The sequence below is a fragment of the Pseudomonas sp. NPDC089408 genome (assembly GCF_044749445.1).
Classification (GTDB): Bacteria; Pseudomonadota; Gammaproteobacteria; order Pseudomonadales; family Pseudomonadaceae; genus Aquipseudomonas.
Window position 1 is genome coordinate 57672 of sequence record NZ_JBIVHY010000016.1, and the last position, 55124, is coordinate 112795.

General features: G+C 61.6%; 55 protein-coding genes, 1 tRNA gene and 5 pseudogenes (1 of these 61 only partly in view). 23 read left to right on the forward strand and 38 right to left on the reverse strand.

Annotation, left to right across the window (positions count from 1 at the left end; translation table 11 throughout):
- The 9 genes from ACIP02_RS21800 to ACIP02_RS21840 form a co-directional block, all read right to left on the reverse strand.
- A protein-coding gene (locus ACIP02_RS21800) for an NAD(P)/FAD-dependent oxidoreductase (RefSeq protein ID WP_400620422.1) crosses the window boundary here: on the reverse strand, positions 1-634 show its 5' end (the start). It extends 656 nt beyond the left edge of the window; the window shows 634 of its 1290 coding nt (coding positions 1-634); the start codon lies at positions 632-634; its stop codon lies beyond the left edge, outside the window.
- Positions 635-854: 220 nt separating this feature from the next.
- Positions 855-2810, reverse strand: coding sequence for a DNA topoisomerase III (locus tag ACIP02_RS21805; protein WP_400620425.1), 1956 nt, complete (start codon positions 2808-2810; stop codon positions 855-857).
- Between the two features lie 225 nt (positions 2811-3035).
- Positions 3036-3464 carry a GNAT family N-acetyltransferase gene (locus tag ACIP02_RS21810; protein WP_400620428.1) on the reverse strand — a complete coding sequence of 143 codons (429 nt, stop codon included), beginning with the start codon at positions 3462-3464 and terminating at the stop codon, positions 3036-3038.
- A complete protein-coding gene (locus ACIP02_RS21815; RefSeq protein WP_400620431.1) occupies positions 3457-4623 on the reverse strand; it encodes a JmjC domain-containing protein in 1167 nt (388 codons plus the stop codon). The genes ACIP02_RS21810 and ACIP02_RS21815 overlap by 8 nt, the downstream gene beginning before the upstream one ends.
- 81 nt (positions 4624-4704) lie before the next feature.
- The gene (purB, locus tag ACIP02_RS21820) at positions 4705-6075 is read right to left on the reverse strand and encodes an adenylosuccinate lyase (RefSeq protein WP_400620434.1); all 1371 of its coding nucleotides are present in this window, start codon (positions 6073-6075) and stop codon (positions 4705-4707) included.
- Positions 6076-6345: 270 nt separating this feature from the next.
- Positions 6346-6972 carry a high frequency lysogenization protein HflD gene (gene hflD / locus ACIP02_RS21825; RefSeq protein ID WP_201204149.1) on the reverse strand — a complete coding sequence of 209 codons (627 nt, stop codon included), beginning with the start codon at positions 6970-6972 and terminating at the stop codon, positions 6346-6348.
- Positions 6969-8093: a tRNA 2-thiouridine(34) synthase MnmA gene (gene mnmA, locus ACIP02_RS21830; protein WP_400620437.1), complete on the reverse strand. Its 1125-nt coding sequence runs from the start codon at positions 8091-8093 to the stop codon at positions 6969-6971. Before mnmA ends, hflD begins: the two co-directional genes overlap by 4 nt.
- A 58-nt stretch (positions 8094-8151) precedes the next feature.
- Positions 8152-8592, reverse strand: coding sequence for an NUDIX hydrolase (locus tag ACIP02_RS21835; protein WP_400620440.1), 441 nt, complete (start codon positions 8590-8592; stop codon positions 8152-8154).
- Positions 8593-8769: 177 nt separating this feature from the next.
- Positions 8770-10995, reverse strand: coding sequence for an NADP-dependent isocitrate dehydrogenase (locus tag ACIP02_RS21840; protein ID WP_400620443.1), 2226 nt, complete (start codon positions 10993-10995; stop codon positions 8770-8772).
- A 414-nt stretch (positions 10996-11409) separates the two neighbouring features.
- Between ACIP02_RS21840 and icd the strand changes: the two genes are divergently transcribed.
- Positions 11410-12666, forward strand: coding sequence for an NADP-dependent isocitrate dehydrogenase (icd, locus tag ACIP02_RS21845; protein ID WP_400620446.1), 1257 nt, complete (start codon positions 11410-11412; stop codon positions 12664-12666).
- Between the two features lie 70 nt (positions 12667-12736).
- Here icd and cspD read toward each other — a convergent pair whose 3' ends face one another.
- The gene (cspD, locus tag ACIP02_RS21850) at positions 12737-12991 is read right to left on the reverse strand and encodes a cold shock domain-containing protein CspD (protein ID WP_133979070.1); all 255 of its coding nucleotides are present in this window, start codon (positions 12989-12991) and stop codon (positions 12737-12739) included.
- A gap of 230 nt (positions 12992-13221) precedes the next feature.
- Here cspD and clpS point away from each other — a divergent pair, with 230 nt between their 5' ends.
- Both clpS and clpA read left to right on the forward strand, forming a co-directional pair.
- Positions 13222-13584 (forward strand): ATP-dependent Clp protease adapter ClpS, encoded by a 363-nt coding sequence (clpS, locus tag ACIP02_RS21855; RefSeq protein WP_400620450.1) that lies wholly within the window; start codon positions 13222-13224, stop codon positions 13582-13584.
- Between the two features lie 30 nt (positions 13585-13614).
- Positions 13615-15885, forward strand: a complete 2271-nt coding sequence (gene clpA, locus ACIP02_RS21860) for an ATP-dependent Clp protease ATP-binding subunit ClpA (RefSeq protein WP_400620453.1) — start codon at positions 13615-13617, stop codon at positions 15883-15885.
- 249 nt (positions 15886-16134) lie between these two features.
- On the opposite strand, the gene infA is transcribed toward clpA, so the two are convergent.
- The 3 genes from infA to aat form a co-directional block, all read right to left on the reverse strand.
- Entirely contained in the window at positions 16135-16353 is a 219-nt protein-coding gene (gene infA, locus ACIP02_RS21865) for a translation initiation factor IF-1 (RefSeq protein ID WP_002553999.1), read from the reverse strand.
- A 102-nt stretch (positions 16354-16455) separates the two neighbouring features.
- Complete coding sequence (locus tag ACIP02_RS21870) at positions 16456-17163, reverse strand: arginyltransferase (protein WP_400620456.1); 708 nt, start codon at positions 17161-17163, stop codon at positions 16456-16458.
- A gap of 57 nt (positions 17164-17220) precedes the next feature.
- Entirely contained in the window at positions 17221-17904 is a 684-nt protein-coding gene (gene aat, locus ACIP02_RS21875) for a leucyl/phenylalanyl-tRNA--protein transferase (RefSeq protein ID WP_400620459.1), read from the reverse strand.
- A 314-nt stretch (positions 17905-18218) separates the two neighbouring features.
- On the opposite strand from aat, the gene ACIP02_RS21880 reads away from it, so the two are divergent.
- The 6 genes from ACIP02_RS21880 (at position 18219) to cysG (ending at position 25884) form a co-directional block, all read left to right on the forward strand.
- Positions 18219-20786, forward strand: coding sequence for a DNA translocase FtsK 4TM domain-containing protein (locus ACIP02_RS21880; protein ID WP_400620462.1), 2568 nt, complete (start codon positions 18219-18221; stop codon positions 20784-20786).
- Positions 20787-20848: 62 nt separating this feature from the next.
- Entirely contained in the window at positions 20849-21472 is a 624-nt protein-coding gene (gene lolA, locus ACIP02_RS21885; protein ID WP_176682280.1) for an outer membrane lipoprotein chaperone LolA, read from the forward strand.
- Positions 21473-21484: 12 nt separating this feature from the next.
- On the forward strand, positions 21485-22810 hold the full coding sequence (locus ACIP02_RS21890; protein WP_400620464.1) for a replication-associated recombination protein A: 1326 nt from the start codon (positions 21485-21487) through the stop codon (positions 22808-22810).
- A complete protein-coding gene (crcB, locus tag ACIP02_RS21895; RefSeq protein WP_400620468.1) occupies positions 22807-23181 on the forward strand; it encodes a fluoride efflux transporter CrcB in 375 nt (124 codons plus the stop codon). Before ACIP02_RS21890 ends, crcB begins: the two co-directional genes overlap by 4 nt.
- A 30-nt stretch (positions 23182-23211) precedes the next feature.
- Entirely contained in the window at positions 23212-24492 is a 1281-nt protein-coding gene (gene serS / locus ACIP02_RS21900; RefSeq protein ID WP_400620471.1) for a serine--tRNA ligase, read from the forward strand.
- Complete coding sequence (gene cysG, locus ACIP02_RS21905) at positions 24493-25884, forward strand: siroheme synthase CysG (RefSeq protein ID WP_400620474.1); 1392 nt, start codon at positions 24493-24495, stop codon at positions 25882-25884.
- 152 nt (positions 25885-26036) lie between these two features.
- Here the strand turns inward: cysG and ACIP02_RS21910 are convergent, their stop codons facing one another.
- The 7 genes from ACIP02_RS21910 to ACIP02_RS21940 form a co-directional block, all read right to left on the reverse strand.
- Complete coding sequence (locus ACIP02_RS21910) at positions 26037-26996, reverse strand: glutathione S-transferase family protein (RefSeq protein ID WP_400620477.1); 960 nt, start codon at positions 26994-26996, stop codon at positions 26037-26039.
- Between the two features lie 94 nt (positions 26997-27090).
- Positions 27091-28092, reverse strand: coding sequence for a glycosyl transferase family protein (locus ACIP02_RS21915; RefSeq protein ID WP_400620565.1), 1002 nt, complete (start codon positions 28090-28092; stop codon positions 27091-27093).
- An 11-nt stretch (positions 28093-28103) separates the two neighbouring features.
- Positions 28104-28439 carry a TusE/DsrC/DsvC family sulfur relay protein gene (locus ACIP02_RS21920; protein WP_400620480.1) on the reverse strand — a complete coding sequence of 112 codons (336 nt, stop codon included), beginning with the start codon at positions 28437-28439 and terminating at the stop codon, positions 28104-28106.
- Entirely contained in the window at positions 28436-28732 is a 297-nt protein-coding gene (tusB, locus tag ACIP02_RS21925; protein WP_400620483.1) for a sulfurtransferase complex subunit TusB, read from the reverse strand. The genes ACIP02_RS21920 and tusB overlap by 4 nt, the downstream gene beginning before the upstream one ends.
- A complete protein-coding gene (gene tusC, locus ACIP02_RS21930; RefSeq protein ID WP_400620486.1) occupies positions 28732-29091 on the reverse strand; it encodes a sulfurtransferase complex subunit TusC in 360 nt (119 codons plus the stop codon). Before tusC ends, tusB begins: the two co-directional genes overlap by 1 nt.
- Before the next feature lies 1 nt (position 29092).
- Positions 29093-29485: a sulfurtransferase complex subunit TusD gene (tusD, locus tag ACIP02_RS21935; protein ID WP_110676046.1), complete on the reverse strand. Its 393-nt coding sequence runs from the start codon at positions 29483-29485 to the stop codon at positions 29093-29095.
- 325 nt (positions 29486-29810) lie between these two features.
- Entirely contained in the window at positions 29811-31190 is a 1380-nt protein-coding gene (locus ACIP02_RS21940) for a nucleobase:cation symporter-2 family protein (RefSeq protein WP_400620490.1), read from the reverse strand.
- Positions 31191-31408: 218 nt separating this feature from the next.
- On the opposite strand from ACIP02_RS21940, the gene ACIP02_RS21945 reads away from it, so the two are divergent.
- Entirely contained in the window at positions 31409-31627 is a 219-nt protein-coding gene (locus tag ACIP02_RS21945; protein WP_400620493.1) for a hypothetical protein, read from the forward strand.
- Between the two features lie 219 nt (positions 31628-31846).
- On the opposite strand, the gene ACIP02_RS21950 is transcribed toward ACIP02_RS21945, so the two are convergent.
- Positions 31847-32518, reverse strand: a complete 672-nt coding sequence (locus tag ACIP02_RS21950; protein ID WP_003251184.1) for a Bax inhibitor-1/YccA family protein — start codon at positions 32516-32518, stop codon at positions 31847-31849.
- A 134-nt stretch (positions 32519-32652) separates the two neighbouring features.
- On the opposite strand from ACIP02_RS21950, the gene ACIP02_RS21955 reads away from it, so the two are divergent.
- Positions 32653-32740 (forward strand) — tRNA-Ser (locus tag ACIP02_RS21955).
- 98 nt (positions 32741-32838) lie between these two features.
- Here ACIP02_RS21955 and ACIP02_RS21960 read toward each other — a convergent pair.
- Together ACIP02_RS21960 and ACIP02_RS21965 are read right to left on the reverse strand one after the other, a co-directional pair.
- Positions 32839-33915: pseudogene (locus ACIP02_RS21960) on the reverse strand (integrase).
- Between the two features lie 4 nt (positions 33916-33919).
- Positions 33920-34159, reverse strand: a pseudogene (locus ACIP02_RS21965) (DUF4224 domain-containing protein); the annotation flags it as partial.
- A 183-nt stretch (positions 34160-34342) separates the two neighbouring features.
- Between ACIP02_RS21965 and ACIP02_RS21970 the strand changes: the two are divergent.
- A complete protein-coding gene (locus ACIP02_RS21970; RefSeq protein ID WP_400620498.1) occupies positions 34343-34669 on the forward strand; it encodes a hypothetical protein in 327 nt (108 codons plus the stop codon).
- A 91-nt stretch (positions 34670-34760) separates the two neighbouring features.
- On the opposite strand, the gene ACIP02_RS21975 is transcribed toward ACIP02_RS21970, so the two are convergent.
- Genes ACIP02_RS21975 through ACIP02_RS21995 form a run of 5 tightly spaced genes read right to left on the reverse strand, consistent with a single transcriptional unit; the run spans position 34761 to position 36418 of the window.
- The gene (locus ACIP02_RS21975; RefSeq protein ID WP_400620501.1) at positions 34761-35123 is read right to left on the reverse strand and encodes a hypothetical protein; all 363 of its coding nucleotides are present in this window, start codon (positions 35121-35123) and stop codon (positions 34761-34763) included.
- Positions 35120-35452, reverse strand: coding sequence for a phage protein NinX family protein (locus tag ACIP02_RS21980; protein WP_400620503.1), 333 nt, complete (start codon positions 35450-35452; stop codon positions 35120-35122). The genes ACIP02_RS21975 and ACIP02_RS21980 overlap by 4 nt, the downstream gene beginning before the upstream one ends.
- A gap of 56 nt (positions 35453-35508) precedes the next feature.
- Complete coding sequence (locus tag ACIP02_RS21985) at positions 35509-35844, reverse strand: hypothetical protein (RefSeq protein ID WP_400620506.1); 336 nt, start codon at positions 35842-35844, stop codon at positions 35509-35511.
- Positions 35841-36092: a hypothetical protein gene (locus ACIP02_RS21990; protein WP_400620509.1), complete on the reverse strand. Its 252-nt coding sequence runs from the start codon at positions 36090-36092 to the stop codon at positions 35841-35843. Before ACIP02_RS21990 ends, ACIP02_RS21985 begins: the two co-directional genes overlap by 4 nt.
- Entirely contained in the window at positions 36089-36418 is a 330-nt protein-coding gene (locus tag ACIP02_RS21995) for a hypothetical protein (protein ID WP_400620511.1), read from the reverse strand. Before ACIP02_RS21995 ends, ACIP02_RS21990 begins: the two co-directional genes overlap by 4 nt.
- Before the next feature lie 101 nt (positions 36419-36519).
- Between ACIP02_RS21995 and ACIP02_RS22000 the strand changes: the two genes are divergently transcribed.
- The 4 genes from ACIP02_RS22000 to ACIP02_RS22015 all read left to right on the forward strand — a co-directional run bounded on the left by ACIP02_RS22000 (position 36520) and on the right by ACIP02_RS22015 (position 38959).
- On the forward strand, positions 36520-37239 hold the full coding sequence (locus ACIP02_RS22000; protein ID WP_400620514.1) for a DUF5677 domain-containing protein: 720 nt from the start codon (positions 36520-36522) through the stop codon (positions 37237-37239).
- A 165-nt stretch (positions 37240-37404) separates the two neighbouring features.
- A complete protein-coding gene (locus tag ACIP02_RS22005) occupies positions 37405-37848 on the forward strand; it encodes a hypothetical protein (RefSeq protein WP_400620517.1) in 444 nt (147 codons plus the stop codon).
- Positions 37849-38072: 224 nt separating this feature from the next.
- Complete coding sequence (locus ACIP02_RS22010; RefSeq protein WP_400620520.1) at positions 38073-38726, forward strand: hypothetical protein; 654 nt, start codon at positions 38073-38075, stop codon at positions 38724-38726.
- Between the two features lie 44 nt (positions 38727-38770).
- On the forward strand, positions 38771-38959 hold the full coding sequence (locus ACIP02_RS22015; protein ID WP_400620523.1) for a DUF2514 family protein: 189 nt from the start codon (positions 38771-38773) through the stop codon (positions 38957-38959).
- 5 nt (positions 38960-38964) lie between these two features.
- On the opposite strand, the gene ACIP02_RS22020 is transcribed toward ACIP02_RS22015, so the two are convergent.
- Positions 38965-39744 (reverse strand): trypsin-like peptidase domain-containing protein, encoded by a 780-nt coding sequence (locus tag ACIP02_RS22020; RefSeq protein ID WP_400620526.1) that lies wholly within the window; start codon positions 39742-39744, stop codon positions 38965-38967.
- A 134-nt stretch (positions 39745-39878) separates the two neighbouring features.
- On the opposite strand from ACIP02_RS22020, the gene ACIP02_RS22025 reads away from it, so the two are divergent.
- The 3 genes and pseudogenes from ACIP02_RS22025 (at position 39879) to ACIP02_RS22035 (ending at position 40770) form a co-directional block, all read left to right on the forward strand.
- Entirely contained in the window at positions 39879-40100 is a 222-nt protein-coding gene (locus tag ACIP02_RS22025; protein WP_400620529.1) for a hypothetical protein, read from the forward strand.
- 73 nt (positions 40101-40173) lie between these two features.
- Positions 40174-40458, forward strand: a pseudogene (locus ACIP02_RS22030) (hypothetical protein); the annotation flags it as partial.
- A 6-nt stretch (positions 40459-40464) separates the two neighbouring features.
- Complete coding sequence (locus tag ACIP02_RS22035; protein WP_400620568.1) at positions 40465-40770, forward strand: hypothetical protein; 306 nt, start codon at positions 40465-40467, stop codon at positions 40768-40770.
- Positions 40771-40924: 154 nt separating this feature from the next.
- Here ACIP02_RS22035 and ACIP02_RS22040 read toward each other — a convergent pair whose 3' ends face one another.
- The 4 genes from ACIP02_RS22040 to ACIP02_RS22055 form a co-directional block, all read right to left on the reverse strand.
- The gene (locus tag ACIP02_RS22040) at positions 40925-41371 is read right to left on the reverse strand and encodes a hypothetical protein (RefSeq protein ID WP_400620532.1); all 447 of its coding nucleotides are present in this window, start codon (positions 41369-41371) and stop codon (positions 40925-40927) included.
- A gap of 368 nt (positions 41372-41739) precedes the next feature.
- Entirely contained in the window at positions 41740-42009 is a 270-nt protein-coding gene (locus ACIP02_RS22045) for a DUF3077 domain-containing protein (RefSeq protein WP_400620535.1), read from the reverse strand.
- Between the two features lie 865 nt (positions 42010-42874).
- The gene (locus ACIP02_RS22050) at positions 42875-43516 is read right to left on the reverse strand and encodes a 3-oxoacid CoA-transferase subunit B (RefSeq protein ID WP_400620538.1); all 642 of its coding nucleotides are present in this window, start codon (positions 43514-43516) and stop codon (positions 42875-42877) included.
- Positions 43517-43524: 8 nt separating this feature from the next.
- Positions 43525-44220 (reverse strand): 3-oxoacid CoA-transferase subunit A, encoded by a 696-nt coding sequence (locus tag ACIP02_RS22055; protein ID WP_400620541.1) that lies wholly within the window; start codon positions 44218-44220, stop codon positions 43525-43527.
- A gap of 297 nt (positions 44221-44517) precedes the next feature.
- Between ACIP02_RS22055 and ACIP02_RS22060 the strand changes: the two genes are divergently transcribed.
- On the forward strand, positions 44518-45396 hold the full coding sequence (locus ACIP02_RS22060; RefSeq protein ID WP_400620544.1) for a LysR substrate-binding domain-containing protein: 879 nt from the start codon (positions 44518-44520) through the stop codon (positions 45394-45396).
- Positions 45397-45567: 171 nt separating this feature from the next.
- Here ACIP02_RS22060 and ACIP02_RS22065 read toward each other — a convergent pair whose 3' ends face one another.
- Complete coding sequence (locus ACIP02_RS22065; RefSeq protein ID WP_400620547.1) at positions 45568-46785, reverse strand: amidohydrolase family protein; 1218 nt, start codon at positions 46783-46785, stop codon at positions 45568-45570.
- Between the two features lie 283 nt (positions 46786-47068).
- Here ACIP02_RS22065 and ACIP02_RS22070 point away from each other — a divergent pair, with 283 nt between their 5' ends.
- Positions 47069-48235 carry an MFS transporter gene (locus ACIP02_RS22070; RefSeq protein WP_400620550.1) on the forward strand — a complete coding sequence of 389 codons (1167 nt, stop codon included), beginning with the start codon at positions 47069-47071 and terminating at the stop codon, positions 48233-48235.
- Between the two features lie 193 nt (positions 48236-48428).
- On the opposite strand, the pseudogene ACIP02_RS22075 reads toward ACIP02_RS22070, so the two are convergent.
- Positions 48429-48632, reverse strand: a pseudogene (locus tag ACIP02_RS22075) (LysR family transcriptional regulator); the annotation flags it as partial.
- Between the two features lies 1 nt (position 48633).
- Here ACIP02_RS22075 and ACIP02_RS22080 point away from each other — a divergent pair.
- Positions 48634-48972, forward strand: a pseudogene (locus tag ACIP02_RS22080) (salicylate 1-monooxygenase); the annotation flags it as partial.
- Between the two features lie 123 nt (positions 48973-49095).
- Here ACIP02_RS22080 and ACIP02_RS22085 read toward each other — a convergent pair.
- Positions 49096-50058 carry an XdhC family protein gene (locus ACIP02_RS22085; protein ID WP_400620553.1) on the reverse strand — a complete coding sequence of 321 codons (963 nt, stop codon included), beginning with the start codon at positions 50056-50058 and terminating at the stop codon, positions 49096-49098.
- Positions 50059-50163: 105 nt separating this feature from the next.
- On the opposite strand from ACIP02_RS22085, the gene ACIP02_RS22090 reads away from it, so the two are divergent.
- Positions 50164-50802, forward strand: a complete 639-nt coding sequence (locus ACIP02_RS22090; protein ID WP_400620556.1) for a TetR/AcrR family transcriptional regulator — start codon at positions 50164-50166, stop codon at positions 50800-50802.
- A gap of 2 nt (positions 50803-50804) precedes the next feature.
- Here the strand turns inward: ACIP02_RS22090 and ACIP02_RS22095 are convergent, their stop codons facing one another.
- A complete protein-coding gene (locus ACIP02_RS22095; RefSeq protein WP_400620559.1) occupies positions 50805-54368 on the reverse strand; it encodes a molybdopterin cofactor-binding domain-containing protein in 3564 nt (1187 codons plus the stop codon).
- Positions 54365-54838 (reverse strand): (2Fe-2S)-binding protein, encoded by a 474-nt coding sequence (locus ACIP02_RS22100; protein ID WP_400620562.1) that lies wholly within the window; start codon positions 54836-54838, stop codon positions 54365-54367. The genes ACIP02_RS22095 and ACIP02_RS22100 overlap by 4 nt, the downstream gene beginning before the upstream one ends.
- Positions 54839-55124 lie beyond the last annotated feature (286 nt).

Here is a 55124-nt window from a genome sequence, read left to right on the forward strand (position 1 = left end):
GGCTCTGTTCGTGGATATGCCCGCCGGCTGCTTCGATGGTGTTGGCCAGCCCTTGGGCCAGTTTCAGCGGGTTGAGGTGAGCGCCTTTGGCGTCGTATAGCGCCGCCTGGTAGCGTGGGCTGTCAATCCATTGTGGCAGCTCGTCACGGCCGATCAGGCGCAGGGCGTCGTAGCCCCATTTGTGTTCTGCTTCGTGCAGCGCCTGTTCAAGCATTTTCACCCGGCGTGGCATGACCGCCGTCCATAGGCTACCCAGCCGGTAATCGATGTCGAAGCCGTGGCGCTGGGGCAGTTCGCGCATCTCGTCGGCGGCCCAGCACATGCTGGCCCACAGGCGCTGGGTACGTTCGACGCCCAGGGCCTTTTCCAGTGGCGGCATGTCGCACGACCAGCCCAGCAGCGCCTGGCCGCCATTGCGCCCGGACGCAGCCCAGGCTACCCGGCTGGCCTCCAGCAGGGTGACGCGCTTGCCGGCCTGGGTCAGGCGCAGGGCAGTGTGCAGGCCGCTGAAACCGGCGCCGATGACCAGTACATCGGTGTCGTGGGTGCCTAGCAGGGAAGGGCGTAGGGGGATGTTGGCGGGGTAGGTCTGGGCGTAGTAACTGGCGATGTGCTGGGCGGACTGCTTGAACATGCATGGCCTCATGAAAATTATTGTGATTATTTTCATGAAAACTTAGCAGGTAAATTTCATGGTGCCAATGTGTCGGCCAGATTTCTGGTTTACCTGTGGTTGATGGGCTGTTTGTGCTGGCCTCTTCGCGGGTGAACCCGCTCCTACAAAAGAGCGCGCAATGCTGTGACGTAGGAGCGGGTTTACCCGCGAATAGGCCGGGCCTGAAATTGCAAAAACCTCAGGTTGCCGCCTTTCTCCTGGGCTGCCGTGGCTTACTGGTAGCCGTGGCCCCTGCCGTCTTACCCTTCCCGCCACTGCGCCGCTTTTTCTTCCACGGCGGCGCCGCCCCGGCCGCCGGCCCGCTGATGGTCATGCGCATACCGCTGCAACGCTCGACCAGCTTGCCCATCCACGCCGACTGTCGGGCGACGAATTCTTCCAGGGCCATTTCACCGCTCTGCACCATGTCGAGCGCCTGTTCCCAGATTGCCGTGGTGCCCGGATCGGCAATGGCGCGCGGCACGGCGTCGATCAGGCTGAACGCCGCAGGGGTGGCCGACAGTGCCTTGCCGTTCTTCACCAGGTAGCCCCGGTCAAGCAGCCCCTGGATGATGCTGGCACGGGTGGCCTCGGTGCCGATGCCGGTGGTTTCCTTGAGCTTCTGCTTCAGCCGTGGGTCATCCACCAGTTTGGCGACGTTCTTCATCGCCTTGATCAGGTCGCCTTCAGTAAACGGCTTGGGCGGCTGGGTCCACAGGTCTTTCAGTTGCAGGCCCTGCACGCTGCAGTCCTGCCCTTCTCGCAACGTAGGCAGTACCTGGGCGGGTGGTGCTTCGCGGCCCTTGGTTGGGGTCAGCGCCTCGGGCAGGGCGCGGCGCCAGCCCGGTTCGACGATCTGCTTGCCCACCGCGCGCAGGGCATGCCCGGCACAGTCGAAGTCGGCCTGGGTGCGGTCGTACTCGTGGTTGGGCAGGAACTGCGCCAGGTAGCGGGCGCGGATAAGGGTATACACGGCCTTGTGCTTGGCCGGCAGGCGCGACGGGTCGTTGGCCGCGGCGGTGGGGATGATGCCGTGGTGCGCACTGACCTTGGCGTCGTTCCAGGCCCGCGAGCGGCGCTGCGGTTCCAGGTAGGGCTGCAGGGGCGCCAGGCTGGCATCGGCACGTTGCAGGGCGGCGAGGATGCCCGGTGCCTCGGCGTGCTGGCTTTGCGGCAGGTAGCCGCAATCGCTGCGCGGGTAGGTGATCAGCTTGTGGGTTTCGTACAGCGCCTGGGCGATATCGAGGGTTTCCTGGGCGCCCAGGCCGAACTTTTTCGAGCACAGCTCCTGTAGGGTGCCAAGGTCGAAGGGCAGCGGCGCCGCTTCGCGTACGCGTTCGGTGGCGACCTTGACGGCCCGGGCCGTGCCGGCCTGGTGCATGTCGGCGGCAGCCTGTTGTGCCAATTCCTGCTTCAGGCAGCGGCCTTGATCGTCACAAGCGTCTTCGGGGGCGCGCCATGGGGCGTTGAAGCGCTGGCCGGCGTGTTCTAGTTGCACATCGATAGCCCAGAACGGCACCGGCACGAAGTCGGCGATGCTGCGATCACGGTCGACCACCAGGCGCAAGGTGGGCGTTTGCACCCGGCCCACCGGAAGCACGCCCTGGTAGCCGGACTGGCGGCCCAGCAGGGTGAACAGCCGACTCATGTTCATGCCGATCAGCCAGTCGGCGCGCGAGCGGCCCAGCGCCGAGTGGTACAGGTTGAAGGTTTCGTGGCCGGGCAGCAGGCGCGCCAGGGCCTTACGGATGGAGGCGTCATCCAGTGCCGACAGCCACAGGCGCTGCACCGGGCCGCGGTAGCGGCAGTGTTCGACCAGCTCGCGGGCGATCATTTCGCCTTCGCGGTCGGCGTCGGTGGCGATGACCAGCTCCCGTGCTTCGCCGAGCAGGCGCTTGACCGCCTTGAACTGGCTGGCGGTTTTTGGCTTGACCAGCATCTTCCATTTGTCCGGGATGATCGGCAGGTCGGCCAGGTTCCAGCGTTTGTAGCGCTCGTCGTAGCTGTCGGGCGGGGCGGTTTCCAGCAGGTGGCCGATGCACCAGGTGACGCAGACGTCGGTGCCTTGCCAGCAGCCGTCGCCCTTGCGGGTGGCGCCGAGCACTTTGGCAATGTCTTTTGCCTGGGAGGGTTTTTCGCAGAGGAACAGGCGCATGGCCGGGGACGCTTTATCGGGGGTGATGGGCACTAGGATGCGCAAGCGGGGGCGCGGAGGCAAGTTTTATCTGGATGGATGTACAGGTTTTTGTCAGCAAGCATGTCTTCAGCCTGTGCTTGCTTCTTCGCGGGTGAACCCGCTCCTACATGTATCGTGTTCCCATGTAGGAGCGGGTTCATCGAGGCGTCGAACCGCCGCGAAGAGGCCGGTGCAGGTTATGGATCAGGCGCGCGAGTCGCGCACCATGTCCACGTGCGGGATGCCGGCTTCGAGGAACTCTTCGCTGACTACACGAAAGCCCAGCCGCTCGTAGAACGGCGTGGCATGCACCTGGGCGCTGAGCATCTGCTGCTTCAGGTCGCGGTTCTGCGCTTCGGCGATCACGGCGTTCATCAGTGCATCACCCACCTTCAAGCCGCGCCAGTCCTTCAACACCGAAATGCGGCCAATGGTACCGTCAGCCAACAGGCGCGCGGTGCCGATCGGATAGTCGCCTTCCAGGGCCAGGAAGTGCTGGGCTTCGTGGTCTTCCGAGTCGAACTCCAGTTCTGGCGGAATGTGCTGCTCGGCAACGAACACCGCTTCACGAATACGGCGGATGTCGGCGTTGTCCTTGTGCCAATCGGCGAGGCGAACGCTGATCTTATTCATTGGCAAATCCCAGGCTTCCTTGTTTGACCAGCTGCTGTACCAGCATAAGGCCATCTTCGTCTTGCAGCCAGTCTGCCAGGTTTTCGATGTGCAGGGCGTCGGCCGCGCACACCAGCTTCAGCAGTTCGCGCAGTTTGCCCGGCAGCGGGCAGCTGCGGCCGCTGGCGAACAGCAGCAGGTCGTCTTCGAATTCCGACCAGGCCAGGCGGGCAGCCGGGTTGCGGATCAGGATGGCGCCTTGTTCAAGGGCGTCGATCAGTTCTTCTTCGCTCAGTTCCTCGCCAGCGATCTGCTCCGGGTAGCGCGGCTCGGTCATGAACTGGCCGAACCAGGTCAGCAGCAGGTCCTTGTCGCCCATGTGCTTGTCGAGCAGCGCCTTGAGGCGGTCGAGGGCGTCGTGCTGGATCTGGTGCGGGTCGCTGACCGGCTGGGCGTCGGCGTCGCTGTAGCGCTCTTCGTCGGGCAGGAACTGGCCGAGGAAGTCGGTGAAGTGGGTCAGCACTTCGGCGGCGCTCGGGGCACGGAAGCCGATCGAGTAGGTCAGGCAGTTATCCACGGCCACGCCGTAGTGGGCCAGGCGCGGTGGCAGGTAGAGCATGTCACCCGGTTCCAGGGTCCATTCTTCGCTCTGCTCGAACTCGGCCAGGATGCGCAGGTCGGCGTGCTCCAGCAGCGGGCTGTCGCTGCTGCACATCTGGCCGACTTTCCAGTTGCGCTGGCCGTCGCCTTGCAGCAGGAACACGTCGTAGTTGTCGAAGTGCGGGCCAACGCTGCCACCCGGGGCGGCAAAGCTGATCATCACATCATCGATGCGCCAGCTTGGCAGGAAGCGGAAGTTTTCCAGCAGCTCGGCCACTTCCGGGACGAACTGGTCGACGGCCTGCACCAGCAGGGTCCAGTCCTTTTCAGGCAATTCGGCGAAGGTGTCTTCGTTGAACGGGCCACGGCGCAGTTCCCACGGGTGGGCGCCGTGCTCCAGCACGATACGCGACTCGACTTCTTCTTCCAGGGCCAGGCCGGCCAGTTCGTCGGGGTCGATCGGGCTGATGAAGTCCGGGAAGGCCTGGCGCACCAGCAGCGGCTTCTTCTGCCAGTAGTCACGCATGAATTCGCGGGCCGAGATGCCGCCGAGCAGCTGCAGTGGAGTATCAGGATTCATGGTCAACCTATTGAAAAAACGTAATTTTCGTCCGGGAATAAAAACGCCCGGCCAGGCCGGGCGTTGTGCGCGACGGTCAGCTTAGATGCGTTTGGCCTGGGCTGCCGCGTTACCGATGTAGGTAGCGGGGGTCAGCAGCTTGAGTTCGGCCTTGGCGTCGGCAGGCATGTCCAGCCCGTCGATGAAGGTCAGCAGCGCTTCAGGGGTGATGCCCTTGCCACGGGTCAGCTCTTTAAGCTTCTCGTAGGGGTTTTCGATGTTGAAGCGGCGCATCACGGTCTGGATCGGCTCGGCCAGCACTTCCCAGCAGGCGTCCAGGTCGGCGGCAATGCGGGCCTGGTTGACTTCCAGCTTGCCGATGCCTTTCAGGCTGGCTTCATAGGCGATGACGCTGTGGGCAAAGCCCACGCCCAGGTTGCGCAGCACGGTGGAGTCGGTCAGGTCGCGCTGCCAGCGCGAGATCGGCAGCTTGCTGGCCAGGTGCTGGAACAGTGCGTTGGCGATACCCAGGTTGCCTTCGGAGTTTTCGAAGTCGATCGGGTTGACCTTGTGCGGCATGGTCGACGAGCCGATTTCGCCGGCAACGGTCTTCTGCTTGAAGTAGCCCAGCGAGATGTAGCCCCACACATCACGGTCGAAGTCGATCAGGATGGTGTTGAAGCGGGCGATGGCATCGAACAGCTCGGCGATGTAGTCGTGCGGCTCGATCTGGGTGGTGTACGGGTTGAACTGCAGGCCCAGTTCGTCCTCGATGAAGGCGCGGGCGTTTTCTTCCCAGTCGATCTGCGAGTAGGCCGACAGGTGGGCGTTGTAGTTGCCCACGGCGCCGTTGATCTTGCCCAGCAGCGGCACGGCGGCAACCTGGGCGATCTGGCGCTCCAGGCGGTACACGACGTTGGCCAGTTCTTTGCCCAGGGTGGTCGGCGAAGCCGGCTGGCCGTGGGTGCGCGACAGCATTGGCACGTCGGCGTGGGCGTGGGCCAGGGCGCGGATGGCGTCGGCGATCTGGCGCATCAGCGGCAGCAGCACGTCGTCACGGCCAGCGCGCAGCATCAGGGCGTGGGACAGATTGTTGATGTCCTCGCTGGTGCAGGCGAAGTGGATGAATTCGCTGACCTTGGCCAGCTCAGGCAGCTGGGCGGCCTGCTCCTTGAGGAGGTATTCGATCGCCTTGACGTCGTGGTTGGTGGTGCGCTCGATTTCCTTGACGCGCTCGGCGTGCTCCACCTTGAAATCGGTGGCCAGGTTGTCCAGCAGGGCGGTGGCTTCGGCGGAGAACGCCGGCACTTCGCCGATCTGCGGGTGGGCGGCCAGGCGCTGCAGCCAGCGTACTTCGACCAGGGCGCGGAAACGGATCAGGCCGAATTCGCTGAAGATGGGGCGCAAGGCCTGGGTTTTGCCGGCATAACGGCCGTCTACAGGGGAAACCGCAGTGAGCGAAGAAAGCTGCATGGGGTGTTCTCGGACAGTCAGGCTTTTGGAAGGGCGCATATCATACATGAAATTTGCGCCCGGGTCGGGTGGCTGACCAAAGGTCGGCTCTAAAAAGCGTGTCGCGGTGCCTGTGTAGGAGCGCCTGTGGGAGCGGCCTTGTGCCGCGAAAGGGGCGCGCAGCGGCCCCAAATTCTTCGCCCCGGCACAAATTGCCGGGGCTGCTGCGCAGCCCTTTCGCGGCACAAGGCCGCTCCCACAGGCCGCTCCTACAGGGTTTGGTGTCGCCAGTCAGGAAGGCGAACGCATCATGTCGTACAGTTCGTTAAGCAACTTGCGGCGGCTGAATACCAGCTGCCAGCGGTGCCCGCCGAGTTGGCGCCACAGGCGCGCAGCACGGATGCCGGCCAGTAGCAGGGCGCGGATCTTCGAGGCGTTGCTGGCCTGCTGCAGGAAACGCATGTCGCCGTGCACCTGGATGCGCTGGCGCAAGGTGCTGAGGGTGTCCTGGTACAAGGCTCCACTGGAAGCGATGACGTTTTCATGAACCAGGCCGAAATGCTCGGCCTGCGACTGGATCTGCGGCAAACGGTTGCCGATGGTGTCGAGCAGGTCGCCGCGCTTGTTCAGCTGGCGTTCCAGGCCCAGCATCGACAGGGCATAGCGCAGCGGCTCGCGCTGCAGGCTGCTGGGGTCGCGCTCCAGCGCGCCCGCCAGCGCGCGGTAGCCGTCACGCAGGTTCAGGTCGTCACCGCCGAACACCTCCAGGGTGTCCTTGGGGTCGCGCACCAGCAGGCTGCCGAGCATGCAGCCGATGTCGGCCTCGCCGGCCTGGCCGGTGCGGGCGATGCGGTCGACCAGTACGGCGGCCTGAAATACGCCGCCCAGGGCAATCAATTGCTCCTGCAGGTTGCTCATGCGCGCGGGCTCCACGGCTCGGCGGCTTCGATCACACCGCCGCCCAGGCACACCTCGCCGTCATAGAACACCACCGACTGACCCGGGGTAACGGCGCGCTGCGGCTCGTCGAACACGGCGCGGTAGCCGCTTGCGGTCCGCTCCAGGGTGCACTGCTGGTCGCTCTGGCGGTAGCGCACCTTGGCGGTGAGCTGGCGCGGGCTGCTGAGGTCGACCGGGTTGACCCAGAAGATTTCCGAGGCGAGCAGGGCGCGGGAGAACAGCCATGGGTGTTCGTTGCCCTGGCCGACCACCAGCACGTTGCGGGTCAGGTCCTTGTGCAGCACGTACCACGGCTCGTCGCCGGCGTCTTTCAGGCCGCCAATACCCAGGCCCTGGCGCTGGCCGATGGTGTGGTACATCAAGCCATGGTGGCGGCCGATCACTTCACCTTCGGTGGTTTCGATGTTGCCTGGCTGGGCAGGCAGGTATTGCTTGAGGAAGTCGCTGAAGCGGCGTTCGCCAATGAAGCAGATACCGGTCGAATCCTTTTTCTTCGCGGTGGCCAGGCCGTGCTTTTCGGCGATGGCGCGGACTTCGGGCTTTTCCAGTTCGCCAACCGGGAACAGTGTACGGGCGATTTCCTTGCCGCCGACGGCGTGCAGGAAGTAGCTCTGGTCCTTGTTCGGGTCCAGGCCCTTGAGCAGTTCGGTGAGCGCGCCGGTGTCACGACGGCGCACATAATGGCCGGTGGCGATCAGGTCGGCACCCAGCGACAGGGCGTAATCGAGGAACGCCTTGAACTTGATTTCGCGGTTGCAGAGGATGTCCGGGTTGGGCGTGCGGCCGGCCTTGTACTCTTCCAGGAAGTGCTCGAACACGTTGTCCCAGTATTCGGCGGCGAAGTTGGCGGTGTGCAGCTTGATGCCGATGCGGTCGCACACGGCCTGGGCGTCGGCCAGGTCTTCACGGGCGGTGCAGTATTCGGTGCCGTCGTCTTCTTCCCAGTTTTTCATGAACAGCCCTTCCACCTGGTAGCCCTGCTCGATAAGCAGAAGGGCGGAGACGGAAGAGTCCACGCCGCCGGACATGCCGACGATGACGCGGGTCTTGGCGGGGTCTTTGAGTGCTGGGCTGGTCATGGGTACCGGTGTGTATCAAGGGGAAAAACGCCAATTCTATCAAACCCGCAGCGCCGCGTCAGTCGCGCAGCAGGTCAAGGCTGTGCAGCGGGCCTTGCAGGTAGTCGTCGAGGCAGCGGGGCACCAGCTCGCTGCGCCAGCGGGTGGGGTCGGCCAGCAATTCTTCGCGGGTGAGCCACACGGCGCGGACGATGTCGCTGTCCAGGGCCAGGTCGGCATGGTGGCGCACGGGGCGGGCGGCGAAGCAGATGCGCTGGTAGGTCACGCCGTTGCTGGGGGCGGTGTACAGGTAGATGCCGACTACGCCGGTGAGCTCGACTTCCCAGGCGGTTTCTTCGAGGGTTTCGCGCAGGGCGGCCTGGGGCAGGGTTTCGTTCGGCTCTAGGTGGCCGGCGGGTTGGTTGAAGACGTGCTGGTTGGCCTTGAATTCTTCGACGAAGAGGAACTTGCCGTCGTGTTCGACGATGGTGGCGACGGTGATGTGGGGTTGCCAGGTCATGTTCAGCTCCTTAAAGGCATGCATGGCCCCTGTAGGAGCGGGTTTACCCGCGAATGCGTCAGTGGATTCATCACCGCATTCGCGGGTAAACCCGCTCCTACAGGGGTCGAGACTGCTCCCTAGAAAGCACAAACCCCGGTGCGTGGCCGGGGTTTGGGCTGTTACTTCAAGCGAACCTTACAGGGCAGCAATGGCGCTGTTCAGGGTCTGGCTTGGGCGCATCAATTTGGCGGTCAGCTCGGCATCCGGGGCGTAGTAGCCACCGATGTCGGCTGGCTTGCCCTGAACGGCGTTGAGCTCGGCGACGATGGTTTCCTCGTTCTCGGTCAGGGTTTTGGCCAGTGGGGCGAAGCGTGCCTGCAGGGCACCGTCGTCGTTCTGCGCAGCCAGCGCCTGGGCCCAGTACAGGGTCAGGTAGAAGTGGCTACCGCGGTTGTCGATACCACCGACTTTGCGCGACGGCGACTTGTTGGTGTCGAGGAACTTGCCGGTGGCCTGGTCCAGGGTGTTGGCCAGAACCTTGGCACGCGGGTTGGCGTAGGTGTTGCCCAGGTGCTCCAGGGAAGCGGCCAGCGCCAGGAATTCACCCAGCGAGTCCCAACGCAGGAAGTTCTCTTCAACCAGCTGCTGCACGTGCTTCGGTGCCGAACCGCCAGCGCCGGTTTCGAACAGGCCACCGCCGTTCATCAGCGGCACGATCGACAGCATCTTGGCGCTGGTGCCCAGTTCCATGATCGGGAACAGGTCGGTCAGGTAGTCGCGCAGCACGTTGCCGGTCACCGAGATGGTGTCCTTGCCTTCCCGGATGCGGGCCAGGGAGAACTTGATGGCGTCAACCGGGGCCAGTACACGGATGTCCAGGCCGGCGGTGTCGTGGTCCTTCAGGTACTTCTGTACTTTTTCGATCATCACGCCGTCGTGGGCGCGGGCCGGGTCCAGCCAGAACACCGCAGGGGTGTTGCTCAGGCGGGCACGGTTGACGGCCAGCTTGACCCAGTCCTGGATCGGCGCGTCTTTGGTCTGGCACATGCGGAAGATGTCACCGGCTTCGACGTTCTGCTCCAGTACGACGTTGCCCTTGCCATCGACCACACGCACCACGCCGTCGGCCTTGATCTGGAAGGTCTTGTCGTGGGAACCGTACTCTTCGGCCTTTTGTGCCATCAGGCCAACGTTCGGTACGCTGCCCATGGTGGTCGGGTCGAAGGCGCCGTTGACCTTGCAGTCTTCGATGGTGGCCTGGTAAATACCGGCGTAGCAACGGTCCGGGATCACGGCCTTGGCGTCTTGCAGTTCGCCAGCGGTGTTCCACATTTTTCCCGAGTCACGGATCATGGCCGGCATCGAGGCGTCGACGATCACGTCGCTCGGCACGTGCAGGTTGGTGATGCCTTTGTCGGAGTTGACCATGGCCAGGGCTGGGCGCTGAGCGTAAAGGGCCTGGATGTCGGCTTCGATCTCGGCCTGCTTGTCAGCTGGCAGGTCCTTGATGCGGGCGTACAGGTCGCCGATACCGTTGTTGGCGTTGAAGCCCACTTCGGCCAGCGCAGCGGCGTGCTTGGCCAGCACGTCGTTGTAGAACTCTTCGACGATGACGCCGAACATGATCGGGTCGGAGACCTTCATCATGGTGGCTTTCAGGTGCACCGACAGCAGCACGCCGGCGGCCTTGGCATCGGCGATCTGCTCGGCGATGAAGGCTTTCAGGGCTTTGCGGCTCATGGTCGCGCAGTCGATGATTTCGGCGGCTTTGACCGCGGTCTTTTCTTTCAGGACGGTGGTGTTGCCGTCTTTGCCGACCAGCTCGATGCGCAGGCTGTCGTCAGCTTCGATCAGTGCGGCTTTCTCGCTGCCGTAGAAGTCGCCCTGGGTCATGTGGGCAACGTGCGACTTGGAGTCGGCGGCCCAGGCGCCCATCTTGTGCGGGTGCTTGCGGGCGTAGTTCTTGACCGACAGCGGCGCGCGGCGGTCGGAGTTGCCTTCGCGCAGCACCGGGTTCACGGCAGAACCCTTGATGCGGTCGTAGCGGGCACGGGATTCTTTTTCTTCCGCGGTGGCCGGCTCGTCGGCGTAGTCAGGGATGTTGAAACCCTTGCCTTGCAGCTCCTTGATCGCGGCCTTGAGCTGCGGTACCGAGGCGCTGATGTTCGGCAGCTTGATGATGTTGGCTTCAGGGGTGGTAGCCAGCTGGCCCAGTTCCGCCAGGTGATCGCCTACTTGCTTCTCTGCGCCCAGTTGCTCCGGGAAGGCGGCAAGGATACGGCCAGCCAGGGAGATGTCGCGAGTTTCGACGGCGATGTCAGCCGAAGCGGTGAAAGCTTCGACGATCGGCAGCAGCGAGTAGGTGGCGAGGGCGGGGGCTTCGTCGGTGAAGGTATAGATGATCTTGGAACGGGTGGGCATGCGGGTTAACTCTCTGTGTGCTGAGCGTGCTCGAGTCTCGTGGTGCGCAGGGTAGGCGCATCGCCCTGGCAACGCCATGAGCGGAAAGTCGAGAGGCTGCGAGCGGTGATGGTGGATGCATCAGTCGAGCGTCAAGTGCTGAGCTGCGGTAACAGGCCAGGCTTTTCGGCCATTCATGGCCTAGGGCGGTCCGCATTTTCCTGGGATTCGCCCCGATGACCCTTCGGTCGCGGCGGAGTATACCAAACCATTCGGGCTAATCAGCAAGGCCAAGTGATATCGGCCCATTTATAAGACCAAAGACTAAGCGGCAATGTGGCGTAATGCCGCATGCCTTGCAGGTCGGCAGATGTGGTTTAGGCTCATTGCAGCGCATGATGTCCAAACCACACCCGACAGCGGAGTAGTGCAAGCATGGGATACCAGAAAATCAAGGTTCCGACCGACGGCACCAAGATCACCGTCAATGCAGACCATTCGCTCAACGTTCCTGACAACCCCATCATTCCTTATATCGAAGGCGACGGGATTGGCGTCGATGTCTCGCCGGTAATGATCAAAGTGGTCGATGCCGCCGTGCAGAAGGCCTACGGCGGCAAGCGCAAGATCGCCTGGATGGAGGTGTATGCCGGCGAGAAGGCCACCCAAGTGTATGACCAGGACACCTGGCTGCCCCAAGAGACCCTGGATGCGGTGAAAGACTACGTGGTGTCGATCAAAGGCCCGCTGACCACCCCGGTGGGAGGTGGTATCCGTTCGCTCAACGTGGCCTTGCGCCAGCAACTGGACCTGTATGTGTGTCTGCGCCCGGTGCTGTGGTTTCAGGGCGTGCCGAGCCCGGTGAAAAAGCCCGGCGACGTCGACATGGTGATCTTCCGTGAAAACTCCGAGGACATTTATGCCGGCATCGAGTGGAAGGCCGGGTCGCCCGAGGCGAACAAAGTGATCAAGTTCCTCAAGGAGGAAATGGGCGTCACCAAGATCCGCTTCGACCAGGACTGCGGCATTGGCGTCAAGCCGGTATCGAAAGAGGGCACCCAGCGGCTGGTGCGCAAGGCGCTGCAGTATGTGGTGGATAACGATCGCGAGTCGCTAACCCTGGTGCACAAGGGCAACATCATGAAGTTCACCGAGGGCGCCTTCAAAGACTGGGGCTACGAAATCGCCCGGGATGAGTTCGGCGCCGAACTGCTCGAAGGCGGCCCGTGGATGAAGTTCAAGAATCCCAAAACTGGGCGCGAAGTCATCGTCAAGGACGCCATCGCTGACGCCATGCTGCAACAGATTCTGCTGCGCCCGGCCGAGTACGACGTGATCGCCACCCTCAACCTCAACGGTGACTACCTGTCCGACGCCCTGGCGGCGGAGGTGGGCGGCATCGGCATTGCCCCGGGCGCCAACCTGTCCGACACGGTGGCCATGTTCGAAGCCACCCACGGTACCGCGCCCAAGTATGCCGGGCAGGACAAGGTCAACCCGGGCTCGGTGATCCTCTCTGCAGAAATGATGCTGCGGCACATGGGCTGGACCGAGGCGGCCGACCTGATCATCAAGGGCACCAACGGCGCGATTGCCGCCAAGACCGTGACCTACGACTTCGAGCGGCTGATGGACGGCGCTACGCTGGTGGGCAGCTCAGGCTTTGGCGATGCGATGATCAAGCATATGTAAGCCAACAGAAAACCGGCCGTCTCCTGTAAAGAAGCGGCCGGTTTCTTCGTATACCGGCAGAAAGCAGGGATCACGCATTAGCGGTCGTGGATGAGTTCGGTACTCCCGTTGAAGCGCTGGCGGTGACGCCCTTGATTTCAACCGCATGCAGGCCCTTTGGGCCCTGGATGATGTTGAAAGTCACGGGTTGTCCGGCTTTCAGCGTCTTGTAGCCGTCCATCTGGATCGCCGAATAGTGGGCGAACAGATCTTCGGTTCCGCCGTCTTCATTGATGAATCCATAGCCCTTGGCATTGTTGAACCACTTGACTTTACCGCTTGCCATCCCTATGTCCCTCTGCAAAGGACTCCATCACTGGAGTATCATCCACTTCATCCGCATACGAACCTTGCGAAAAATCTGGTTGACTGCGCGGATCTTTATCGCCCACGGTGGGTTCTTATTGGTTGTAACACCGTTTTGCCGATAGTCAAGGTCACGCGGCGCCTGCGCTGGCGGTGGCCTGTGCAGCCAACCCACCACCTTAACCTGACGCTCATGATGAAATTCTTTCCATGCATGCACCTAGTGAGATTCGACTAACATTCAATCAGGATCGCCCGCAATCGAATGAGGACGACGGCTCGGGTCTTGCAATACAGGAAGCCAAGCCGATCCTGCAGGCGCCACCGATGTACAAGGTGGTTTTGTTCAACGATGACTACACGCCGATGGATTTCGTCGTCGAAGTGCTCGAGACGTTCTTCAGTCTGAACCGCGAGCTGGCGACCAAGATCATGCTGACCGTCCATACAGAAGGGCGGGCAGTGTGCGGATTGTTTACCCGTGACATCGCCGAAACAAAGGCTATGCAGGTCAACCAATACGCCAGGGAAAGCCAGCATCCGCTACTCTGTGAAATCGAGAAGGACGGTTAATCGCCGACCACTTGGGTATGAGGTGAAGCTATGTTAAACCGCGAGCTCGAAGTCACCCTCAATCTTGCCTTCAAGGAGGCCCGTTCGAAGCGTCATGAGTTCATGACCGTCGAACATCTGCTGCTGGCACTCCTTGACAATGAGGCTGCCGCGACCGTTCTGCGCGCCTGTGGCGCCAATCTCGACAAGCTCAAGCATGACCTGCAAGAGTTCATCGATTCCACCACGCCGCTGATTCCTGTCAACGACGAAGACCGTGAAACCCAGCCAACCCTGGGCTTCCAACGCGTGCTGCAGCGTGCCGTGTTCCATGTGCAAAGCTCTGGCAAGCGCGAAGTCACCGGGGCCAATGTGCTGGTGGCGATCTTCAGCGAACAGGAAAGCCAGGCTGTGTTCCTGCTCAAGCAGCAGAGCGTGGCCCGCATCGACGTGGTCAACTACATCGCTCACGGTATCTCCAAGGTGCCTGGGCATGGTTCGCAGTCTGAAAGCGAACAGGACATGCAGGACGAAGAGGGTGGCGAAACCTCCTCTTCAAGCAACCCGCTGGACGCCTATGCCAGCAACCTGAACGAGCTGGCCCGTGCCGGCCGTATCGACCCGCTGGTCGGTCGCGAGCAGGAGGTGGAGCGCGTCGCGCAAATCCTCGCCCGTCGGCGCAAGAACAACCCGTTGCTGGTGGGTGAAGCGGGCGTGGGCAAGACCGCCATTGCCGAAGGCCTGGCCAAACGCATCGTCGACGGCCAGGTGCCTGACCTGTTGGCGCAAAGCGTGGTCTACTCGCTCGACCTCGGCGCGCTGCTGGCCGGGACCAAGTACCGCGGCGACTTCGAGAAGCGCTTCAAGGCGCTGCTCGGCGAACTGCGCAAACGCCCGCAGGCCATTCTGTTCATCGACGAGATCCACACCATCATCGGTGCCGGTGCGGCGTCGGGCGGGGTGATGGACGCCTCCAACTTGCTCAAGCCGCTGCTGTCGTCGGGTGAAATCCGTTGCATCGGTTCGACCACCTTCCAGGAGTTCCGTGGCATCTTCGAGAAAGACCGTGCCTTGGCACGGCGCTTCCAGAAGGTGGACGTCAGCGAGCCGTCGGTGGAAGACACTGTGGGCATCCTGCGCGGCCTGAAGGGGCGCTTCGAAAGCCACCACAACATCGAGTACAGCGACGAGGCCCTGCGCGCCGCCGCCGAACTCGCCTCGCGTTACATCAATGACCGGCACATGCCGGACAAGGCCATCGATGTGATCGACGAAGCTGGCGCCTACCAGCGCCTGCAACCGGAGGCCAGCCGCGTCAAACGTATCGACGTGCCGCAAGTCGAGGACATCGTTGCCAAGATCGCGCGGATACCGCCGAAGCACGTCAGCAGCTCCGACAAGGAACTGCTGCGCAACCTGGAGCGCGACCTGAAGCTGACCGTGTTCGGTCAGGACCAGGCCATCGACTCGCTGTCCACGGCCATCAAACTGTCGCGTGCCGGCCTCAAGGCGCCCGACAAGCCGGTGGGGTCGTTCCTGTTCGCCGGCCCGACCGGTGTCGGCAAGACCGAAGCGGCGCGGCAGCTGGCCAAGGCGCTGGGCGTGGAGCTGGTGCGTTTCGACATGTCCGAGTACATGGAGCGCCACACCGTGTCGCGCCTGATCGGTGCCCCGCCGGGTTATGTCGGTTTCGACCAGGGTGGCTTGCTGACCGAAGCGATCACCAAGCAACCGCACTGCGTGCTGCTGCTCGATGAAATCGAGAAGGCCCACCCGGAAGTCTTCAACCTGCTGCTGCAGGTGATGGACCACGGTACCCTGACCGACAACAACGGGCGCAAGGCTGACTTCCGTAACGTGATCCTGATCATGACCACCAACGCCGGGGCAGAAACCGCGGCGCGGGCCTCTATCGGCTTCACCCATCAGGACCACGCGTCCGATGCCATGGAAGTGATCCGCAAGAGCTTCACGCCGGAGTTCCGCAACCGCCTGGATACCATTATCCAGTTTGGCCGCCTGAGCACCGAAACCATCAAGAGCATCGTCGACAAGTTCCTTATCGAACTGCAGGCGCAGCTGGAAGATAAACGGGTGCTGCTGGAAGTCAGTGATGACGCCCGCGGCTGGCTGGCCGCGTCGGGTTACGACGTGCAGATGGGTGCGCGGCCGATGGCGCGGCTTATCCAGGACAAGATCAAGCGGCCGTTGGCCGAGGAGATCCTGTTTGGTGAGCTGGCCGAGCATGGCGGCGTGGTGCATGTCGACTTGCGCGATGGTGAACTGGTGTTCGACTTCGAGACCACGGCGGAGGTGGCGTAAAGCATGGGGCCGCTTTGCGGCCCTTCGCGGCTGAAGCCGCTCCTACAAGGTCCTGTGTACGGCGATCTATTTGTGTACGGCGATCCAATGTAGGAGCGGCTTTAGCCGCGAACACCGGCGCAGCCGGTGCTATCCACCGCGTTGGGTTCTTCGCGGTTGACCCGCTCCCACAGGGCTGCTACGCAGCCCGCACAATCTTGAAGGCACAAAAAAGCCCGGCACATGGCCGGGCTTTTTCATGGCTGGAGCTTAGCGCGCACGGTAAGTGATGCGGCCCTTGCTCAGGTCGTACGGCGTCAGCTCGACGCGGACCTTGTCGCCAGTGAGAATACGAATGTAGTTCTTGCGCATCTTTCCGGAGATATGCGCGGTTACGACGTGCCCGTTTTCCAACTCCACGCGGAACATGGTGTTGGGCAGGGTGTCGACGACAGTACCTTCCATTTCGAAGCTGTCTTCTTTCGACATGCAGTTGAGCCCTCGGTATCCAGTGTTGGCCCGACGCATAACCGCACCGGGCAAAAAAGTGGCGTGGATTATGCCCGAAAACTGTGTGTCAAGCCAATGCTTTCAGTTGAGGCTGACCCAGCGCTGGTTTATCAACAACTCGATAGGCCGATACTGGGTCTTGTAGTTCATTTTCTTGCAGTTCTTGATCCAGTAACCCAGGTAAACCGCCTCCAGGTCCTGGCGCAGGGCTTCGGTGATCTGCCAGAGAATGGCAAAGCGGCCCAGGCTGCGGCGCTCTTCGTCGGGCTCGTAGAAGGTGTACACCGCCGACAGGCCATTGGGCAGCAGGTCGCACACTGCCACCGCCAGCAGGCGGCCTTCCAGGCGAAACTCGTAGAACCAGCAGAACGGCAGGTCGCGTACCAGAAAGGTGGAAAACTGATCGCGGCTGGGCGGGTACATGTCACCGTCGGCGTGGCGCGTTTCGATATAGCGCCGGTACAGCTCGAAGTACTCCTCCTTGAACGCCGGGCGCGCAGCGGTCACGGTCAGGTCGGCGTTGCGCTTGAGAATGCGCCGCTGCTGGCGGTTGGGGATGAAGCGCGCAGCGGGGATGCGCGCCGGCACGCAGGCATTGCAGTTCTGGCAGTGCGGGCGATACAGGTGGTCGCCACTGCGGCGAAAGCCCATTTCCGACAGGTCGGCGTACACGTTCACGTCCATCGGCTGGCTGGGGTCGAGGAACAGTGTGGTAGCCTGCTCGTCAGGCAGGTAGCTGCAGGAGTGGGGTTGAGTGGCATAGAACTTCAACCGCGCCAACTCTGTCATGATCAACCCCCATCGGTGAGACTTTGTTTTCAGTGTAAGCCAGCTCTGGCAAACCGCCTAGGCAACCACCCATGTAGCGCTGTTAGGTTGGTCGAGGTGGCGGGCCAGGTAGCCCGCGAACTCGGTACGGCTGATGGCATGCGCGCCCAGGCTGTGCAGGTGGTTGGTCGGCATCTGGCAGTCGATCAGCACAAAACCGGCCTGGCGCAGGTGCTCGACCAGGGTCACGAAGCCGACCTTCGAGGCGTTGTCGGCACGGCTGAACATCGATTCGCCGAAGAACAGCTGGCCCATGGCTAGCCCGTACAGGCCGCCTACCAGCTCGCCGTCCTGGCGGACTTCCACCGAGTGGGCGATACCGCACCGGTGCAGTGCGCAGTAGGCGTTGCGCATGGTGTCGGTGATCCAGGTGCCGTCGGCGTAATCGCGTGGCGCCGCGCAGGCGGCGATCACCGCCGGGAAGTCGGTGTCGAAGCTGACCTGGTAGCGGCCCTGGCGCATCAGCTTGGCCAGCGAGCGTGACACGTGCAGTTGGCCAGGCAGCAGCACGGTGCGCGGGTCGGGTGACCACCACAGGATCGGCTGGCCGTCCTGGTACCACGGGAAGCAGCCATGGCGGTAGGCCTGCACCAGGCGCTCGGGGCTCAGGTCGCCGCCGGCGGCCAGCAGGCCGTTGGGTTCGTGCAGGGCCTTTTCCAGGGGGGGGAAGGTCAGCGAGTCGCGGGTCAGCCAGGTGAGCATGGTCTATCGTGCGGTGGGGGAGGGGAGAGGTCAGCATGGCTTGCGCGCATGGCAGGGTCAATCATTGTGGCTTCTTCGCGGGGAAACCCGCTCCCACAGGCAATCAAAATAGGCAATTTCCTACACATTCATGAAACCACAGGCACCATCCGCTACATTTGCTGTCACACCTGTGCAAAAACACAGCATAAGCCTTTGTCACAGAAGGCAATGCATGCTCAAATTGCAGTCATACGAAAGTCGCCTCCACTCAAGCGCCTTACGGCGTGCCGTCATGGCAGTGGGCGGGCAGTAATGTTAAAAGTAGTGGTTCATTGGCCGCACCGCCGGCCGATCACTATTGGACGCGCAGCACGCGCAGGAATAGACGCGTTTTGAAGAAATCCACCGCAACCCCAGCTCCCTTGCCCGTGCCCCTGTGGCGGCAGCAGCTGCACTATCGCCTCAAGGAAGGTGCGTTGATCGCAGTCGGCGCCCTGTGCCTGTACTTGTGGATGGCGCTGCTGACCTACGACACGTCCGACCCGGGCTTCAGCCACACCGCGACCGTCGACCAGGTGCAGAACGCCGCCGGGCGTGCCGGCGCCTACTTTGCCGACATCCTGTTCATGGTGCTGGGCTACTTCGCCTATATCTTCCCGCTGTTGCTGGCGGTGAAAACCTGGCAGATCTTCCGCCAGCGCCACCAGCCATGGGACTGGAGCGGCTGGCTGTTCTCCTGGCGGCTGATCGGGCTGGTGTTCCTGGTGCTGTCGGGCGCTGCGCTGGCGCATATCCACTTCCACCCCCCGGCCAGCCTGCCGTTCTCCGCCGGTGGCGCGCTGGGTGAAAGCCTGGGCGACCTGGCGCGCAACCTGCTGAACGTGCAGGGCAGCACCTTGATGTTCATTGCCTTGTTCCTGTTCGGCCTGACCGTGTTCACCGACCTGTCGTGGTTCAAGGTAATGGACCTGACCGGCAAGATTACCCTCGACCTGTTCGAACTGGTGCAGGGCGCGGCCAACCGCTGGTGGGAAGCCCGCAACGAGCGCAAGCGCCTCGAGGCACAGCTGCGCGAGGATGAGCCGGTGGTCAAGGCTGCACCCATGGCCGCCGAGAAGCGCGAACCGGCCAAGCCGGCGTTGCGCGAGCGTATTTTCAAGCGTGAAGAGGCGCCGGCCCCGGTGGTTGAACCCCGTGAGCCAACCCTCGGCCGCGAGCCTGTGGTGCCGCCGCGCGAGCCAAGCCTCGCCCGTGAACCGGTCGTGCCACGCGAAACAGCGGTGGCCCGGGTGCAGCCTGCTACCCCGATGATCGTGCCGCCGGTTGCCGACAAGGCGCCAGAGCCGAGCAAGCGGGTGATGAAAGAGAAACAGGCGCCGTTGTTCATCGACAGCGCCGTGGAAGGCACCTTGCCGTCGATTTCCATCCTCGACCCGGCCGAGCAGAAAAAGATCGAGTACTCGCCAGAGTCCCTGGCCGGTGTCGGCCAACTGCTGGAAATCAAGCTCAAGGAATTCGGTGTGGAAGTAACGGTGGACTCGATCCACCCGGGCCCGGTGATTACCCGTTACGAAATCCAGCCGGCCGCTGGCGTCAAGGTCAGCCGCATCGCCAACCTGGCCAAGGACCTGGCACGCTCCCTGGCGGTAACCAGCGTGCGCGTGGTCGAAGTCATCCCCGGCAAGACCACGGTAGGTATCGAGATCCCCAACGAGAACCGGCAGATGGTGCGGTTCTCCGAGGTGCTGTCGTCGCCGCAGTTCGATGAATCCAAGTCGCCCGTCGCCCTGGCCCTGGGCCACGATATCGGCGGCAAGCCGGTCATCACCGACCTGGCCAAGATGCCTCACCTGCTGGTGGCCGGTACCACCGGTTCCGGTAAGTCGGTAGGTGTCAACGCCATGATCTTGTCGATCCTGTTCAAGTCCGGCCCGGAAGACGCGCGGCTGATCATGATCGACCCGAAAATGCTCGAACTGTCGATCTACGAAGGCATCCCGCACTTGCTGTGCCCGGTGGTCACCGACATGAAGGACGCCGCTAACGCACTGCGCTGGAGCGTGGCCGAGATGGAGCGGCGCTACAAGCTGATGGCGGCCATGGGGGTGCGTAACCTGGCCGGCTTCAACCGCAAGATCAAGGATGCCGAAGAAGCCGGCGAGATCATTCACGACCCGCTGTACCGTCGCGAAAGCATGGATGATGAGCCGCCGGCGCTGAAAACCCTGCCGACCATCGTGGTGATTGTCGACGAATTTGCCGACATGATGATGATCGTCGGCAAGAAGGTCGAAGAGTTGATCGCCCGTATCGCGCAGAAGGCGCGGGCGGCCGGTATTCACCTGATCCTCGCCACCCAGCGCCCGTCGGTGGACGTGATCACCGGCCTGATCAAGGCCAACATCCCGACCCGCATGGCCTTCCAGGTATCCAGCAAGATCGACTCGCGGACCATCATCGACCAGGGTGGCGCCGAGCAGCTGCTGGGCCATGGCGACATGCTGTACATGCCGCCCGGCACCAGCCTGCCGATCCGCGTGCACGGCGCGTTCGTCTCCGACGACGAAGTGCACCGCACGGTTGAGGCGTGGAAGCTGCGCGGCGCCCCGGATTACAACGACGACATCCTCAACGGCGTCGAAGAGGCCGGCAGCGGCTTTGATGGCGGCGGCGGTGGTGGCGATGGTGACGATGCCGAAACCGACGCACTGTATGATGAAGCGGTGCAGTTCGTGCTTGAAAGCCGTCGTGCTTCCATTTCTGCCGTGCAACGCAAGTTGAAGATCGGCTACAACCGTGCTGCGCGGATGATCGAGTCGATGGAAATGGCCGGCGTTGTGACCCCGATGAACAGCAACGGCTCGCGGGAAGTGATTGCCCCGGGCGGCCCGCGCGACTGATGAACACCCTGCCGGGCGCCAACGGTGGCGCCCGGCCTTTTCAATGCTCAATGAGGATTCCCATGCGCGCGATTCGCATGCTGTTGGTTTCTGCCCTGACCCTGGGCTCGGTTACCGCTTATGCCGGTGAGCAAGACGTACAACGCCTGACCCAGTTGCTGGAAAAGTCGCAGACCATCGAGGCCAACTTCTCCCAGCTGACCTTGGGTGCCGACGGCACCAGCCTGCAGGAAACCTCGGGCAAGATGGCCGTCAAGCGCCCGGGCCTGTTCTACTGGCACACCGATGCGCCACAGGAGCAGGTGGTAGTGTCGGACGGCAAGAACGTCACCCTGTGGGACCCGGACCTGGAACAGGCCACCATCAAGAAGCTCGACGTGCGCCTGAACCAGACCCCGGCGCTGCTGCTGTCCGGTGATGTGTCGAAGATCAGCCAGAGCTTCGACATTGCCTCGAAGGAGCAGGGCGAAGTAATGGACTTCACCCTCAAGCCGAAAACCAAGGACACCCTGTTCGACTCGCTGCGCGTGTCGTTCCGCAAAGGCCTGATCAATGACATGCAGCTGATCGACAGCGTCGGCCAGCGCACCAACATCCTGTTCAACGGCGTCAAGGCCAACCAGGCGGTGCCGGACAGCAAGTTCAAGTTCGACATCCCCAAGGGTGCGGACGTGATCAAGGAGTAACCAGAGCCCGTCATGGACCTGTTTCGAAGCGAACCTGTCGCCCAGCCCCTGGCCGCCCGCCTGCGCCCGTCCAACCTGGACGAATACGTCGGCCAGGAGCACCTGCTGGCGCGCGGCAAACCGCTGCGCGAGGCACTGGAGCAGGGTGCACTGCATTCGATGATCTTCTGGGGCCCGCCCGGGGTGGGCAAGACCACCCTGGCGCGGCTGCTGGCGCAGTTCTGTGATGCGCACTTCGAAACCGTGTCGGCGGTGCTGGCCGGGGTCAAGGAGATTCGCCAGGCGGTCGAGGTGGCCAAGCAGCAGGCTGGCCAGTATGGCCGCCGCACCATCCTGTTCGTCGACGAAGTACACCGCTTCAACAAGTCGCAGCAGGACGCCTTTTTGCCCTACGTGGAAGACGGCACGCTGCTGTTCATTGGTGCCACCACCGAAAATCCGTCCTTCGAGCTGAACAACGCGCTGCTGTCGCGGGCACGGGTATACGTGCTCAAGAGCCTTGACGAGCCTGCGCTGCGCAAGCTAGTCAACCGCGCGCTCAGCGAAGAGCGTGGCCTGGGCAAGCGCAACCTGCGGGTCGGCGATGAAGCCTTCAAGATGCTGATGGCCGCCGCCGACGGTGACGGCCGGCGCATGCTCAACTTCCTCGAAAACGCCTCGGACCTGGCCGAAGATGGCAGCGAGATCGACGTCGAGATGCTGCAAAGCCTGCTCGGCGACAGCCGCCGCCGTTTCGACAAGGGCGGTGAGGCGTTCTACGACCAGATTTCCGCGCTGCACAAGTCGGTGCGCGGCTCCAATCCCGATGGCGCCTTGTACTGGTTCGCGCGCATGCTCGATGGCGGCTGCGACCCGCTGTACATCGCCCGGCGTGTGGTGCGCATGGCCAGCGAAGACATCGGCAACGCCGACCCGCGCGCACTCAGCCTGTGCCTGGCGGCGTGGGATGTGCAGGAGCGCCTGGGTAGCCCCGAGGGCGAGCTGGCGGTGGCCCAGGCCATCACCTACCTGGCCTGCGCGCCGAAGAGCAACGCGGTGTACATGGGGTTCAAGACCGCCCTGCGCGAAGCCGCCGAGCATGGCTCGCTGGAAGTGCCGCTGCACCTGCGCAATGCGCCGACCAAGCTGATGAAACAACTGGGTTACGGCGACGAGTACCGCTATGCCCACGACGAACCCGACGCCTATGCCGCCGGTGAAGACTATTTCCCTGATCAGCTAGAGCCGCGCCAGTACTACCAGCCGGTGCCGCGAGGCCTGGAACTGAAGATTGGCGAGAAGCTGCGCCACCTGGCCGAGCTCGACCGCAACAGCCCCCTCCAGCGGAGAAAACCGTGATTGCATTGATTGCCGCCGTCAGCGCTGGCGGTATCGCCGGCACCTTGTTGCGCTTTGCGACCGCCAACTGGGTCGCGGCGCACTGGCCACGGCACTTCTATGCCGGTACGCTGGCGGTCAACCTGGTTGGCTGCCTGCTGATCGGCCTGCTCTATGGCCTGTTCCTGCACAAACCACTGGTGCCGGTCGAATTGCGCGCCGGCCTGATTGTCGGCTTCCTTGGCGGCCTGACAACCTTTTCCTCCTTCTCGCTCGATACCGTGCGCCTGATGGAAAGCGGGCAAGTGCCCCTGGCCTTGGGCTATACCAGTATCAGCGTGGTGGGCGGGCTGCTCGCAACCTGGGCCGGCCTGTCCCTGACCCGATTCTGAACCAACACCAACACATAACGAGAGAACGATATGCTCGATTCCAAACTGTTACGCGGCCAACTTCAGGAAGTGGCGGAACGCCTGGCCTCCCGTGGCTTCAGCCTGGATGTCGCGCGCATCGAATCACTGGAAGAGCGCCGCAAGGCGGTGCAGACCCGCACCGAACAACTGCAGGCCGAGCGTAATGCCCGTTCCAAGTCCATCGGCCAGGCCAAGGCCAAGGGCGAAGACATCGCGCCGCTGATGGCCGACGTCGAGCGCATGGCTAACGAACTGGCTGCCGGCAAGGCCGAACTGGACGAGATCCAGGCCGAGCTGGACGGCATCCTGCTGACCATCCCCAACCTGCCGGACGCCAGCGTACCGGTCGGAGCCAGCGAAGACGACAACGTCGAAGTGCGCCGCTGGGGTACGCCGAAAGCGTTCGACTTCGACATCAAGGACCACGTTGCCCTTGGCGAAGTCAGCGGTGGCCTGGACTTTGAAGCCGCGGCCAAGCTGTCTGGCGCGCGCTTTGCCGTGCTGCGTGGGCCGGTCGCCCGCCTGCACCGCGCCCTGGCGCAGTTCATGATCAACCTGCACACCGGCGAGCACGGCTACGAGGAGCACTACACCCCGTACCTGGTGCAGGCCCCGGCGCTGCAGGGCACCGGCCAGCTGCCCAAGTTCGAGGAAGACCTGTTCAAGATCACCCGCGAAGGTGAGGCTGACTTCTACCTGATCCCGACTGCCGAAGTGTCGCTGACCAACCTGGTGGCCGGGGAAATCCTCGATGCCAAGCAGCTGCCGCTGAAACTCGTTGCCCACACCCCGTGCTTCCGCAGCGAAGCCGGTGCTTCTGGCCGTGACACCCGCGGCATGATCCGCCAGCACCAGTTCGACAAGGTCGAGATGGTGCAGGTGGTCGAGCCAGCCAAGTCGATGGAAGCCCTGGAAGGCCTGACCGCCAATGCCGAGCGCGTGCTGCAGCTGCTTGAGTTGCCCTACCGCGTGCTGGCCCTGTGCACCGGCGACATGGGCTTTGGCGCGGTGAAAACCTACGACCTGGAAGTGTGGGTGCCGAGCCAGGACAAGTACCGCGAGATCAGCTCGTGCTCCAACTGCGGCGACTTCCAGGCGCGCCGCATGCAGGCCCGCTGGCGCAACCCGGAAACCGGCAAGCCAGAGCTGGTACACACCCTGAACGGCTCCGGCCTGGCGGTAGGGCGTACGCTGGTTGCCGTGCTGGAGAATTACCAGCAGGCCGACGGTTCGATCCGGGTGCCAGAAGTGCTGAAGCCGTACATGGGCGGCGTCGAGGTCATCCGCTAAATGAATTACCTGCCGCTGTTCCACAAGCTGCAGGGCGGCCGCGTGCTGGTCGTCGGCGGCGGTGAGATCGCCTTGCGCAAGGCGCGCCTGCTGGCCGATGCCGGCGGCCTGCTACGCGTGGTGGCGCCGGACGTCGACGGCCAGTTGGCCGCGTTGGCCCGGGAAGGTGGCGGTGAGGTGCTGGTGCGTGGCTATCAGGCCGCCGACCTGGTCGGTTGCCGGCTGGTGATCGCGGCCACCGACGACCCTGGGCTGAACGCCCAGGTGTCGGCTGATGCGCAGGCGCTCAGCCTGCCGGTCAACGTGGTGGATGCGCCGGCCTTGTGCACGGTGATCTTCCCGGCGATCGTCGACCGTTCACCGTTGGTAATTGCGGTGTCCAGCGGCGGCGACGCCCCAGTTCTGGCGCGCTTGATTCGAGCCAAGCTGGAAGCCTGGATCCCGTCTGCCTACGGCGAGCTGGCCGGGCTGGCAGCGCGCTTCCGGCACAAGGTGAAAACCTTGTACCCGGACGTCAACCAGCGCCGTGGCTTCTGGGAAACCGTGTTCCAGGGGCCGATTGCCGAGCGCCAACTGGCCGGGCAGGGCGCCGAAGCCGAGCGCATGCTGCAGGCGATGGTCGACGGCGCGCCTGTGCAGCAGGGGGGGGAGGTGTATCTGGTAGGTGCGGGGCCAGGCGATCCGGACTTGCTGACCTTCCGTGCCTTGCGCCTGATGCAGCAGGCCGATGTGGTGCTGTACGACCGCCTGGTGGCGCCGACGATCATCGACATGTGCCGGCGTGATGCCGAACGCATCTACGTAGGCAAGCGCCGCGCTGACCATGCCGTGCCGCAGGACCAGATCAACCGCCTGCTGGTCGACCTCGCTCAGCAAGGCAAGCGCGTGCTGCGCCTGAAGGGCGGTGACCCGTTCATCTTCGGCCGGGGTGGCGAAGAGATCGAAGAGCTGGCCGAGCATGGCATTCCGTTCCAGGTGGTGCCGGGCATTACCGCGGCCAGTGGCTGTTCCGCCTATGGCGGGATTCCGCTGACTCACCGCGATTATGCGCAGTCGGTACGCTTCGTCACCGGCCACCTGAAGGATGGCACCAGCAACCTGCCGTGGGATGACCTGGTGGCGCCGGCGCAGACGTTGGTGTTCTACATGGGGTTGGTGGGTTTGCCGACCATTTGTGCCGAGCTGATTCGCCATGGGCGTGCCGCCAGTACTCCGGCGGCCTTGGTGCAGCAGGGTACTACGCGTAACCAGCGGGTGTTCACCGGTACCCTGGCGGATTTGCCAGAGCTGGTGGCCCAGCATGAAGTGCATGCGCCGACCCTGGTGATTGTCGGGGAAGTGGTGCAGCTGCGCGACAAGCTGGCCTGGTTTGAAGGTTCGCAGAACAGCTGAAATCGTTGGGGGCCGCTTTGCGGCCCTTTCCGACCGGTCCGGCGCCCCGGCAAGGCCGCTCCTACATAGAGATCGCGCTTGCCAAGGTATTGCGCGGTCCCTTGTAGGAGCGGCCTTGTGTCGCGATGGGCTGCAAAGCAGCCCCCACGATCTCAACCCTGCCAAATCCCCTTACCCACCAACCGCTCCCGATCATGCGGCTGGTTGAAGCCCTGCAAAGGTCCCTTAGGCACGATCCCATTCGGGTTGATGGTCTTGTGGCTCATGTAATAGTGCTTCTGGATATGCTCCATATCCACAGTCCCCGCCACCCCCGGCCACTGATACAGCTCACGCAACCAGTTCGACAGGTTGTGGTAATCGCTCAGGCGCCGCAGGTTGCACTTGAAGTGCCCGTGATACACCGCATCAAAGCGTACCAAGGTAGTGAACAAGCGCACATCCGCCTCGGTCAGGTATTCACCCGCCAGGTAGCGATTACGGCCTAGCAAGTCTTCCAGATAATCCAGCTCGTTGAACACTTCATCGAACGCTGCTTCATAAGCGTCTTGCGTGGTAGCAAAGCCCGCCCGGTACACGCCGTTGTTCACCGCCGGATAAATACGCTCGTTCAGCGCCTCGATGGTCGGGCGCAGGGGCTCTGGGTAAAGGTCAAGCGTATTGCCGGTCAGCTCGTTGAACGCGCTGTTGAAGATACGGATGATCTCCGACGACTCATTATTGACGATGCGCTTTTCTTTCTTGTCCCACAGCACCGGTACAGTCACTCGGCCAGTGTAGTGCGGGTCGTCCTGGGTGTAGCGCTGGTGCAGGAACTGCAGGCCATCGAGGTGATCACCGCTGGAGCCTTGCTGCGGGTCGAAGGTCCAGCCATGGTCCTGCATCAGCCAGCTGACCACCGATACATCGATCAACGGTTCCAGGCCTTTGAGGGCGCGCAAGATCAGGGTGCGGTGGGCCCATGGGCAGGCCAGCGACACATACAGGTGGTAGCGGCCGGCTTCAGGTGCGGGCAGCTGGTTGCGGCGCTGGGCGTTTTCGCGTTTGAACGTGCCGTCCTTGCCGTTTTCATACCACTGGTCATGCCAGCGGCCGTCGATCAAAAGGCCCATGGTGAGCTCCAGAAACAAAGTTGTTTGTCGTTGGAGCCCAGTCTAGGCCAAATCGTTCGAACAAATAGCGCAAAGATCGGGGTGGTATGATCGGTTAAACCGATCGGTTTCGGGCATTCCAATAGCCTTGCGCGGTCGCGAACGCCTGCTCACGGTCCTGCCCCAGGCCGCGCAGGGCCAACGCCATGGTGGCGATCAGGGCCTTCTCGCCGTAGCTGTCTTGCACTTCGCCGCGCCAGAACGCCAGCAAGTGTTCGGGCTGCAGGCTTGGCGGTTTGACATGGCGGCGCTCGCTCAGCGCCGGCCATTCTTCATCCCATGCTTCCCCTGCAGTGGTGCCGTAGAGGTGGCTGATGACATCGGGGTTGACCTCGATCTCGCCGCCATCGCCCTTGATCACTACGGCATGGTCGCCGAGCAGGCGGCTGGCCTCGCGGTGTACCGCCTGATAACCCGGGTGGAAAATGCTCTGCAAGCCACAGCGAGCGCCCAGCGGGTTGAGTACCCGGGCCAGCGAGTGGATCGGCGAGCGCAGGCCCAGGGTGTTGCGCAGGTCGATCATGCGCTGCAGTTGCGGCGCCCAGTCGTGCAGCGGGAAGAACGCCAACTGCTGCTGGTCCAGCACATTGCCGACCGCAGCCCAGTCGCGGCATAGCGGGATCTGCAACAGGTCGAGCAACTGCTCGGTGTACAGGCGCCCGGCCGTGTGTGCGCCGCCGCCGTGCATCAGGATGCGCACGCCATTGCCGGCCAGGCACTTGGCGGCCAGCAGGTACCAGGGCAGGTGGCGCTTCTTGCCGGCGTAAGTCGGCCAGTCGAGGTCCACAGCGATGCGTGGCGCCTGCAGGTGGGCGCGCAGGGCCTCGGTGAAGCCTGCCAGCTCTTCGGCGCTTTCTTCCTTGTGCCGCAGCAACATCAGGAAGGCACCGAGCTGGGTGTCTTCAACCTTGCCTTCCAGCAGCAGGGTCATGGCCGCGTTGGCTTCTTCGCGGGTCAGGCCACGCGCGCCGCGCTTGCCTTTGCCAAGAATGCGCACGAATTCGGCGAAAGGGTGTTCGGCCGGAGTTTCCAGGGTAAGCGGGCGAGCTTCATTCAAGGATGGCTGGGTCATATGCAGTTGGTCGGTTTGGGCAGGCCCGCCAGCTTGGCGGCAAGTTTGGCGGGGGTGCCATTGAACAGGCGGTTCAGGTGCGGGCTGTTGCCCTTTTCCGGGCCCAGCTTCAGGGCGGTGTACTTGATCAGCGGGCGAGTGGCCGGGGACAGCTGGTACTCCTGGTAGAACTGGCGCAGCAGTTCGAGGATTTCCCAGTGGCCCGCCGTCAGCGCAATGCCCTCGCGCTCGGCCAGGGCCTCGGCGGCAGCGTGGGACCAGTCTTGCAGGTCGACCAGAAAGCCGTCCTTGTCCAGGGCGATCGCCTGATCGGCAACGGTGAGGGTATTCATAGCCAGCTGTTGACCTTGTCGTGGTGCAGCGACAGTTCGACGAACCCGGCGTAGTCCACGGCCTTGGCCAGGTCGTTGCCGACCGCGCGGGCTTGCAGGTCTTCGTCCAGGGCGAACAGCCGCTGGGCCAGGCCGGCAGCTTGCAGTTGGCGGTGCGGCTCGCTACCGCTGCGCAGGGCGTAGACCGCATCGCCACACAACAGCAGGGCGTCGTCCGCGCCAAGCAGGCGCAGGCAGCTGGCCAGGCGCTCGTCGCCGAACGGGGAGTGGGCAATTACGTGCAGGGTCGTCATCAGAGCGTTACCACCTGGTCGAAACGGGCGATCAGTGCGGTCAGTGCCGCGTTATCCAGCACTTGCACCGGCAACGCCAGGCTGTCGGCGGCCAGGCCACGACGGGCAAGGCTGTGGTTGCAGGCGAACAGTTCGTCGACGCCGAACATCGGCAGCGCCTGCAGGTTGGCGGCCAAATTCTTCTGTTGCACGGCGGCAGGTTGCTGGGCCGGGGCGAGCTGGAACACGCCATCGTCGAGGAACAGCATGCCCAGCGGCAGGTCGAACGCGCCGCCGGCCAGGGCGATGTCCAGCGCTTCGCGGGCCGATGGGCCGTTCCACGGCGCCTGACGGCTGATGATCAACAAGGATTTGGCCATTTCAGTCGCCTCCAAAGCAGACAAGGCGATCGGCCACTTGCGCGGCCTCATGCAGTTGCCCCAGGCCGGACAGCTCCCACGGCTTGGGCAGGTTTACGGCGGGGCGCTGGTAACGGTTGGCCTCGGCCTCATCGAGCACGCCACGGCGCAGGGCGGCAGCGATGCACACCACGGCGTCCAGCTGGTGGGTCTCGATAAAGGCACGCCACTGCGCGGCCACGTCCACTTCATCCTGGGGCGCGACCACATTGGCCGAGGCACTGTGCACCCCGTCCTGATAGAAAAACAGCCGGGCAATCTCATGCCCGCCGGCCAGCACCGCCTCGGCATAGCGCAGGGCGCGCCGCGAGGAGGGCGCATGGGCCGGGGAGAACACCGCGATAGCGAATTTCATGGATAACTCATGCAAAGGAATGCTGCCATGATAAAGCAAAAAAGCCCGCGCCCGCTTGTGCATGCGGGTGCGGGCTTCTATTGAGCTGTCAAGCTGGCGCGGTCCCTTGTAGGAGCGGCCTTGTGTCGCGATCGGGGGGGCGTAGCGGCCCCAGGTTTCAGCTTCGCAGCAGAAATTGCCTGGGCCGCTTTGCGGCCTAATCGCGACACAAGGCCGCTCCTACAGGGATAGGGCAATGCCTGAAGCTCACGGTCAATGTAGGAGCTGGCTTGCCTGCGAAGGGCCGCGCAGCGGCCCCATTGGCCCTATCAGGATAAGCCTGGCCTCAAGCCTGCCCCTTACCCTCCGGCAAGAACCAGTTCAGCACCAGCGCACAAATCCCCCCGGTAGCCACCCCCGACTCCAGCACATTGCGAATCGCCGCCGGCATATGCGCCAGGAACTCCGGCACCTGCGCCACACCCAGGCCCAAGGCCAGGGAAACAGAGATAATCAGCAAAGCCCGACGATCCAGCCGAGTACTGGCCAGAATATTGATCCCCGAAGCCGCAACCGCGCCAAACATGACCATGGCCGCACCACCCAACACCGGCTCCGGCACCGCTTGGATGACCCCGGCAACACTCGGGAACAGCCCCAGCAGCACCAACATCACGGCAATCCACATGCCAATGTGGCGGCTGGCGATACCGGTAAGCTGAATTACCCCGTTGTTCTGGGCAAAGATCGAGCTCGGGAAGGTATTGAACAAACCCGCCAACAGCGAGTTGGCGCCGTTGACCAGCACGCCACCCTTGATCCGTTGCATCCACACCGGACCTTCGACCGGCTGGCGCGACACCTTGCTGGTGGCGGTCACGTCACCAATGGCTTCCAGCGACGTCACCAGGTAGATCACCAGCATCGGAATGAACAGCGCCCACGAAAAGCTCAGGCCGAAGTGCAGCGGCGTGGGTACCTGGAACAGCGCGGCCTCATGCATGCCGGTGAAGTCCAGGCGGCCCATGTAACCCGCCAGCGCATAGCCGACCGCCAAGGCAATGACGATGGCACAGCTGCGCATCCACACCACCGGAATACGGTTGAGGATCACGATAATAGCCAGCACCACACCCGACAACAGCAGGTTCTCGCCATTGGCGAAGGTGCCATTGGCCATGGCGCCAAAACCGCCGCCCATGCTGATCAGGCCAACCTTGATCAGGGTCAGGCCGATCATCAGCACAACGATGCCGGTCACCAGCGGGGTGATCAGGCGTTTGACGAAGGGCAGGATGCGCGACACACCCATTTCGACGAACGAGCCGGCGATCACCACACCAAAGATGGCCGCCATCACGCCCTCAACCGGCGTGCCTTGCTTGACCATCAACGCACCGCCGGCAATCAGCGGCCCGACAAAGTTGAAGCTGGTGCCCTGCACAATCAGCAGCCCGGCGCCAAACGGCCCGAAGCGTTTGCATTGCACAAAGGTGGCGATGCCCGAGATCACCAGTGACATGGAAACGATCAGGTTGGTGTCCCGTGCCGAAACGCCCAGCGCCTGGCAGATCAGCAGGCCAGGGGTAACGATTGGCACGATGATCGCCAGCAGGTGCTGCAGGGCAGCCAGCAGGCCGATCAACAGCCGAGGCTTGTCCTCAAGGCCAAGCACCAATTCATTGGCAGGCGCCGCCGCGCCTGGGCTGTGTTCGTGTGAGCTCATTGCTGAAAGCTGCCCCGGTAGAAAAAAAGGAGCGCATTCTACGGGGTGATGGCGGATAGGGGTAGAGAAAAGCACGATAGCGGCAAGATCGGCGACCATTTGCCTAATTACCTGACTTTATAGTCAGTTACTCGGCTGAAAGCCCATGATTCTCATCTGTGGCTTGCAGGGTGCTTTGATGTGCCTGTTACAATTTATGTTTTTCTTGGGAAGGATCCATGCCTCTAGCCATATTGCTTGCATTGCTGCTCATCGTTGCCGTGTTCCCTTGGGCGCTTGCGGTCTATGGTGCAACCATCCTCGCCTACGGCCTGTGGTATGTGCTTAAAAGCCTGTTAGCGACAGGGTTGCTGATCTTTGCCTATTGGTACTCGCATAAATCAAGCGAACGCATCGACCGCCGCCGCGCCAGGCAAGCCGAGCAAAAAAACAACTGACCCACCCTATGCCGGTGCTCGCGGCTATAACCGCCCCACAGGTCCATCAATAGCCTGAGGTTTGTGTAGGAGCGGGTTCACCCGCGAAGAACCCAGCAAGGTGCATGCGACCGGCTGCGCCGGTCTTCCCTAGCAACCCCGAGCAACCTCGCCCCCAACCCCCTTTCCAGACGCCCACAAAAAAGCCCGCCGAAGCGGGCTTTCTCACACACCAATCAATCAGTCATCACGACCCATGATGCCAAACAGCTGCAGCAGGCTGACAAACAGGTTGTAGATCGACACATACAGGCTGATGGTTGCCATGATGTAGTTACGCTCGCCACCATGAATGATCGCGCTGGTCTGGAACAGGATGCACACCGACGAGAACAGCACGAAGCCCGCGCTGATCGCCAGTTGCAGGCCGCTGATCTGGAAGAAGAAGCTGGCCACGACCGCACCCAGCAGAACAAAGAAGCCAGCAGTGATGAAGCCACTGAGGAAGCTCATGTCCTTGCGGGTAATCAGCACGTAGGCCGACAGACCACCAAACACCAGCGCCGTCATGGCAAACGCCGAGCTGACCACTTCAGCGCCACCGGCCATGCCCAGGTAACGGTTGAGGATCGGGCCGAGGATGAACCCCATGAAGCCGGTGAGGGCAAAGGTAGACACCAGGCCCCAGGCCGAATCACGCAGTTTGTTGGTAAGGAAGAACAGCCCGTAGAAGCCGATCAGCACCACGAACACGTTCGGGTAGCCAACGCGCATCTGCTGGGCAACGAAGGCCATGACACCGCTGAAGGCGAGGGTAAGCGCCAGCAAGCTGTACGTGTTGCGCAGGACCTTGCTGATCTCCTGCTGCTCGACCTGCTGGCCGTGGTGTACGGCGTAATCCTGTTCGCGCATGGCGACACTCCTTGGGTAAACCTGTGGTTTCGAACGTTCAGATGCTAGGAGTCTATCAGAGCATCTGCAACCCGCGACACAGAGAGTTTGACAGCGTGTTTCATTACGGTATGATGGCGGCCGCAAAACGAGCTGGAAGCGTGGCCGAGTGGTTTAAGGCAACGGTCTTGAAAACCGTCGATGGGCAACTATCCTAGAGTTCGAATCTCTACGCTTCCGCCATATTCAAAGCCCTGATTATTCAGGGCTTTTTGCTTTTTTGGGGCACAAAAAAGCCACCCATGGGAACACTTTGATTTGTCAGCGCTGACAATACTTTGCTACTTGGTGGGTTTCGCCAAGGCTCCAATTCGACGATAAACCCGCTCCGTGATGTCGCCCTTGGTGTGGCCCAGCAGCAGGCTGGCGTGGTCGACATCAGTGATTTCTGAAGCGGCCTTCGGGCGAATGTCGCGAAACTGGAATTGGCCGATCCGGCCTGCCAGTACCTGGTCGCCGGCGGCGACCGCTACCTTCACCGCTTCCTCCCTGGCGTCATCCCAACGATGGCGAAGCATGGGCCCCGTTACCCGTTACCCGTTACCCGTTTGCCGTTATCGGTTAGTAGTAGGTAAGGCGAGGTGTGTGGAGCGTTGCGCTCCAGTATCTTCCTGATAAGGGCAGCCCAGGCTGCTCTCCATTCCATCAACCTCGAGCATGATCCGCAGCTTCTTGTGGGTCTTCTTCTGCTTCACGCCGAGGGCCTTGCCCTCGATATCGTCCCTTCTCATCACCAGTACGTCCGCCGGACGCTGGCCCGTCAAATACGCCAAGTCCATGGCATCCTTCAGTTCACCTACCGCTTTTGCGTAGACCGCGTTCCAGATCGCGTCATTCGCATAGAAGTCCCGCGGCACCTCTTTGTTCTTGCGTACCCCCTGGCACGGGTTTTCGTTGTTCGTGAGCCCCCATTCCCGGGCGATGTTGAAAATGTGCGCCAGGGTGGCGATCTCCCGGTTGGCCCTGACCGGTGCCGTCCTGGCATCGCGATACTTCGCCACATGCGCGGGCGTGATGCCATCGATTGGTGCCTTCTCGAAATAGGTTCGCAGTTGGCGAATCTCCGCTAGGTTGTCCTTCTGGGTTCGCGGTGCCTTCTTCGGGATAATGTCGCGCTTGTACCGGTCGAAGATTGCGCCCATGGTGACTAGGTCCCTTGGTTTTTCTTTGGCCTCCAGTTCGGCCCACTTTAGCCGGGCCAGGCTAACGTCGGTTCCAAGAGGTATAGGTTTGCCCGACTTGTCCAGGTAGAAATAGCTGATCCACTCCTTGCCCGGGTTCTTCTTGCTCTTGCTGGTGCGCTTGCGCCGGTACATGCCTGGCGGCAAATCGCGGTTCTCGATCTTTCTGGGGCGTATTGCACCTCACCTTCGAAATGTCTGGTGTCCAAGCGGGTATCGCTGGTGGTGGTGGCGCTAGGGGCACCACCTCAAGGGTTACGCCCAGCTTCATGCGGGCGTATTGGCGACCAACCAGAGGTCGGCTGCCACGGCTTTCGACGAAGTGCCAGCCACGATCATTGAGCCAGCGGCGCTGCCAGCCCCTGGCCTTGTATCCGGTCAGGTCGGCCAGCTCTTCGTCCGAAAGGATTTCGGTTTCCATGGGATGGTCTCTACGCCGCCAGTGGCGGCTAGGGTGAGGGGGTACTTGGCGGTGAAATGGTTCGTCTTCAAGGACGTGCAGGCAGGGCTCATCAAGCCACGTGTGGGGGAGGAATGCGGTCTTCAGAAGAGATCGGGCTTATGACAGAATTAGCATATATTTCAGAGGGTAAGGCGCGTTTTCATGAAGTGGACAGATATGCTAAGCGTCGCTAGTTCAATTGCGACGTTAACGGGAGTTTCTCTGGTATGGCTAAGTACGCAGCCAGCTTTCAAAAGCGTTTCGATTTTAGCGCTGGCGTTTCAAGGAGTAGTTGGCCTGGTCGCCTCTCTCCTCACGGTTGGGGTGACTTTTTTCCTTGTAAGGACGCATAGCTCGGCCCTTGAAGAGGTCAAACCAAGAAATGTGATCTATGTGTGGACCTTGTGCCTGTCGATTTTGATTGTTGCGTGGCTAATCGCAATGTCCATTATTTGGTCATTTGCTATGATGTTGTGGTCAATCAAGTGACAACTTGGATTCGGTGACGGTCCCAGCGGTATCGAAGCCAGCCCTTGCGCGGGTACATCGCGGACCCTTGTAGATCAGGCGGGCGTAAACATCAGGGGCATGACCATGGCTTCTTCTCTTGGGCACGGCGTGCAACGCCTTCCATGATGGCGATCGACATAAACCTGCGCTCTTGCACTGCCGGGCTGTCGGGGTCGTAGTTGGCGCGGAGATAGGTCTTGGGATCGCTGGCCATGGCCCGCTTAACCCGCGTGAAGTTCTCGTCGCGCTGCCAGAGGCTGCTCCAGGCCGAGAAGGGGTTCTTGCTCTTTTCCTCGCCTTCGGCCAGCTTCCAGATGGCCTGGCGGTCAAAGGTCATGAGCATGTCCATGGCGCAGACGGCCAGCCGCAGCTCGTCGTAGCCTTGGCGCTCGCCGGATTTCGCGGCCTCGATGATTTCGCCAAGGGTCTTCATGCCATCAACTCCTTCGGCACCTGGACGGTATCGCCGAGCTTGGCCTTGACCAGGCCTCGGCAGAAGGCAATTAGCGCAGTTGGGCCGTAGCACCTGAATCCAGACCTTCCCGGGCCAGAGCTGTAGCGGAAGCCTGCATTAGCCAGGTGGGCCTCGTAGTGCAGGCCGCCGTTGTGCTTGTCGATCAGTGGGCCGCCCTGGCTCCATTCGGTGGATGGTGAGTAAATTGAGCGGATGCTTTCGATCAGCTCGACACCGCCTCGGTCGTGAACCTTCACCAACTCGCGACCATGCCGCCAACTCGTCTCGACGCTTTCCACCTTTGCCACCGCTCAGTCCAGCGGCGCACCGATTAGGTTCGATACCCTCACTTCGATCAGGTCGGTCATGGCATCTGCTCTCCGCGCTGGGCAGCGACACTTACGATGGCCGTGCGCGCAGCCTTTCGGCGATCGCCCTGGGCGTACTCGCTGTTCACCCAGATCATGGTGTCGTCAGCCCAGACGGCCTCATCCTCGCCGGATCCTTCGACGTTGATATGCATGCCCAGGCCAATGGCCAGCTTGAGTGCATCGCCGTCGTTGATGTTGGGATTCCAATGCGCCCGGGTGCCTGACTGACCCTTGATTCGCAGAGGCCATTTCGGATCGCTGCAGGTGCAGGGCTCAACTTCAAGGCCGGAGGCCTTGGCTGCCAGCAGCAGTTCTTCAAGTTCGGTCACATCTGATACCTCTCATCAATCCAGCGCCCAGGGGCCAGTGCGGATGTAGGTTCGGGTTGGGTTTCGTGCGGGGAGAGCTGGCGCTCGTTTGCGGCCTGCAGCTGGCTGTCGGGGATGCAGCTGATGCCGACCCCATTCAGCAGGTAGCAGGTAACGCCGCGCTGGCTGTCGCGCTGCATGTCGATGACGTTCTCGGTTGCGCTGGCGCCGGTGGCCAGCAGCAGGAGGCAGGTGGCGAGGCGGGTCATGGCTGCACCTCGCGCCGGGCCCAGCAGCACACTGGGCCGTCGTCGGTGTCGTGAATGGCCAGGCAGAACCAGCCGTCGCCTTCTGGCTTGCCGGGCTCCCAGTGCCCGCAATGCGGCTCATCGGATGCGTAGTACCGATCAGCGATCTCTTCCGGCGCATCGGTCTCCAGGTAGACCATGACGAGCTGCAGGCCCTGCTGCACGATCCAAGCCTTGCACTTCTCTCCGTCTTCCTCTTCGAAGTCGGGCAGGTAGGGATGCTCAAACATCCCGTATTCATCGCGCACAACCAGCGCCGGCTGCATTAGATTGATTTTTTCAGGCATGACGCCTCCTTTGCCGCTAAAGTGGAGTAGCGATTTTTTTTGCGTTTCGTGCGCCGCAGCTGTTACTGGTGGTGTCGTAAGTTAAACAGGGAGTTACATGAATGTCAGTTTATGACTTTGATCGGAAGGGGTTTCTTTCGAGTTATGTCTATGCTCATAGAGTCAAAGTTCTTGGTGTGTACGCGGGTCAATTTGATGAATGTGGAAAGCTCTCAGAGCAAGCTCAGTCATTGGTTGTAAACTCAAAGGTAAAAGAAAGCGAGAAGTCAAAGATTTGCTCGTTGCTGTTCGCGGAAAGAACTCTTAGAGGATGTCAGGCGGCGATTCGCCTCTGCGAGATCGGGATGGTGCAAGAAGCCCAAGTGCTTACACGTACCGCACTCGAGACAATGTTTCACTCATCTGCGCTACTGGTTAAGCCAGAGATTGTTGATGATATTGTATTGAATGATGATCACGAAGCCAGGAAATTTGCTGACTCTATACTGAAAGATGTTTCTAAAGATGAAGTCTCTCAAGATGATAAAGATTATCTCGAAGCGCTTCGTGAGAGAAGTAAAGGGAAGCAATTTAGTGTGTATGACTCAGCAAAGATTGCAAATATGAGCAGAAAATATGCGGTGGAGTATAGGTTTTTATCGGCAATGGCCGGTCACGCTACCATTCGTTCATTGGATAGGTCGCTTGCCCCAGAGGGAAGTGGATACGCATTTTATATTGGACCCTCAGTAGATCAGTTGGAGTTGACTTTGAGCATAGTCGCGCATTGCTTGGAGCAATGTGTGTATATCCTGAAATTTCTTATGCGTGATCTGAAATGATCAGTGCTCACAAAGCAAAGGTACTGGAGCTCGGCGTGCGATAGTTATGCAGTGTAGTTGTCGGGGAGGAAGGGTTGGGCTAAATCGGCGTTGCTGGATCGGTTTTCTGTGGGCATGGGGATACCTCGCGGCTATAGTACCGCCTCAAATTTAGAGGGTGCAGGGATGACATGGGCTGAAGCTTGGAAATGGATTAGTGATAACAACGGAGCTCTTGCGTTTCTTTTGGCTCTAGGTGTTGCTGGTTGCGGCCTTTATCACTACATATCGATTAAGCGCTCAGAAGAGCGAGGGAGAAGGTTTTCCAGCTATCACGAGTTAGTCGAGGCCTTGAATGGAGACGGAAAAGGAGGGTCGCCATACATTGATCGTCAAATTACCGTTGTCTACGAGATGCGAAATTTCCCAGAATATTATCCTGTGACTTTGCGCCTTTTAAAACGATCTCTGGAACGATGGCGCATGCGTGATCGCGACGCTGTGTACATCAACAGATGGCTTTGGAAGAAGCCTGTTAACAATAGTTCTCTTGTTCAAGAAGCTGAGCTTACTATCAAATATATCGAGCGGATACGCAGCGAAAAAAGCTATCTCCTTATTCCTGAATAAGATCGCTCGTAGAAGTTTGTGGCCATTGCGTGTAGGAGCCTCCTCGCCGGGGAGGCGTTATCATTGAGATAGTGGAAGTGAATTCGCAGCGCGCGGATTGTTAGCCTGGCCGTTACCAAGGGTCCGTAGCAGCTTCAAAAACGCTGCAGTCGTTTCCGAAGGTGATGGGCATGATGGCTCCTGTCCGTTATGATCGCGAGTAGGTTAGGAAGGGGAGATTCTGCATGTCGTTTTGCCTTGCATTGAAGGAAGTTGATTGGGCGTTGACCAAAGATGTGTTCTCAATCATTGGAACTATCGCCAGCGCTGCAGGGATTGGATTGGCTTTTTATGTAAGCCTTGTGGGTCTATCGACTTGGAAGAGACAACTGTCTGGAACTGCTAGTCATGAACTAGCCAAACGAGCACTCATCGAGTTGTACAAGTTTCGCGAGGCTCTGGATAGAGTTAGAAATCCACTGATTCTACCCAGTGAAAATACGGTCACCGTAGTCGCTCTTGGACGTAATAATGAAGCCGTGGATCGCTATGTCGGACGATGCTCAGCTTACGATAATCGCTTTAAGCGTGTGGCTGAAGCTCGTAGAAACCTTGATGTTACTCTGCTTGAGGCGGAGGCGCTGTGGGGGAACGTTTTAAAACTTTTGGTAAAGCCTCTTAATGATAAAAGCTGGGATTTATATCGCTATATAGAAGATCACCTTCTTTCAACAGATCCGCGCACTGCCCCAGAAGAGAGAGCCGCTTACGTCGATATATTAAAAGGTAGACCAAACATAATGTATCGACGTACTAATGTTGCGGAAGATGACTTCGCTCTCTCATTTAATGAAGATCTCGAGAAAGCTGAAGTTTATCTAAAATACAAGCTGGCTTAAGCTCGTCTTCTCCGGGACGCCAGCCAGCTCGCTGCCACCGTCAGTTGCTCCAACACGGATATCGCCGCTGTCGCCAGAGGCGAGACAGCCACCTGCGCCGCCATGGTGCCTCCGACCTGCTCACACGGGCTGATGCTCGAGCGGGAGAGCTGGCGGCGGCTTATGATCGAGCCCTGATCGTCGGCAAACAGTGCGCGCGCGAATATGACTCATTAATTAGCGAAAAGCATTGATTTATTTAAGCTGGATTGTGTTTGACAAATTCTGCTGCCGCGTGATCGATTAATTCTATGACGTGGCGTTGTTTAATAATGAGGCCAAGTCCAAGAATCTGCTCGACACCAGCTGCCTGTATGTTGGTTGGGATTGTTTGTAGTTTGGCATGTCGGATCATGGTTTCAGATACCACACCTAACAGAACGTATCTTCCGTTTGCCGATGCGAACACTGGGCTGCCACTTGAACCTGGAAAAACCTGAGCATCGAGAACTATCTGGCCTTTTCCATTGAAATCAATTTCCGGCATTGAAGAAATCCAACCCTTTCTAACTAGTGGGAGGTTGTTAATCTGATCGTACCGGTTTGCCGGATATCCTACAAAGATAGCTTCGCTGCCTGGGAAAATAGCTCTATGATCAGGCTCTTCCAAGAATTGGTCGTGCAGGTTTCTATAAAATGCGTCTGTATGCGTGATACTAGAAGCATTAACGCAAGCTAAGTCGATGTTAGGGTCCGGATGAGAGTAATATTGCTCAGAGAAGCCTAATTGCTCAAATTTTCGGATATTCCCATAAATAGGATTGCCTGCCGCGTCTTTCCGGTTAAGGCTAATAGAGAGCTGCATCTCCGGATCAATAAAGACATGACGGTTAGAGATCATGAGTGTTAGCTTTCGGCCGCTCCCATCATTGAGCTCGGTTTCGTGGAAAAAACCGGTTCCTATCGATTGAAGTGATGTCTTTGGGTCGAACACTTCAACTCTTGCGGTCAAATATGAGATTTCTTTCTCGAAAGACATTCCGGGCTCCATTCGGTTTTTCGGGCGGGCCCAGAGTATTCACCACCTTCACACCTGTTTTCAACAACTGATGCGTCCAAGGCTGCTGGGCCTGCTAAGGTAAAAAATACACCGTGTCTCCTGAGAGGTTAAAAATGGAAGCGCGCGCCTTGATTGAGATGGTCGAGGCTGGAGAGCCGCTGCTTCAGCAGGCCGTCGACGCCATGCGGGATTATCACCAAGCTCAGGATTGCGGCGCGCCGGCGGAGGAAGTGGAGCGCCTACTTCTGGCCGAGTCGCTGTTCCAGGTTGTATCCGATTATCAGCTTCGGGTGATTGCTATGATGCGCGACAAGGAGATGCCGCCTCTCCACTGATCCGCTGGCCGGCGATTGCCCGCTGCGAATTCCGCCCATACGTTACTGTATCGATATGCAGTATTGGTGCGTTATGTATTTCCTCTTCGTTCGCCGTCGCGTCAAGGGTGTAGCCATTCCGTCCGATCAGCTTCGTAAGGTCCAGCCCTTGCGAGCGGACATCCACATTGGCGACCATCAAAGCGAACCGCTGGGCCGAGTGGCGACCCAGGCCTGGGTCTTCAACCCAACACCAGGGCCCGACATCATCCCGCGCTCGCACGATGCTAAGGTCAACGGCATGGCCCAGCTCGGCACGAATATCAACGGTGTTGAAGACGTCGACGGCGTCCTGTACGCGCAGTCCTGGTGGTGCAGGGGCAGAATGATGGCCGGGATACTGAAAGCTTGGCTGGATGAGCTGAACGACCAATTTTCCCTGGTGACCGATCCAGACGGGCGCGCCGCTGTGCTCGATGAGATGGCCTATGCCGCTCACCGCCGGCGTGAAGTCAGTTCGGAGAACCTGGTCGACATACTGGAGCTGTCCGAGGCCGCTCGTTATTGGGCTCTGATGGAGTTCGAAGAGGCCTATCACATAGGCCTGTTCAAGTACGAATCGTGGGAGGGGATGGGGAGTGATGAGCCTGGACGGATCATCGTTGGCAGAACGCCAGGGTGGGGGTGCTGAAGCTGTCTATAACTGCTCGAAAGCTTCTCGGTTTTACTGGATGAAAGTCGATGAAACTGGCCGAACTGTATTAGACAGGGGCGATGCACAGGCCGCTGGTGGCGCGGCCTGAGGTACGAATCTCATGCTACTGCTGCAGCACTGGAGTCACTATTCAAGGTAGGGCTGGAACGAGCACGAGTGCCCCTCGCCCCAGGTAAGTCCAGGCCGCGATTGCGAACGCTATCATTCCCATCGAAAAGGCAGTCAAGCCGACAAGACCAACCGTCCACGCCCAAATGTCCCACCATTTCGAAAAGCTCCATTCCTTGTCCTTTTCAATTGCCGCTCGCCAACGTTCACCAATTGCATAGTCTCTAGCCAGCACCACGACGAGTGTGAAGGAAAACAGCAGCATCGAGACCGTTAAGCTGACCCAAGCCCACCTTGCAGAATGCAAAACTGCCGAGGGAAGGCCAACCTTGTCCGAAAAGAAGACAGAGCAGGTGGCGAGAGCACCTCCGCTCAGCACAAATAAAAGCTTGATGATCTCAAGCGCGTACTTGAGTGTGGCCTTCTGATGGTCGTCATGCCGCGCCACTTCTTTTTCATCCCATGCCAAGTTGCTTCACTCCATTCTGGGGGCGGTATCCGGTCCGAGTTTAGCGCCTGGCAGCTCGCCTTCAACCCCGTAAATCGATTCCAAAACTCAAACGGCGACCCTTGCAGTATGCGGCTTGTAGCCGTGCCGTTTCATCTTTGTTTTGGAATCGATTTTATTGCTGGCGCCGGATGGATCGGGCGCTTATGCCACGGTTTTGAAACCGTCGATGGGCAACTATCCTAGAGTTCGAATCTCTACGCTTCCGCCACCTTTTTAGCAAACGCCCCGATTATTCGGGGCGTTTGCGTTTCTGCGTTTTGATAAGCACCGTTCTTGTCAAACCCGACGCAGATGCATCGTGGATACTGCCTGCCAGGGCAACCCAGTCAGCGCATCATCCCCAATTCGGCATCATCCATCAGCGCCTTGGCCAACGCACTCAGATAGTGAGCAGCCCAGATCATCATGGGCTTCTCATCCATCAAGCCGACAATCGTCAGTTCCCGCACATACCCCATCAACTCCGATGATTGCTCTCGGGCGCTCTTGCAGGGGATGCCGGCTTCGATACGGAACAGCGGGTGGGTCTGGTTTTCACCTTGGTAGAAGATGGTCTTGCCTACCGTGGTCTTCTCGTTGGAATCGTCTGTAGTCATAGGGCCACCCCCACGGCTTGGGCGAGGGTGTCCATGAAGGAGTGGAGGGTGCGGGGTGGGTCGGGAAGCAACTTCAACATTGTTCAATTCCTGTCTGGTGCTGCCACCTTTCAGCCGTCAAGCAGAAGGGTGGCAGCTGTACGTGGGTTGACGGACCGGCGGAATTGAGAAGCTCCGGCGCACGCAAGCGTGCCCGCACGTACAGCCACCATAGAGGTGTGCCATAACTCAAAACCATCGCGGCCCGTCAAAGCCGTGTCACTGATATGCAGCGACAGACCCAGACTAGAGGCCCGGTTGGGCACCCGCAACGGAAAATAGGCGGCAACAGTATCTTTGGGAAATGCCCTACAAGAAAGCGCTAAATTCTGATTTTTTGAGGCAAATGGACATCATTTGTGCATGAGGATTTGCGGGGTGCTGTCGCAGGTTGAGGCGGAGTCGGGCTTGGGGAAGGGGTTGTTGGTTGGGGCGATGGGGGCTGCTTTGCAGCCCGATCGCGACGTAAGGCCGCTCCCACAAAGAGACCGTGTGGTTTGAAGGGTGATGCACGGCAGTTGATGCCTGGAGACAGCGCGGTGGTTGGCACCGGCTTTGCCGGTGTTCGCGGGTGAACCCGCTCCTACTAGGATCGCGTTTGTTTTGAGGTTTTGAGGAAGGCGGGGATGCCAATTGGGCGGGTATGCACGCGGCCTGTGGGAGCGGCCTTGTGTCGCGATAGGGCTGCGCAGCAGCCCCGGGGATTCAGCGCAGGCGCAGAAATTGCTGGGGCTGCTTTGCAGCCCAATCGCGACGCAAGGCCGCACCCACAAGAAGTCCGCGCGGGCCAGCTGACAGGTGCAGGGCAGTGGCCTTGCTGCGCCGATCACTTGATCAGCGGCACACCACTCAGCTTCTGCAACTCTTCAAAGTCGATATCCGCACAGATCTCGACCACTTTCAACCCTTCAGCCGTCACTTCCAGCACGGCCAGGTCGGTGTAGATGCGGCTAACGCAACCAATACCAGTCAGCGGGTAGGTGCACTCGGGCACCAGCTTGCTTTCGCCGGTCTTGGTCAGGTGGTCCATCATCACGAATACCTGGCGCGCGCCAGTGGCCAGGTCCATCGCGCCGCCCACGGCAGGGATCGAACCTTCGGCGCCGGTGTGCCAGTTGGCCAGGTCGCCTTTTACCGAGACCTGGAAGGCGCCGAGTACGGCGATGTCCAGGTGGCCGCCGCGCATCATCGAGAACGAGTCGGCATGGTGGAAGAAGGCGCCACCGGTCAGCAGGGTCACGTGCTGTTTGCCGGCGTTGATCAAGTCATCGTCTTCCTCGCCTGGCGCAGGGCTTGGGCCCATGCCCAGCAGGCCGTTCTCGCTGTGCAGGAACACTTCCTTATCGCCCAGGTAGTTGGCCACCAGGGTCGGGGCGCCAATGCCCAGGTTCACGTACGCGCCTTCCTGGATGTCTGCGGCCACGCGTTGGGCCATCTCGGTGCGGGAGAGCTTTTTGGTGATGGTCATGGCAGGCCTCAGACAGCTTTGGCAAGCGAAGAAGCGCCAGCGCCGCTAACGGCGACCACGCGCTGGACGAAAATACCCGGGGTGATGATGTGTTCCGGGTCCAGTTCACCGAGTTCGACAACCTGGTCGACCTGGGCGATGGCGGTCTTGGCGGCCATGGCCATGATCGGGCCGAAGTTGCGCGCGGCCTTGCGGTAGGTCAGGTTGCCCCAACGGTCGCCCTTGTGCGCCTTGATCAGGGCGAAGTCAGCGTGCAGCGGCATTTCCAGTACGTACTGGCGGCCGTCGATTTCGCGGGTTTCCTTGCCTTCGGCCAGCAGGGTGCCGTAACCGGTCGGCGAGAAGAACGCGCCAATGCCCGAGCCTGCGGCGCGAATGCGCTCGGCCAGGTTGCCTTGCGGTACCACCTCAAGCTCGATCTTGCCGGCGCGGTACAGTTCGTCGAACACGTACGAGTCGGACTGGCGGGGGAACGAGCAGATCACCTTGCGTACGCTGCCTGCCATGAGCAGGGCGGCCAGGCCGATCTCGCCGTTGCCGGCGTTGTTGCTGATGATGGTCAGGTCACGGGCACCGGTGGCGATCAGGCCGTCGATCAGCTCGGACGGCATGCCGGCAGTGCCGAAGCCACCGACCATAATGGTCGATCCGTCGGTGATCCCTTCCACCGCGCTGGCGATGGACTCAAATGTTTTATTGATCAAGGCGAGCTCCTGGTTGTTCCTGGAGTTGTGGTTGTCGGGCTGGCCGGAGCGCGTGAAGCGGTGGGGCCTGTCAGCACTTGAAATGGCTTGCTGACTTTCGCTATAGCGTGCCGCAAGATAGGGCAACAGTAGAGAGGGTTTGGCTGAATTTGTGCGATTATCGAACTGTTGTGCGATGTACGAGCAGTTTGGCGGCCCTGTGCGCGGCTACAAAGCGCTGCCGGCAAAAGGGCAATGGGTCTGCATCGCCGCTTGAGGCATCATGTCCCCAGCCCTGTCTGATCGCTGAATCGTCCGATGCCCGAATCCATCAAACCCAACCGCGCCATCTATGACCTGGACATGCTCCGCACCGTGGTCATGGTGGCCGATTGCGGCAGTTTCACCACCGCCGCCGCGCGCTTGCACTCCACCCAGTCCACGGTCAGCCAAAAGGTACGCCGGCTGGAGGAAATGGTCGGCCACCAGTTGCTCGACCGCAGTAACCGCGAGGTGCACCCGACCGATGCCGGGGAAACCCTGCTGGGCTATGCGCGGCACCTGCTGGCGGTGAGCAGCCAGCTGACCGAGGCCATGTCGGGCGGGGTGACGGTGACGGTGCGTATCGGCCTGCCGGATGATTTTGTCGCGGGCAAGACGATGCAGGCGCTGGCAGCGTTCAACCGGCGCAACCCGACGGTGAAGCTGGAGATTACTGGCGGCTTGAGCCGGGACCTGATGAGCACTTACGACCGTGGCGAGTTGGACCTGGTGCTGATCAAGCAGCGCCGGCATAGCCGCGAGGCCAATGCCTGCCAGCCGGAGCGTATCGAGTGGATCGACAGTGCGCAGTACCCTTGTTTCGCCCAGGACCCGATCCCGCTGGTGACCTTTCCACCGCGCGGGTTGTACCGCGATGACATGATTGCTGCAGTCGAGGCGATGGGGCGCAGTTGGCGCATTGCGTTTACCAGTTCGAGCCTGGCGGGGATCCAGGAAGCAGTGGCCAATGGGCTGGGGGTCAGCCTGTTGCCGTCGCGGGTGGTGACGGGCGGGCATCGGGTGTTGGGGGCGGAGCAGGGGTTCAAGCCGATCAAGGTGTTTGAGGCGGCGATCTTTCATCGGCCTACGGCGGACCCGATGGTGATGGAGTTGGCGCAGATTCTGATCGGGATTTTGCGTAGCGAGGCGGAGTGAGTCGTCTTGCATAACGCTTCTGGTCAGTGCTGACCCTTGTAGCAGCGGCCTTGCGTCGCGATAGGGGCGCGCAGCGGCCCCAAGATCCGTACCCAACGCTGAAATTGCCGGGGCTGCTGCGCAGCCCATCGCGACACAAGGCCGCTCCTACAAATAGATCGCGTCGGCCCTCTAGCGACGCAACTCCGTAGCGAATTGCGCAGCCTGCAACTGCAACTGCGCAGGCCTGCCCCAGAACGCGCCGTGGCGCACGATGACCCGCTCATGAATGGCCGCCGCCACCGCCGCGGCCGCGTTCGGTGCCTTGAACAGTAGGAAGCTGGCTTCGTTACCCACCTTCAAACCATAGTCCTGCTTGCCTATCACCCCGGCGCCGGCCTCGGTCGCCATCTCCAGCGCCACCCGTAGCTCCTCGTCGGTGTTGAAGCCCGAGCGGTAGCTGATCAGCATCGCCCGCTGCAGCATGTCACCATTGCCATAAGGCCACCAGGCATCCTGAATGTTGTCGTTGCCGGTGAACACCCGCACACCCCCCGCGCGCAGGCGCAGTACGGGCGGGAAGGCGTGGTCGCCGGGGGCGTTGGTCATGATTGAAATGCCGGCGCCGGCCAGCACTTCGGCGGTGCGGTCGACCACTGCGTCGGCTACATCGCCCAGGCCATAGGCATGGCTGACTGCGACCAGGCCTTGCATGCCCAACGCGTGGGTGCGCGCAGCAATGCGCTCAAGCTGGGCGATGCAGATGTCGCCGGGCTCATGCAGGTGGATATCGACTTTCACGCCATGCCGGTCAGCGAGGCCGAACACGATGTCGAGCTGGGCGTCGGCGTCACCATCCAGGGTCGTAGGGTCGATGCCGCCGACCACCTGCACGCCCTCGCCAATGGCCGCTTCCATGACCTCGGCGGTGCCGGGGCAAGTCACTACGCCGGCCTGGGGGAAGGCCACCAGCTCGATGTCGAGCAGGTCTTTCCATTTGTCGCGCGCCTCGAGAATGGCGCGCAGGTTGGTAAGGCCGGTGCTGGCGTCCACATCCACATGGCAGCGCATGGCCAGGGTGCCGTACAAAGCGGCCTGGCGCATCAGTGCATCAGCACGCTCGACGATGGGCGGGGCGCTGGCGAGTTCGCGTTTTTCCACGGCCAGGCGCTCGCGCAGGCTGGCGACCGGCTGGTGCGGCCGCCAACGGTCACCAACGAAGCTCTTGTCCAGGTGGATGTGGCCGTCGACGAAGCCTGGCAGCGCCAGCAGGCCTTCCAGGTCGATGGTCTCGCGGGCCAGGATGCTGGCGCGTTGCGGGCCGATGTGGCTGATGCGGCCATTGATGACGGCAATGTGCAGGGGCAGGCCATCGGCGTCGATGGCATTGATGAACTCACGGTCGTTCATGATCGGGCCTTTTCTACTCAGGCTTAAGTGACGTACCACGGTAGGGCGGATGCGCGCCTGTCTCCAATTAATTATCAGGATCGGGTGCAGTGCGTTTCTGGATGCAGGCTGGGCAACCTGGCCTGCATTAAAAACTGCACTGAAGTCGATTCCGATAATTAACTTTCAAAGGTTTTGTTCCCGGCTCAGGATTGCCCCCGAGGCCCGCCCGGTCGCCTGCTTCGGCGCCTTTCAGGGCGGGTCGTCACACACAATAAAAACAAATGCCGTGTCGGAGTCCGTCATGACCCATGATTCCAAGTTGCTGCGTGCCGCGCTGATTTTCATTGCCTGTACTTCCTTCATTGTCTGTGGCGTGCAACCCATCTTCATGGGGCTGGTCACCGAGCAACTGAGCCTGTCACTCGACCAGCAGGGCTGGGTGGTGTCGGTCGAGATGATCGGCATGACCTTGGGTACCTTGCTGTGCCCATTGCTGATGAAGCGCCACGGCGGGCGCAGCCTGTGCCTGGTGGTGGGCGCGCTGTGCGTGGCATTGAGCATTGCCACGGCCTTTGCCACCACCAGCACCCTGTTGCTGGTTGTGCGCCTGGCAGCCGGCACCTGCGCGGGGCTGGTGTATGCCTATGCGGTGTCGACGCTGGGCCGCTTGCCCAATCAGGACCGCTCGTTCGGCTTAATGCTGTTGCTGCAAACGCCGGAGTACTCGCTGTTTTCCGCAGCGTTGCCACTGCTTGCTGCACAGAGCGGCACGGTCACAGCGTTGAGCGCGTTCGGCCTGTGGTACCTGCTGATCTGCGGCGCCAGCCTGGTGCTGCCACGGCGCCCGGCGGCGGCGTTGGCCAGCGGCGAAGGCTCGCCTGCCCAGGGCGGTTCGGCGCGTACCGGGCGCACGGCGTTGGTGGGCATGTTGTTCATGCAGATCGCCATCTATTGCGTGTGGGGCTTCATCGATCAGCTGGCGCGCGACCAGGGTATCGGCGGTGTCGATATCGGCTGGGCGTTCGGCCTGTCGGCCATTGGCGGCTTGCCAGGTGCCGGGCTGCCGAGTTTGCTGGGCGCGCGGGTCAACCGGCAGTTGATGATCGCCGTGGGCCTGGTGGCGGTGTTCATCTCCATCGCCATGCTCACCGGCCATACCCGCACGCCGATGCAGCTGTTCGTGGCGTTGCTGTTGATCAACTTTGGCTGGGTGCTGTCGTTGTCGTACTACATGGCGTTGATCACCACCAACGACCCGACGGGCAAGCTCACGCCGCTGGTCAGTATTACCTTGATGGGCGCTGCGGCAGTGACGCCGGCGTTGATTGCCATGCTGGTGGAAGGGTCCAACCAGCAATTGATCTTCCTGTTGGGGACGGGGGCGTTGGTCATTGCCTTTGCCGTTACCTGCCTGGGCGCGGATACCAGGAGGGTAAGCCACAGGGCGGCGCAGAACGCAAAGCTTTAGCAGGGACCCTGTAGGAGCGGCCTTGCGTCGCGATGGGCTGCGCAGCAGCCCCTGCGTTTGCGCAGAGATGCACAGATTGTTGGGGCTGCTGCGCAGCCCATCGCGACGCAAGGCCGCTCCTACAAGGGCCAGTGCTGGGCAGGAGATATGTGCAAGACAGTTGCGCCCATAGGCAGGGATTCAGGGCAGCTCCTCAGGCATCTGAAAACAACTCGAACATCAGTTGCCGCAACCAGCGATTCGCCGGGTCCTTGTTGAACCGTCCATGCCAGAACAGGTTGATCTCGATGTTCGGCAGTTCTGCCGGCGGCGGCAAAATGCTCAAGCCGAACGGGACCTGGCAACTGCTGGCAAAGCGCTCCGGCACCGTTGCCAGCAAATCACTGCGTCGCAAAACGCACGCCATGTTGCCGCACCAGGGCGCGGGGGCCGGGCAGGGGCTGGAAGATGCCTGGTTGCTGGCGCGGTTGTTGGCGGACCCGGGCGTGCTTGGCAATCGGCCGCAGGCAGTGCTTGAGGCGTATGACGCAGTCCGGCGGCCGCGTGCGTGCCGGGTGCAGCGCACCTCGTGGGAAGCAGGGGAGTTGTATGAGTTTCGTGACCCGGCTGTGCTGGATGACCCGCAGTTGCTGGGCAAGGTGCTGGGCGAGCGCTTTTACTGGCTGTGGAACCATGATTTGCAGGATGACCTGAGGCAGGCCCGGCGGCTGTTGGGGTTGCAGGTGCAGGCGGCCTGATTAAGTGGCTGGCACCGGCTGCGCCGGTGTTCGCGGCTAAAGCCGCTCCTACAAGTACAGCGTGAGCCTGAAGCCAGCGCAGTACCTGTGGGAGCGGGTTTACCCGCGAAGCAGACAGGACCACTACAACGCATCCCGCGCCTTGCCCCGGTACACCCGCAACACATCCGCCATCACCGCCAGCGCAATCTCCGCTGGCGACTTGCTGCCCAGGTCCAACCCGATGGGCATGTGCAGCCGCTCGATCTGTTGGTCGCTCAACCCGCCAATTCGCTGCAGCCGTTCGGCACGCCGTGCCGATGTCGCGGCCGAGCCCATGGCGCCAATGTAGAACGCTGGCGTATGCACCGCCTCCATCAGCGCCAGGTCATCGATTTTCGGGTCGTGGGTCAGCGCCACCACGGCGGTGGCCGCATGGCAACCGCCCGCCGCGATGAACAACGAGGGCAATACCCGGTGCATCTGCGCGCCCTGTATCTGCACATGCGCCATCTCTTCACGCGGGTCGCAGGCAATAACCTCGCAGCCCAGCGTACGCGCAATGTCGGCACAGGCTTCGGCAACCGGTGACAGCCCGGCCAGCACCAGGCGCAGGGCAGGGCCGATGCCGATATGCACGGCATCCTCGTCCATGCGCACGGCAACACTGTTGTCGCCGTGCACCGTAAAGTCTCCCGCCGGCAAGGCGACTTTGCGGGTGACACGCTGCTGCCCCAACAACGCCCCGCGCAAGGCCTGCAGATGCGCCAGCCAGGCACCTTGGGCCGGCCGCCGCTCCACCAGCACCACCAGCACGCCGCCGCAGGGCAGGCGCAACCGCCGGCTCTGTTCCTGACCATCGCCATATCGCACCACCTGCGCAGGCTGGCTGAACGCGTCGTGCGCCAGGCTGGCAAGGAACTCTTCTTCGACGCAGCCGCCGGACAGAGAGCCGACCCATTCTTGCGCGCTACGGCACGCCAGCATTGCGCCAGGTGAGCGGGGCGCCGAGCCGTAAGTGGACAGCACCGTGCATAGCCAAACCGTATCGCCGGCCCGGGCCCATTGCAGGGCCTGGTCGATCACCTGCAGGTCGAGATGCTGCATGCTCCGCTCCCTCGCTCATACGGTCTGTGCCCAGCCGAAAAAGCCGCGCAATGGCCCATCGTCTGTGGCAGTGTGGGTTATCTGGCCAGCCCCACAGGGACCGACATGCAAACGCGTAAAACCGGTATTCGTGCCCAACAGGCCGACCGCACCCGGGACAACATTCTCAAGGCCGCGGTAAAGGTCTTCAGCAAGGAAGGCTTCACCGGTGGGCGCGTCGAGCAGATCTCCACCCTGGCCAAGTCCAACGACCGGATGATCTATTACTACTTCGGCAACAAGGAAAAGCTGTTCATCAGTGTACTGGAGCACATCTACGCCAGCTTCAACCAGGCCGAAGCCAGGCTGCGGCTCGACCTCACCGACCCCGAGCAGGCCCTGCGCGAGCTGGTGGCGTTTATCTGGGACTACTACGTGCGCCACCCCGAATTCGTCACCATCCTGGCCACCGAAAACCTTCACCAGGGCCAGCACGCGCGCAAGTCGCAAAACCTCAAGGCCTTGTCTGGCGAGGCGGTTGGCGTGCTGCGGCCGATCATCGAGGCGGGCCAGGCCAAGGGCCTGTTCCGCGACGACATCGACATCACCCACGCCTACCTGATGATTGCCTCGCTCTGCTACTTCTATAACTCCAACCGCCATACGCTCAGCTCGTTCCTTGCCGTGGACCTGGCCGACAAGCAGGCCAAGGCCGACTGGCTGGTCTTCATCAGCGACCTCGCCCTGCGCGGCCTGCGCCGCTGACCTCAATGGCTGCCGGGGTTGGCGCGCACTTGCGCGGCCTTGGTGGCCAGCCCTTGCCAGGCCGGCTTGTCAGCTGCAAAGCGCTGGCGCAGGTAGGCCGCCAGGTCGGCTACCTGGCGGTCCGACAGGCTGCCCTTGAAGCCGGGCATGTAACCCAGGTCGCGGGTTGCCGGGGTCGGTATGCCGTGCAGTACCACCCGTAGCAGGTTGTCCGGCAGGTCGCTGTGAACGTTGCTGTTGACCGCCATCGACGGGCTGACGCCAAACAGCTTTGGCCCCAGGCCATCGCTGTGGCAGGCCATGCACGCGCCTTTGAACACCCGCTCGCCGTTGCTCAGCGACACTTGCGTGTCTGCCTGAGTCGCAGCTTTGGCGGTTTGCGCCTGTGGCTCGCCATCGAGTGAACTGAGGTAGTGGGCGATGGCGCGTACGTCGCTTTTCGGCAGCGTGGCCAGTTCGCTGACCACCGGGCCCATGGGGCCCGCCGCCACGCCGTGCTTCTCGGAAAAGCCGGTGCTCAGGTAGCTGAACAGTTCGTCTTCGCTCCACGGCGTAGACGACTTGCCCAAGGCATTCAGGGCCGGGGCTTCCCAGCCATCGACCATGCCACCAGCCAGGTAGCTGCTGCCGGCTTTTTCTGCGCCCATCAGGTTGCGCGGCGAATGGCAGGCGGTGCAATGGCCCAGGCCATCGACCAGGTAAGCGCCGCGGTTCCACTGTTCGCTGCGCTGCGGGTTTGGCTGGTATTCACCGCGTTGCAGAAACAGCGCGTTCCAGCCGGCCATCAACGGCCGCTGGTTGAACGGGAAGCGCATCTGGTTGGCGGGCGCTTCCTGGCGCACCGGGGCTTGCGACATCAGGTAGGCATACAGTGCCTGCATGTCGGCGTCGTTGATGTTGCGAAACGAGGTGTAGGGAAAGGCCGGGTACAGGTGCCGGCCATCACGGCTGATGCCTTCGCGCATGGCCCGCTCGAAGGCGGCGAACGACCAGCGGCCGATGCCGGTTTCCGGGTCGGGAGTGATGTTGGTGCTGTACAGCGTGCCGAACGGCGTGTCCATCGCCAGCCCGCCGACATTCACCTTGCCGCCGCTGACCGTATGGCACACGGCGCAGTCGCCGGCCGCGGCCACCTGGCGCCCGCGTTCGAGCATCGCGGCGCTCCAGCTGCCCGCACCCGGTGGGGTCACCGGGGCGATTTCGGCGCGCCAGGGCAGGGCGGTGGCAAGCATGCCCAAGGCAGCGCCGAACACCCCGGCCAGCCCGCCGAACCACCACCGGGAGCGCTTGCTTGCCGTTGGTGGCGGTGTCGCTGCTTCAGGCCCCTGGGCATCGCCACCGAGGGCGGCGCGCACCCGTTCGGCGGTGATCGGCAGCTCGCGAAAACGAATGCCGGTGGCGTCGAAAATGGCGTTGGCGATGGCTGCTGCGCTGGGCACCGAGGCCGACTCGCCACTGCCCATCGGGGGTTCGTGCTGGCGCGGCTGCATCATCACGTCGATGGCGGGCAGCTCGGGAAAGGTCAGGATCGGGTAGCCGCCCCATTCCTTGCTGGCCACGGTCGACGCTTCGAAGCTCACCTGTTCCTTCAGTACCCGGCTGGTGGACTGGATGACATTGCCGTGAATCTGGTGGCGCACGCCCTCGGGGTTGACCATCATGCCGGCATCATGGCCGATCACCACGCGGGTGACGGCGACTTCACCGGTACGCCGGTCCACCGCCACATCGGCTACCCACGCCGCCCAGGCCGCGCCGAAACCGGGGAACTTGCTGTGGATGTAACGCGCGTAAGCAAAGCCGCGACCGCGCAGCACGTCACCTTCGGCTTGTGCCTGCATGGGTTGAGTATGCGCCTGCCAGTTGGCGCGTTCGGCGGTGGCTTTGACCAGGTCGATGGCGCGCGGGTCGGACAGGTGCTTGAGGCGATATTCGACCGGGTCGACACCGGCCGCAAAGGCCAGCTCATCGATGTACGATTCGTGGGCGAAGCTGTTGGGCATGGCTGATACGCCGCGCATCCACGAAGCGCGCACCAGCGGTGTCATGTCGTTGATGGTGACGCGCATGTGTTCGTAGTCATACGGTGGGATCGAGGTGCGGTCACCCATTTCAAACAGTGCCGGCACCGGTTCCACGGTGCCGGTCAACAGCAGGGCCAGGGTAGGCGCACCGTTGGACGGGTAGCTGGTCTGGAAGTCGTAGGCGGCCACGCTGCCATCGGCATTCAGGCCGCCGTCGATCTCCATCAGTTGTGCAGTGCCCTTGGGTTCCCACACGTGTTCCTGCTCACGGGTCAGCTGCACCCGCACCGGGCGCTGCACGGCGCGCGACAGCAGCACTGCATCGGCGCACACATCATCGGCGCAGTTGCGGCCATAGCAGCCGGCGGCCTCCATGCGGATGATCTCGATGCGCTCTTCGCCACATGCCAGTAGCCAGGCCAGGTCAGCGCGCAGCAGGTGCGGATTTTGCGTGCCGGACCACACGCGAATCTGCCCGGTTGTGTAGTCGGCCAGCGCGCACGAGGGGCCGATCGAAGCATGCAACTGGTACGGCCACAGGTAGCTGCGGCTAAGGCGCTGGCTGGCATTGGCGATGCCGGCGTCGACATCGCCCTGGTCCAGCACGGTACGCTGCACCCGCGGGTTGTCGCGGATGGCCTGGGCGACATCGCTCAGGTCGGGCAGCTTCTCGGTAAAGGGCTTCCAGCTGATTTTCAGCTCATGGGCCGCGCGGATCGCTTGCTCCTCGCGCTCGGCCACTACGCCCACGAAGTCGCGGATCACCACCACGGCCACCACGCCGGGCACATGGGCGATGGAGCTCTCATCTACCGCCAGCAGGCTGTTGCCGACGAAGTCGCCGCTGTCGTGGCCGGCGTAGGGCGGGCGGATGACCCGGCCATGCAGCATGTCGGGCAGGCGCATGTCGTGCACGTAGGTCAGTTCACCGGTGGCCTTGCCGGGGATGTCCACGCGGGCGGTGCTGCGCCCGACCAGGCGGTAGTCTTCGATGGCTTTCAGCGGCGCGTCGTCGGCAATGTGCAGCTGTTGGTTTTCGCCGCGTACCAGTTCGGCAAAGCTCAGTGTGCTGCCATTACAGGCGATAACCGTGCCGTCTTCAATGCGCAGCGCCTCGGGCTCGCCGCCAAGGCGATGCGCCGCCTGTTGCAACAGATGGCGGCGCGCCGTGGCCGCAGCCTTGCGCAGCGGTACGGCGGAAATCTGCAAGGTGGCACTGGCAATGGTCGCGCCTTGGTTGGGTGCCCGTTCGGTGTCGCCCAGCACCATGTGCACCTGGTCCATGCGCAGGTCCAGCTCTTCGGCGACGATCTGCGCCAGCGAGGTGCGGATGCCGGTGCCCAGGTCGACGTGGCCATTGAACGCGTAGACCATACCGTCGTCGCTGACCGCGATGAACAGCGCCAGCTCGCGGTCCTTGACCACGGGTGTCACGCCCTTGGCCACTGGGCCGGAGGGCGGGGTAATCTGGTCAACGATCAGCAGTACGCCGGTCTTGGCCAGCAGCTGGTTGCGGCTGGGCACCTGTTGCGAGTGGTTCATGCTTTTCTCCGGGTCTCGGCGGCGCGGCGCACGGCGCGCAGGATTTCGACGTGGGTACCGCAGCGGCACAGGTTGCCGGACAGTTCGTTGCGGATCTGTTCGTCGCTGGGCTCGGGGATGCGGTCGAGCAGGGCCTTGGCGGTCATGATCATGCCGTTCATGCAGTAGCCGCACTGGGCTGCCTGTTCGTCGATGAACGCCTGTTGCACCGGGTGCGGCGAGGCCTTGCTGCCCAGCCCCTCGAGGGTGGTGATGTCACGGCCCGCTGCGCCGGCCAGGGGAATGACGCAGGAGCGGGCGGCGATGCCGTCGATGATCACCGTGCACGCCCCGCACTCGCCCAGGCCGCAGCCGTACTTGGGGCCGTTCAGGCACAGGTCGTTGCGCAGGATCAGCAGCAGCGGGGTGTCGGGCATGGCGCTGACGTCGACCGCCTGGCCGTTGATCCGCAGGGAGATGGTTGTTTGCATTATGGGCTCATCTCTGGAGGTTGCTTGCGCTACCAAAACACTCAAATGCTGCGTGTATTTCGGTAAGTACTCACTACATGAAATGAGAGAGCAAGAAGCAGGCCAGGGGCGAAGCTGGAGGTTTCAACAGGGTTGCAGGGTGGGTGCTAGTACGGTGCTGGCTTTGAGATAAAAGTCCACCTTGTAGGAGCGGCCTTGCGTCGCGATGGGCTGCGCAGCAGCCCCAGGGTATGCGCACAGATGCATAAATTGCCGGGGCTGCTGCGCAGCCCATCGCGACGCAAGG

What these genes read in the sequence shown, in the direction of transcription:
- clpS (WP_400620450.1), top strand. Translation starts at nt 13,222, where the DNA reads ATGCATGCACCTAGTGAGATTCGACTAACATTCAATCAGGATCGCCCG.
- ACIP02_RS22020 (WP_400620526.1), bottom strand. Translation starts at nt 39,744, where the DNA reads ATGTCTTTCGAGAAAGAAATCTCATATTTGACCGCAAGAGTTGAAGTG.
- ACIP02_RS22085 (WP_400620553.1), bottom strand. Translation starts at nt 50,058, where the DNA reads ATGCAGCATCTCGACCTGCAGGTGATCGACCAGGCCCTGCAATGGGCC.
- ACIP02_RS21970 (WP_400620498.1), top strand. Translation starts at nt 34,343, where the DNA reads ATGAAGTGGACAGATATGCTAAGCGTCGCTAGTTCAATTGCGACGTTA.
- ACIP02_RS22010 (WP_400620520.1), top strand. Translation starts at nt 38,073, where the DNA reads ATGTCGTTTTGCCTTGCATTGAAGGAAGTTGATTGGGCGTTGACCAAA.
- tusD (WP_110676046.1), bottom strand. Translation starts at nt 29,485, where the DNA reads ATGAAATTCGCTATCGCGGTGTTCTCCCCGGCCCATGCGCCCTCCTCG.
- ACIP02_RS22035 (WP_400620568.1), top strand. Translation starts at nt 40,465, where the DNA reads ATGATGGCCGGGATACTGAAAGCTTGGCTGGATGAGCTGAACGACCAA.
- mnmA (WP_400620437.1), bottom strand. Translation starts at nt 8,093, where the DNA reads ATGACCAGCCCAGCACTCAAAGACCCCGCCAAGACCCGCGTCATCGTC.
- ACIP02_RS21840 (WP_400620443.1), bottom strand. Translation starts at nt 10,995, where the DNA reads ATGCCCACCCGTTCCAAGATCATCTATACCTTCACCGACGAAGCCCCC.
- ACIP02_RS22025 (WP_400620529.1), top strand. Translation starts at nt 39,879, where the DNA reads ATGGAAGCGCGCGCCTTGATTGAGATGGTCGAGGCTGGAGAGCCGCTG.
- ACIP02_RS21995 (WP_400620511.1), bottom strand. Translation starts at nt 36,418, where the DNA reads ATGCCTGAAAAAATCAATCTAATGCAGCCGGCGCTGGTTGTGCGCGAT.
- ACIP02_RS22065 (WP_400620547.1), bottom strand. Translation starts at nt 46,785, where the DNA reads ATGAACGACCGTGAGTTCATCAATGCCATCGACGCCGATGGCCTGCCC.
- ACIP02_RS22070 (WP_400620550.1), top strand. Translation starts at nt 47,069, where the DNA reads ATGACCCATGATTCCAAGTTGCTGCGTGCCGCGCTGATTTTCATTGCC.
- ACIP02_RS21940 (WP_400620490.1), bottom strand. Translation starts at nt 31,190, where the DNA reads ATGAGCTCACACGAACACAGCCCAGGCGCGGCGGCGCCTGCCAATGAA.
- cspD (WP_133979070.1), bottom strand. Translation starts at nt 12,991, where the DNA reads ATGGCAAGCGGTAAAGTCAAGTGGTTCAACAATGCCAAGGGCTATGGA.
- serS (WP_400620471.1), top strand. Translation starts at nt 23,212, where the DNA reads ATGCTCGATTCCAAACTGTTACGCGGCCAACTTCAGGAAGTGGCGGAA.
- ACIP02_RS21835 (WP_400620440.1), bottom strand. Translation starts at nt 8,592, where the DNA reads ATGACCTGGCAACCCCACATCACCGTCGCCACCATCGTCGAACACGAC.
- ACIP02_RS21975 (WP_400620501.1), bottom strand. Translation starts at nt 35,123, where the DNA reads ATGAAGACCCTTGGCGAAATCATCGAGGCCGCGAAATCCGGCGAGCGC.
- clpA (WP_400620453.1), top strand. Translation starts at nt 13,615, where the DNA reads ATGTTAAACCGCGAGCTCGAAGTCACCCTCAATCTTGCCTTCAAGGAG.
- ACIP02_RS21870 (WP_400620456.1), bottom strand. Translation starts at nt 17,163, where the DNA reads ATGACAGAGTTGGCGCGGTTGAAGTTCTATGCCACTCAACCCCACTCC.
- infA (WP_002553999.1), bottom strand. Translation starts at nt 16,353, where the DNA reads ATGTCGAAAGAAGACAGCTTCGAAATGGAAGGTACTGTCGTCGACACC.
- ACIP02_RS22100 (WP_400620562.1), bottom strand. Translation starts at nt 54,838, where the DNA reads ATGCAAACAACCATCTCCCTGCGGATCAACGGCCAGGCGGTCGACGTC.
- ACIP02_RS21910 (WP_400620477.1), bottom strand. Translation starts at nt 26,996, where the DNA reads ATGGGCCTTTTGATCGACGGCCGCTGGCATGACCAGTGGTATGAAAAC.
- tusC (WP_400620486.1), bottom strand. Translation starts at nt 29,091, where the DNA reads ATGGCCAAATCCTTGTTGATCATCAGCCGTCAGGCGCCGTGGAACGGC.
- purB (WP_400620434.1), bottom strand. Translation starts at nt 6,075, where the DNA reads ATGCAGCTTTCTTCGCTCACTGCGGTTTCCCCTGTAGACGGCCGTTAT.
- cysG (WP_400620474.1), top strand. Translation starts at nt 24,493, where the DNA reads ATGAATTACCTGCCGCTGTTCCACAAGCTGCAGGGCGGCCGCGTGCTG.
- ACIP02_RS21810 (WP_400620428.1), bottom strand. Translation starts at nt 3,464, where the DNA reads ATGAATAAGATCAGCGTTCGCCTCGCCGATTGGCACAAGGACAACGCC.
- ACIP02_RS22000 (WP_400620514.1), top strand. Translation starts at nt 36,520, where the DNA reads ATGTCAGTTTATGACTTTGATCGGAAGGGGTTTCTTTCGAGTTATGTC.
- ACIP02_RS21990 (WP_400620509.1), bottom strand. Translation starts at nt 36,092, where the DNA reads ATGACCCGCCTCGCCACCTGCCTCCTGCTGCTGGCCACCGGCGCCAGC.
- ACIP02_RS22090 (WP_400620556.1), top strand. Translation starts at nt 50,164, where the DNA reads ATGCAAACGCGTAAAACCGGTATTCGTGCCCAACAGGCCGACCGCACC.
- ACIP02_RS22060 (WP_400620544.1), top strand. Translation starts at nt 44,518, where the DNA reads ATGCCCGAATCCATCAAACCCAACCGCGCCATCTATGACCTGGACATG.
- ACIP02_RS21945 (WP_400620493.1), top strand. Translation starts at nt 31,409, where the DNA reads ATGCCTCTAGCCATATTGCTTGCATTGCTGCTCATCGTTGCCGTGTTC.
- hflD (WP_201204149.1), bottom strand. Translation starts at nt 6,972, where the DNA reads ATGAGCAACCTGCAGGAGCAATTGATTGCCCTGGGCGGCGTATTTCAG.
- ACIP02_RS21805 (WP_400620425.1), bottom strand. Translation starts at nt 2,810, where the DNA reads ATGCGCCTGTTCCTCTGCGAAAAACCCTCCCAGGCAAAAGACATTGCC.
- ACIP02_RS21815 (WP_400620431.1), bottom strand. Translation starts at nt 4,623, where the DNA reads ATGAATCCTGATACTCCACTGCAGCTGCTCGGCGGCATCTCGGCCCGC.
- icd (WP_400620446.1), top strand. Translation starts at nt 11,410, where the DNA reads ATGGGATACCAGAAAATCAAGGTTCCGACCGACGGCACCAAGATCACC.
- lolA (WP_176682280.1), top strand. Translation starts at nt 20,849, where the DNA reads ATGCGCGCGATTCGCATGCTGTTGGTTTCTGCCCTGACCCTGGGCTCG.
- ACIP02_RS21890 (WP_400620464.1), top strand. Translation starts at nt 21,485, where the DNA reads ATGGACCTGTTTCGAAGCGAACCTGTCGCCCAGCCCCTGGCCGCCCGC.
- ACIP02_RS22050 (WP_400620538.1), bottom strand. Translation starts at nt 43,516, where the DNA reads ATGACCATCACCAAAAAGCTCTCCCGCACCGAGATGGCCCAACGCGTG.
- aat (WP_400620459.1), bottom strand. Translation starts at nt 17,904, where the DNA reads ATGCTCACCTGGCTGACCCGCGACTCGCTGACCTTCCCCCCCCTGGAA.
- ACIP02_RS22045 (WP_400620535.1), bottom strand. Translation starts at nt 42,009, where the DNA reads ATGACTACAGACGATTCCAACGAGAAGACCACGGTAGGCAAGACCATC.
- ACIP02_RS21920 (WP_400620480.1), bottom strand. Translation starts at nt 28,439, where the DNA reads ATGAATACCCTCACCGTTGCCGATCAGGCGATCGCCCTGGACAAGGAC.
- ACIP02_RS21950 (WP_003251184.1), bottom strand. Translation starts at nt 32,518, where the DNA reads ATGCGCGAACAGGATTACGCCGTACACCACGGCCAGCAGGTCGAGCAG.
- tusB (WP_400620483.1), bottom strand. Translation starts at nt 28,732, where the DNA reads ATGACGACCCTGCACGTAATTGCCCACTCCCCGTTCGGCGACGAGCGC.
- ACIP02_RS22095 (WP_400620559.1), bottom strand. Translation starts at nt 54,368, where the DNA reads ATGAACCACTCGCAACAGGTGCCCAGCCGCAACCAGCTGCTGGCCAAG.
- ACIP02_RS22005 (WP_400620517.1), top strand. Translation starts at nt 37,405, where the DNA reads ATGACATGGGCTGAAGCTTGGAAATGGATTAGTGATAACAACGGAGCT.